Origin of the sequence: Vibrio sp. 10N.222.52.C12 (assembly GCF_041474215.1) — a bacterium.
GTDB lineage: Bacteria > Pseudomonadota > Gammaproteobacteria > Enterobacterales > Vibrionaceae > Vibrio > Vibrio crassostreae_C.
Genome location: NZ_JBFRTR010000098.1, coordinates 1 through 55,956, shown reverse-complemented (window position 1 = coordinate 55,956; position 55,956 = coordinate 1). Strand labels below are relative to the sequence as shown.

At 44.3% G+C, this 55,956-nt stretch carries 64 protein-coding genes and 2 pseudogenes (1 of these 66 only partly in view); 48 read left to right on the top strand and 18 right to left on the bottom strand.

The window, feature by feature from the left end:
• From AB4623_RS17800 to AB4623_RS17780, 5 genes are all read left to right on the top strand, one after another.
• On the top strand, positions 1-322 hold the 3' portion of the coding sequence (locus AB4623_RS17800; protein ID WP_102333615.1) for a ketoacyl-ACP synthase III. Its footprint begins 776 nt before the window's first position; the window shows 322 of its 1,098 coding nt (coding positions 777-1,098); its start codon lies beyond the left edge, outside the window; it ends in the stop codon at positions 320-322.
• A 22-nt stretch (positions 323-344) separates the two neighbouring features.
• Positions 345-809 carry a GNAT family N-acetyltransferase gene (locus AB4623_RS17795; RefSeq protein WP_029235379.1) on the top strand — a complete coding sequence of 155 codons (465 nt, stop codon included), beginning with the start codon at positions 345-347 and terminating at the stop codon, positions 807-809.
• Between the two features lie 97 nt (positions 810-906).
• Positions 907-2,139 (top strand): glycosyltransferase, encoded by a 1,233-nt coding sequence (locus tag AB4623_RS17790; RefSeq protein WP_017070965.1) that lies wholly within the window; start codon positions 907-909, stop codon positions 2,137-2,139.
• Positions 2,140-2,347: 208 nt separating this feature from the next.
• On the top strand, positions 2,348-2,809 hold the full coding sequence (locus tag AB4623_RS17785) for a YeeE/YedE family protein (protein ID WP_372117152.1): 462 nt from the start codon (positions 2,348-2,350) through the stop codon (positions 2,807-2,809).
• Positions 2,809-3,240 (top strand): YeeE/YedE family protein, encoded by a 432-nt coding sequence (locus AB4623_RS17780; protein WP_016787649.1) that lies wholly within the window; start codon positions 2,809-2,811, stop codon positions 3,238-3,240. The genes AB4623_RS17785 and AB4623_RS17780 overlap by 1 nt, the downstream gene beginning before the upstream one ends.
• Positions 3,241-3,403: 163 nt before the next feature.
• Here AB4623_RS17780 and AB4623_RS17775 read toward each other — a convergent pair whose 3' ends face one another.
• A complete protein-coding gene (locus tag AB4623_RS17775; protein ID WP_372147075.1) occupies positions 3,404-4,279 on the bottom strand; it encodes an endonuclease/exonuclease/phosphatase family protein in 876 nt (291 codons plus the stop codon).
• Between the two features lie 303 nt (positions 4,280-4,582).
• On the opposite strand from AB4623_RS17775, the gene nrdD reads away from it, so the two are divergent.
• Both nrdD and nrdG read left to right on the top strand, forming a co-directional pair.
• Complete coding sequence (gene nrdD / locus AB4623_RS17770) at positions 4,583-6,703, top strand: anaerobic ribonucleoside-triphosphate reductase (protein WP_102394372.1); 2,121 nt, start codon at positions 4,583-4,585, stop codon at positions 6,701-6,703.
• A gap of 155 nt (positions 6,704-6,858) precedes the next feature.
• Positions 6,859-7,329, top strand: coding sequence for an anaerobic ribonucleoside-triphosphate reductase-activating protein (nrdG, locus tag AB4623_RS17765; RefSeq protein WP_017069098.1), 471 nt, complete (start codon positions 6,859-6,861; stop codon positions 7,327-7,329).
• A gap of 104 nt (positions 7,330-7,433) precedes the next feature.
• Here the strand turns inward: nrdG and AB4623_RS17760 are convergent, their stop codons facing one another.
• Positions 7,434-8,861: an MATE family efflux transporter gene (locus AB4623_RS17760; RefSeq protein WP_137001490.1), complete on the bottom strand. Its 1,428-nt coding sequence runs from the start codon at positions 8,859-8,861 to the stop codon at positions 7,434-7,436.
• Between the two features lie 169 nt (positions 8,862-9,030).
• Here AB4623_RS17760 and AB4623_RS17755 point away from each other — a divergent pair, with 169 nt between their 5' ends.
• The 4 genes from AB4623_RS17755 (at position 9,031) to AB4623_RS17740 (ending at position 13,892) form a co-directional block, all read left to right on the top strand.
• On the top strand, positions 9,031-9,867 hold the full coding sequence (locus tag AB4623_RS17755) for an AraC family transcriptional regulator (protein ID WP_372147073.1): 837 nt from the start codon (positions 9,031-9,033) through the stop codon (positions 9,865-9,867).
• A gap of 211 nt (positions 9,868-10,078) precedes the next feature.
• Positions 10,079-11,263, top strand: coding sequence for an amino acid aminotransferase (locus tag AB4623_RS17750; RefSeq protein ID WP_372147071.1), 1,185 nt, complete (start codon positions 10,079-10,081; stop codon positions 11,261-11,263).
• Between the two features lie 11 nt (positions 11,264-11,274).
• A complete protein-coding gene (locus AB4623_RS17745) occupies positions 11,275-11,961 on the top strand; it encodes an ATP-dependent zinc protease (RefSeq protein ID WP_017069095.1) in 687 nt (228 codons plus the stop codon).
• A gap of 323 nt (positions 11,962-12,284) precedes the next feature.
• Positions 12,285-13,892: an ABC-F family ATPase gene (locus tag AB4623_RS17740; protein ID WP_080582218.1), complete on the top strand. Its 1,608-nt coding sequence runs from the start codon at positions 12,285-12,287 to the stop codon at positions 13,890-13,892.
• A gap of 137 nt (positions 13,893-14,029) precedes the next feature.
• Here the strand turns inward: AB4623_RS17740 and AB4623_RS17735 are convergent, their stop codons facing one another.
• Positions 14,030-14,554, bottom strand: a complete 525-nt coding sequence (locus tag AB4623_RS17735; RefSeq protein ID WP_017069094.1) for a hypothetical protein — start codon at positions 14,552-14,554, stop codon at positions 14,030-14,032.
• Between the two features lie 98 nt (positions 14,555-14,652).
• Positions 14,653-15,045 (bottom strand): YgiW/YdeI family stress tolerance OB fold protein, encoded by a 393-nt coding sequence (locus tag AB4623_RS17730; RefSeq protein ID WP_017064574.1) that lies wholly within the window; start codon positions 15,043-15,045, stop codon positions 14,653-14,655.
• Between the two features lie 278 nt (positions 15,046-15,323).
• Between AB4623_RS17730 and AB4623_RS17725 the strand changes: the two genes are divergently transcribed.
• The 4 genes from AB4623_RS17725 to modC are packed head-to-tail and all read left to right on the top strand — an operon-like array spanning position 15,324 to position 19,407.
• Positions 15,324-16,790, top strand: coding sequence for a cobyric acid synthase (locus tag AB4623_RS17725; RefSeq protein WP_171733216.1), 1,467 nt, complete (start codon positions 15,324-15,326; stop codon positions 16,788-16,790).
• A gap of 56 nt (positions 16,791-16,846) precedes the next feature.
• Positions 16,847-17,605, top strand: coding sequence for a molybdate ABC transporter substrate-binding protein (modA, locus tag AB4623_RS17720; RefSeq protein ID WP_372147069.1), 759 nt, complete (start codon positions 16,847-16,849; stop codon positions 17,603-17,605).
• Positions 17,606-18,304 (top strand): molybdate ABC transporter permease subunit, encoded by a 699-nt coding sequence (gene modB, locus AB4623_RS17715; protein ID WP_017060110.1) that lies wholly within the window; start codon positions 17,606-17,608, stop codon positions 18,302-18,304. It begins immediately after the preceding gene.
• Positions 18,301-19,407 carry a molybdenum ABC transporter ATP-binding protein ModC gene (gene modC, locus AB4623_RS17710; protein ID WP_017060109.1) on the top strand — a complete coding sequence of 369 codons (1,107 nt, stop codon included), beginning with the start codon at positions 18,301-18,303 and terminating at the stop codon, positions 19,405-19,407. The genes modB and modC overlap by 4 nt, the downstream gene beginning before the upstream one ends.
• A 311-nt stretch (positions 19,408-19,718) precedes the next feature.
• Here the strand turns inward: modC and AB4623_RS17705 are convergent, their stop codons facing one another.
• A complete protein-coding gene (locus AB4623_RS17705) occupies positions 19,719-20,156 on the bottom strand; it encodes a DUF3069 domain-containing protein (RefSeq protein WP_017060108.1) in 438 nt (145 codons plus the stop codon).
• Positions 20,157-20,287: 131 nt separating this feature from the next.
• Between AB4623_RS17705 and AB4623_RS17700 the strand changes: the two genes are divergently transcribed.
• Both AB4623_RS17700 and AB4623_RS17695 read left to right on the top strand, forming a co-directional pair.
• Positions 20,288-21,259 carry a diguanylate cyclase gene (locus AB4623_RS17700; RefSeq protein WP_170791831.1) on the top strand — a complete coding sequence of 324 codons (972 nt, stop codon included), beginning with the start codon at positions 20,288-20,290 and terminating at the stop codon, positions 21,257-21,259.
• A 78-nt stretch (positions 21,260-21,337) separates the two neighbouring features.
• Positions 21,338-22,348 (top strand): Solitary outer membrane autotransporter beta-barrel domain, encoded by a 1,011-nt coding sequence (locus AB4623_RS17695; RefSeq protein WP_029235232.1) that lies wholly within the window; start codon positions 21,338-21,340, stop codon positions 22,346-22,348.
• A gap of 144 nt (positions 22,349-22,492) precedes the next feature.
• Here the strand turns inward: AB4623_RS17695 and AB4623_RS17690 are convergent, their stop codons facing one another.
• Entirely contained in the window at positions 22,493-23,734 is a 1,242-nt protein-coding gene (locus AB4623_RS17690; protein ID WP_372147067.1) for a GGDEF domain-containing protein, read from the bottom strand.
• A 476-nt stretch (positions 23,735-24,210) separates the two neighbouring features.
• Between AB4623_RS17690 and AB4623_RS17685 the strand changes: the two genes are divergently transcribed.
• From AB4623_RS17685 to AB4623_RS17645, 9 genes are all read left to right on the top strand, one after another.
• Positions 24,211-24,579 (top strand): late competence development ComFB family protein, encoded by a 369-nt coding sequence (locus AB4623_RS17685; protein WP_017060104.1) that lies wholly within the window; start codon positions 24,211-24,213, stop codon positions 24,577-24,579.
• A 39-nt stretch (positions 24,580-24,618) separates the two neighbouring features.
• The gene (locus AB4623_RS17680; RefSeq protein ID WP_004731023.1) at positions 24,619-24,900 is read left to right on the top strand and encodes an HlyU family transcriptional regulator; all 282 of its coding nucleotides are present in this window, start codon (positions 24,619-24,621) and stop codon (positions 24,898-24,900) included.
• Between the two features lie 300 nt (positions 24,901-25,200).
• On the top strand, positions 25,201-26,748 hold the full coding sequence (gene pntA / locus AB4623_RS17675; protein ID WP_372147065.1) for a Re/Si-specific NAD(P)(+) transhydrogenase subunit alpha: 1,548 nt from the start codon (positions 25,201-25,203) through the stop codon (positions 26,746-26,748).
• A 10-nt stretch (positions 26,749-26,758) separates the two neighbouring features.
• Positions 26,759-28,156 (top strand): Re/Si-specific NAD(P)(+) transhydrogenase subunit beta, encoded by a 1,398-nt coding sequence (gene pntB, locus AB4623_RS17670; protein WP_017069087.1) that lies wholly within the window; start codon positions 26,759-26,761, stop codon positions 28,154-28,156.
• A gap of 289 nt (positions 28,157-28,445) precedes the next feature.
• The gene (vxrA, locus tag AB4623_RS17665; protein ID WP_372147063.1) at positions 28,446-29,918 is read left to right on the top strand and encodes a sensor histidine kinase VxrA; all 1,473 of its coding nucleotides are present in this window, start codon (positions 28,446-28,448) and stop codon (positions 29,916-29,918) included.
• A complete protein-coding gene (gene vxrB, locus AB4623_RS17660; RefSeq protein WP_017060099.1) occupies positions 29,893-30,552 on the top strand; it encodes a response regulator transcription factor VxrB in 660 nt (219 codons plus the stop codon). The genes vxrA and vxrB overlap by 26 nt, the downstream gene beginning before the upstream one ends.
• Positions 30,552-31,439: a DUF2861 family protein gene (locus AB4623_RS17655; protein WP_029235234.1), complete on the top strand. Its 888-nt coding sequence runs from the start codon at positions 30,552-30,554 to the stop codon at positions 31,437-31,439. Before vxrB ends, AB4623_RS17655 begins: the two co-directional genes overlap by 1 nt.
• A 50-nt stretch (positions 31,440-31,489) precedes the next feature.
• Positions 31,490-32,644: a conjugal transfer protein TraF gene (locus tag AB4623_RS17650; protein ID WP_017069084.1), complete on the top strand. Its 1,155-nt coding sequence runs from the start codon at positions 31,490-31,492 to the stop codon at positions 32,642-32,644.
• 41 nt (positions 32,645-32,685) lie between these two features.
• Positions 32,686-32,838 (top strand): YoaH family protein, encoded by a 153-nt coding sequence (locus AB4623_RS17645; protein WP_004731009.1) that lies wholly within the window; start codon positions 32,686-32,688, stop codon positions 32,836-32,838.
• A gap of 546 nt (positions 32,839-33,384) precedes the next feature.
• Here AB4623_RS17645 and AB4623_RS17640 read toward each other — a convergent pair.
• Positions 33,385-33,873 (bottom strand): annotated as a pseudogene (locus tag AB4623_RS17640) (GGDEF domain-containing protein); the annotation flags it as partial.
• Positions 33,874-34,750: 877 nt separating this feature from the next.
• Positions 34,751-35,023 (bottom strand): helix-turn-helix transcriptional regulator, encoded by a 273-nt coding sequence (locus AB4623_RS17635; protein ID WP_136984324.1) that lies wholly within the window; start codon positions 35,021-35,023, stop codon positions 34,751-34,753.
• A gap of 129 nt (positions 35,024-35,152) precedes the next feature.
• On the opposite strand from AB4623_RS17635, the gene AB4623_RS17630 reads away from it, so the two are divergent.
• The 20 genes from AB4623_RS17630 (at position 35,153) to AB4623_RS17535 (ending at position 46,586) form a co-directional block, all read left to right on the top strand.
• Positions 35,153-35,314, top strand: coding sequence for a hypothetical protein (locus AB4623_RS17630; protein ID WP_017093600.1), 162 nt, complete (start codon positions 35,153-35,155; stop codon positions 35,312-35,314).
• A gap of 16 nt (positions 35,315-35,330) precedes the next feature.
• Positions 35,331-35,924 carry a hypothetical protein gene (locus tag AB4623_RS17625; protein WP_372147061.1) on the top strand — a complete coding sequence of 198 codons (594 nt, stop codon included), beginning with the start codon at positions 35,331-35,333 and terminating at the stop codon, positions 35,922-35,924.
• A 529-nt stretch (positions 35,925-36,453) separates the two neighbouring features.
• Positions 36,454-36,693 carry a hypothetical protein gene (locus tag AB4623_RS17620; RefSeq protein ID WP_137001653.1) on the top strand — a complete coding sequence of 80 codons (240 nt, stop codon included), beginning with the start codon at positions 36,454-36,456 and terminating at the stop codon, positions 36,691-36,693.
• Positions 36,683-37,150 (top strand): hypothetical protein, encoded by a 468-nt coding sequence (locus AB4623_RS17615; RefSeq protein WP_372147059.1) that lies wholly within the window; start codon positions 36,683-36,685, stop codon positions 37,148-37,150. Before AB4623_RS17620 ends, AB4623_RS17615 begins: the two co-directional genes overlap by 11 nt.
• A complete protein-coding gene (locus AB4623_RS17610; protein WP_372147057.1) occupies positions 37,140-37,628 on the top strand; it encodes a hypothetical protein in 489 nt (162 codons plus the stop codon). The genes AB4623_RS17615 and AB4623_RS17610 overlap by 11 nt, the downstream gene beginning before the upstream one ends.
• Positions 37,597-38,316, top strand: a complete 720-nt coding sequence (locus AB4623_RS17605; RefSeq protein WP_372147055.1) for a hypothetical protein — start codon at positions 37,597-37,599, stop codon at positions 38,314-38,316. The genes AB4623_RS17610 and AB4623_RS17605 overlap by 32 nt, the downstream gene beginning before the upstream one ends.
• A gap of 106 nt (positions 38,317-38,422) precedes the next feature.
• On the top strand, positions 38,423-38,554 hold the full coding sequence (locus AB4623_RS17600; RefSeq protein ID WP_016787086.1) for a hypothetical protein: 132 nt from the start codon (positions 38,423-38,425) through the stop codon (positions 38,552-38,554).
• Positions 38,555-38,565: 11 nt separating this feature from the next.
• A complete protein-coding gene (locus AB4623_RS17595) occupies positions 38,566-39,387 on the top strand; it encodes a major capsid protein P2 (RefSeq protein ID WP_016787085.1) in 822 nt (273 codons plus the stop codon).
• Between the two features lie 9 nt (positions 39,388-39,396).
• Positions 39,397-39,666 carry a hypothetical protein gene (locus tag AB4623_RS17590; protein WP_016787084.1) on the top strand — a complete coding sequence of 90 codons (270 nt, stop codon included), beginning with the start codon at positions 39,397-39,399 and terminating at the stop codon, positions 39,664-39,666.
• A 10-nt stretch (positions 39,667-39,676) separates the two neighbouring features.
• On the top strand, positions 39,677-39,814 hold the full coding sequence (locus AB4623_RS17585; RefSeq protein ID WP_016800772.1) for a hypothetical protein: 138 nt from the start codon (positions 39,677-39,679) through the stop codon (positions 39,812-39,814).
• Positions 39,814-40,020 (top strand): hypothetical protein, encoded by a 207-nt coding sequence (locus AB4623_RS17580; protein WP_016787082.1) that lies wholly within the window; start codon positions 39,814-39,816, stop codon positions 40,018-40,020. Before AB4623_RS17585 ends, AB4623_RS17580 begins: the two co-directional genes overlap by 1 nt.
• Entirely contained in the window at positions 40,001-40,945 is a 945-nt protein-coding gene (locus tag AB4623_RS17575) for a hypothetical protein (RefSeq protein WP_372147054.1), read from the top strand. The genes AB4623_RS17580 and AB4623_RS17575 overlap by 20 nt, the downstream gene beginning before the upstream one ends.
• Positions 40,942-41,841 (top strand): hypothetical protein, encoded by a 900-nt coding sequence (locus tag AB4623_RS17570; protein WP_372058676.1) that lies wholly within the window; start codon positions 40,942-40,944, stop codon positions 41,839-41,841. The genes AB4623_RS17575 and AB4623_RS17570 overlap by 4 nt, the downstream gene beginning before the upstream one ends.
• On the top strand, positions 41,838-42,278 hold the full coding sequence (locus AB4623_RS17565) for a hypothetical protein (protein ID WP_372147052.1): 441 nt from the start codon (positions 41,838-41,840) through the stop codon (positions 42,276-42,278). The genes AB4623_RS17570 and AB4623_RS17565 overlap by 4 nt, the downstream gene beginning before the upstream one ends.
• Complete coding sequence (locus AB4623_RS17560; RefSeq protein ID WP_372147051.1) at positions 42,275-42,754, top strand: M15 family metallopeptidase; 480 nt, start codon at positions 42,275-42,277, stop codon at positions 42,752-42,754. Before AB4623_RS17565 ends, AB4623_RS17560 begins: the two co-directional genes overlap by 4 nt.
• Entirely contained in the window at positions 42,751-43,161 is a 411-nt protein-coding gene (locus AB4623_RS17555) for a hypothetical protein (protein ID WP_372147049.1), read from the top strand. Before AB4623_RS17560 ends, AB4623_RS17555 begins: the two co-directional genes overlap by 4 nt.
• The gene (locus tag AB4623_RS17550; protein ID WP_372147048.1) at positions 43,158-43,355 is read left to right on the top strand and encodes a hypothetical protein; all 198 of its coding nucleotides are present in this window, start codon (positions 43,158-43,160) and stop codon (positions 43,353-43,355) included. Before AB4623_RS17555 ends, AB4623_RS17550 begins: the two co-directional genes overlap by 4 nt.
• Positions 43,356-43,670: 315 nt before the next feature.
• On the top strand, positions 43,671-44,237 hold the full coding sequence (locus AB4623_RS17545) for a hypothetical protein (RefSeq protein WP_372147047.1): 567 nt from the start codon (positions 43,671-43,673) through the stop codon (positions 44,235-44,237).
• Between the two features lie 130 nt (positions 44,238-44,367).
• Positions 44,368-45,141, top strand: a complete 774-nt coding sequence (locus AB4623_RS17540; RefSeq protein ID WP_372147045.1) for a hypothetical protein — start codon at positions 44,368-44,370, stop codon at positions 45,139-45,141.
• Between the two features lie 140 nt (positions 45,142-45,281).
• Positions 45,282-46,586, top strand: coding sequence for an SIR2 family protein (locus AB4623_RS17535; protein ID WP_372147044.1), 1,305 nt, complete (start codon positions 45,282-45,284; stop codon positions 46,584-46,586).
• A 32-nt stretch (positions 46,587-46,618) separates the two neighbouring features.
• On the opposite strand, the pseudogene AB4623_RS17530 reads toward AB4623_RS17535, so the two are convergent.
• The 7 genes and pseudogenes from AB4623_RS17530 to AB4623_RS17500 form a co-directional block, all read right to left on the bottom strand.
• Positions 46,619-46,723, bottom strand: a pseudogene (locus AB4623_RS17530) (IS110 family transposase); the annotation flags it as partial.
• A complete protein-coding gene (locus tag AB4623_RS17525; protein WP_372147042.1) occupies positions 46,717-47,022 on the bottom strand; it encodes a type II toxin-antitoxin system RelE/ParE family toxin in 306 nt (101 codons plus the stop codon). The gene AB4623_RS17525 and the pseudogene AB4623_RS17530, both read right to left, overlap by 7 nt.
• Positions 47,019-47,261, bottom strand: a complete 243-nt coding sequence (locus tag AB4623_RS17520; protein ID WP_372147079.1) for a type II toxin-antitoxin system ParD family antitoxin — start codon at positions 47,259-47,261, stop codon at positions 47,019-47,021. Before AB4623_RS17520 ends, AB4623_RS17525 begins: the two co-directional genes overlap by 4 nt.
• A 113-nt stretch (positions 47,262-47,374) precedes the next feature.
• On the bottom strand, positions 47,375-47,551 hold the full coding sequence (locus AB4623_RS17515; RefSeq protein WP_167855760.1) for a hypothetical protein: 177 nt from the start codon (positions 47,549-47,551) through the stop codon (positions 47,375-47,377).
• A gap of 24 nt (positions 47,552-47,575) precedes the next feature.
• On the bottom strand, positions 47,576-47,998 hold the full coding sequence (locus tag AB4623_RS17510; RefSeq protein ID WP_017073518.1) for a phage protein: 423 nt from the start codon (positions 47,996-47,998) through the stop codon (positions 47,576-47,578).
• Between the two features lie 464 nt (positions 47,999-48,462).
• Positions 48,463-48,774 carry a stress response translation initiation inhibitor YciH gene (gene yciH, locus AB4623_RS17505; protein WP_008221404.1) on the bottom strand — a complete coding sequence of 104 codons (312 nt, stop codon included), beginning with the start codon at positions 48,772-48,774 and terminating at the stop codon, positions 48,463-48,465.
• Positions 48,775-48,777: 3 nt separating this feature from the next.
• Positions 48,778-49,146 (bottom strand): DUF3319 domain-containing protein, encoded by a 369-nt coding sequence (locus tag AB4623_RS17500; protein ID WP_017060095.1) that lies wholly within the window; start codon positions 49,144-49,146, stop codon positions 48,778-48,780.
• A gap of 100 nt (positions 49,147-49,246) precedes the next feature.
• On the opposite strand from AB4623_RS17500, the gene AB4623_RS17495 reads away from it, so the two are divergent.
• The gene (locus AB4623_RS17495; RefSeq protein ID WP_102427925.1) at positions 49,247-50,215 is read left to right on the top strand and encodes a tyrosine-type recombinase/integrase; all 969 of its coding nucleotides are present in this window, start codon (positions 49,247-49,249) and stop codon (positions 50,213-50,215) included.
• 155 nt (positions 50,216-50,370) lie between these two features.
• On the opposite strand, the gene AB4623_RS17490 is transcribed toward AB4623_RS17495, so the two are convergent.
• Together AB4623_RS17490 and AB4623_RS17485 are read right to left on the bottom strand one after the other, a co-directional pair.
• The gene (locus tag AB4623_RS17490; protein WP_017064584.1) at positions 50,371-51,366 is read right to left on the bottom strand and encodes a D-alanine--D-alanine ligase; all 996 of its coding nucleotides are present in this window, start codon (positions 51,364-51,366) and stop codon (positions 50,371-50,373) included.
• Positions 51,367-51,545: 179 nt separating this feature from the next.
• Positions 51,546-52,109, bottom strand: a complete 564-nt coding sequence (locus AB4623_RS17485; RefSeq protein WP_372147040.1) for an SPOR domain-containing protein — start codon at positions 52,107-52,109, stop codon at positions 51,546-51,548.
• 216 nt (positions 52,110-52,325) lie between these two features.
• Between AB4623_RS17485 and AB4623_RS17480 the strand changes: the two genes are divergently transcribed.
• Positions 52,326-55,007 (top strand): bifunctional acetate--CoA ligase family protein/GNAT family N-acetyltransferase, encoded by a 2,682-nt coding sequence (locus AB4623_RS17480; protein ID WP_017069918.1) that lies wholly within the window; start codon positions 52,326-52,328, stop codon positions 55,005-55,007.
• Here the strand turns inward: AB4623_RS17480 and AB4623_RS17475 are convergent.
• The gene (locus AB4623_RS17475; RefSeq protein WP_102427927.1) at positions 54,999-55,886 is read right to left on the bottom strand and encodes a LysR family transcriptional regulator; all 888 of its coding nucleotides are present in this window, start codon (positions 55,884-55,886) and stop codon (positions 54,999-55,001) included. The genes AB4623_RS17480 and AB4623_RS17475 overlap by 9 nt on opposite strands.
• Positions 55,887-55,956: the final 70 nt, after the last annotated feature.

The window sequence follows — 55,956 nt, the reverse complement described above, 5'->3', positions numbered from 1 at the left end:
AACTCTGTGTGATATGGCGGGCATTGAACGTGAGAAAGCGTTTGTGAACATTCAAAACTACGGCAACACATCGGCTGCGACTGTGCCGATTGCATTGTGTGAATCGTTAGAGCAAGGCTTTGTTAAACCTAACTCAAACATTCTTGTGGCGGCATTCGGTGCCGGTTTAACTTGGGGGGCAGGCCATATTAAGTGGGGTAGCCGTGTTGAGCCGTTAGGTCAATCGGACGCTAAGCTTCCAGAAGCAGATAGCTCGGCATTAGAACTTCTAGAGAGAGCCATTTTACACTGTAAAACGCGTCCTAATTCTGAGAATGAGTAGCAGCATGGCCCAAGTTCGTTTTATGACAGAAGCCGACCTCGATGGAGCGGCTTTAGTTCACCAAGCTACTTTTGTTCGACAGCAAAACTCAAAAAATTGGTTACAATGTAACTTAAATGCTGCGCCACGCTTTCTTAACTTTGTTGCTGAAAGCGATGGCGAGATTGTCGGCTACATTATTTGGGTTCAAAAGAGTGGGTTTAGGCCTGAAGCTGTTTTGGAGCTAGAACAACTTGCTGTGTTACCGAGTGCTCAGGGGCAAGGATTGGGCAAAAAGCTGATTCTAGACTCTTTGCCTCAAGTGAAGCAGAAGCTATCAGAGCAGGGCTCGACACTAAAACATGTATTAGTGACCACCAGAGCAGATAACTTTGCACAAAAGCTCTATCAGTCGACATTGGGCGCTCAAGTCGAAACCACGATTTCAAACTTTTACTCAGCCGATGAAGTGCTTATGATAGCTCGCAATGTAGGTGAACGAATCTGATCGCTGAGTTCTTAGAACCATTATTATCAGCGGCATAACTCGATTAACGTTTTATTAGGGGCTTCTGTGGCCCTTTTGTTATTTCTTAGGAAGTATTTTGAAGAAAGTTTTAGCAATTGGCTACGTTTGGCCAGAACCGAATTCATCGGCGGCTGGCAGCCATATGATGTCTCTTTTACGTCTATTTAAGAGACAAGGTTGGTCAGTTGAATTTGCAACACCCGCTCAAGAAACCGAGCACATGATTGATCTCTCTGAAGAGGGCATCACAAGCCAATCTATACAGTTAAATTGCGATAGCTTTGACGATTACATTGAAGAGCTGCAGCCCGATGTTGTGATGTTTGACCGTTTTATGATGGAAGAGCAATTCGGCTGGCGCGTCGAGAAGGTATGTCCCAATGCCTTTAAGCTACTGGATACTGAAGATTTACAATTCCTACGCAATGCTCGACACGAAGCGGTTAAGAAAGAAACAGATCTGACCAAAGCACACTTGTACAGTGACTTGGCTAAACGTGAAATTGCCGCGATTTTGCGCTGTGATCTTTCGTTGATCATTTCAAGTTACGAGATGGAACTGCTTCAATCTGAGTTCAATATCGATCCCAAACTGCTTCATCATCTGCCGTTCATGGTTGATCTTAATACGCTTCCTGAAAGCACGAAAAGCTTTGAAGAACGTAAGCATTTCATGACGATAGGCAACTTTAGACACGCACCGAACTGGGATGCCGTACTTCAGCTACAGAAGATTTGGCCGAAGATTCGTAAACAGTTACCTGACACTGAACTTCATATTTATGGATCGTATCCGCCGCCAAAAGCAACCGCTTTGCATAACCCTAAAACTGGCTTCCATATCAAAGGTTGGGCGAAAGACGCTCAAGAAGTGATGGAGCAGGCTCGTGTGTGTGTTGCACCTTTACGATTTGGCGCAGGCATTAAAGGCAAGTTACTTGATGCGATGAAGCTACAGACTCCGAACGTGACCAGTGAAATCGGCAGCGAAGGCATGTTGCCACAAGGAGAACTGCAATGGCCAGGTGCGGTTGCTGATGATATCGACGAATTTGTTGAAGCTGCAGTTGCCCTTTATAAAGATGAAGAGAAGTGGCTTAAGGCACAAAGCCGATGTCATTCAATCCTTGAAGCGCACTACGAGCAGAATAAACTGGGCGACACATTGATTGAGCGATTGATTGCGTTAGAGTCGGATCTTGAATCTCATCGACTGGATAACTTCTTTGGTTCGATGCTCAAACACCACAGCATGGCGAGCACGAAGTATATGTCCCAGTGGATAGCTGAAAAGAACAAGACTAAGTAGCTTACATAATACAACCAATACAACGAATTAAATCATAAGCCCTTAGGTTAACGCCTAGGGGCTTTTTTCATGCAGGGCGCTTGTTAATTCCAGACTTACAAAACGACACATACTCGCAGTACATTAGCATTGACTAATTTATATTTATTAGTAAACTCTAATTTATAGGTTGTTATGAGTTTATGATGTTTGTGGATAGGAGAGGTTTGTGCTTAGTTTGATTCCTTGGGATGCTTTTTTCGGCGGCATGTTGTTAGGCGTGTCGGCCATTGTTTTAATGTTGGGGATTGGTCGAGTTGCTGGCATTAGTGGCATTGTCAGCCGATTATTGCCAACTGGCACCAGCAACAAAGAACGTAAAGATGCGGATACAGCAAACACCGAAAAACACTGGCGTATCGCCTTTGTTGTGGGAATGGTCGCAAGTGGTTGGCTATTAATTCCGACGGGTTACCAACTTCCGCAATTAGAAGAGATCAACTTCGCAGTGGTTATCATAGCCGGACTATTGGTGGGCTTCGGCACTAAGGTCGCGAATGGCTGTACTAGTGGCCATGGCATTGTGGGAATGGCACGTTTGTCTAAGCGTTCAATTGTCGCGACTTGTGTGTTTATGGGTGTGGCAATGGCAACTGTGTTGGTTAAGAATATGATTGGTTTGGGGGCATAATGAAAAACGCTTCATTTACTATCGTTATCGGTTTGGTCGCAGGTATTCTTTTTGGCTCTGGCATGATCATCTCAGGGATGGTTGATCCTGAGAAGGTACTCGGCTTCTTAGACATTACCGGTAACTGGGACATTAGTTTGGCATTCGTCATGGGTGGCGCGCTATTGGTCTTTGCACCGTTTTATCATCTGGTCATTAAAAAGCGCGCTAAAGCCATCAATGGCGAGCCGTTAGATAGCCGTAACAATCCGTTGATAGACAGAAAGCTGATTCTTGGATCTACAGCGTTTGGCTTAGGCTGGGGGATTGCAGGCTTTTGCCCAGGCCCTGCGGTAACCAGCCTAAGTGGCGGCAACCCGACGGTGTGGGTGTTTATGATAAGCATGCTGGTGGGAATGTGGCTGGCGGATCGTATGAACAAAACGTGTTAGTAGCAAGCTTATAGCTGATTACATTGGCTTTGACGTTATCCGTTCTGAGCTGACCAAGCATAGAGGTTGACTCGCTTTCAGCACGAAAGTCAGTCAGCCTCTTTCTATATTTACTGTTTCTATTATTTTCAGTTATCTACAATCTGCTGTTATCTAAAATCTACTATTTAATAGTCGTTGAAACTGGACAGTGGTCGCTGAGTTTGTAGTCCAGAACATCTTGTGTTTCAAATACCTTCTGCTTTGCAGGAGAAGCATTTAGCGACTCACTCACCACAATATGATCAATAACAGAGCGGAACTGATGTGTGCGATAATTGTTGCGGTTAGAGCGTACCTTACAATCTGCACGGGTCTTTCGTGTCGCTAACTGCGCATCAGTATATTGTGATAACTCTTTCCACATCCAATCTCGTGAGTAAGCGAGGTTATGGTTAAAGTCGCCAAGAATGGCGTAGTCTTCGTTATTGCGCTCTCTTTGCTTTATCCACTTGTTCAGTTGCTGAGCTTGCTCTTTTAAACGAGAGCAATCGCGGTTGGACTTATACGCTCCGCTACAACCTGCCTTTAAATGCACAGACAACATGTGAATGGGTTTAAAGTTTGTTTCTACAACGATATAGCTGGCAAACCTAAGTTTACTGTTGGATGTGGTTTCAAGCGGAAAGTCAGCGTAGTCGGTGAGGGCTACTCCTTTACGAACTGCAAATCCCGTGTATTGGTTCACTTCTTTAAATTGGCGGTTGCTGTTCTTAGATAGCGCCCGGTCAGACATCAATATCTTGTATTGATCACCAGCCACACGCTGAATGGCATTTACGTTATCGACTTCTTGAAACGCAACCACGTCTGCGTCTAAGGATTGAAAATAAGTTGCGAGTTTGTCGAAATCAGCTTGATCACGTTTGTCAGAAAACTTATTCACAGCCTCGTTGGTTGATAACCATTCGATATTCCAACTGGATATGGTCAAAGGTTCAGCAAATGTCTGGCTACTGAGTAAGCAGCCTAACATTATCCAGTTTTCAAGTCGTTTCATGCCAAATATCCCTAATTTTGTCTGCCAATATTGATGAGCCGTTATCCTACAACACTTACCAAAAATTCAACTCTTTTTAGGAGTTTTTTTATTGTTACATTGTTTCTTTTCGACTTGAGAACTAGCGTAATAATATTGAATTGATCTTAGTCAGCGTTCTCTTTTTATTGATCCAAATCAATACTCAAAGTTGGTGGTTCTCGTTAAATACGCCACAATATCTAGTGTTAGTTAAACGATAAATCGCTCTATATAGTGTGTTTGTGGATAAGTCTGTGAATACCTCAAGAGTAAGGAGAAGTGGTGAAATCAATCGTAATCAAGCGTGATGGCTCAAGAGCTCCATTCAGTAGAGATCGCATCCAAGCTGCAGTGGAAGCAGCATCAGACAAAGCCGATAAGGAAATTGCTATTTATGCACTGAATGTGGCATTAGCAGTTGAGTTGAAGCTCGAAGACTACGATGAAGTTCATATCTCTGAAATTCAAACCATGGTCGAGAACGAGCTAATGCAGGGACCATACAAGTCTCTGGCTCGTGCCTACATTGAATATCGTCATGACCGCGACATCGCCCGTGAGAAGCAAAGCGCTTTAACTCGTGAGATCGAAGGTTTGATCGAAGAAAGCAACGTTGATCTAATCAATGAAAACGCGAACAAAGATGGCAAAGTAATCCCAACTCAGCGTGACCTGCTGGCGGGTATCGTGGCTAAACACTATGCGAAAACTCACATTTTGCCACGTGATATCGTACATGCTCACGAATGTGGTGATATTCACTACCACGATCTAGACTACGCACCGTTCTTCCCAATGTTTAACTGCATGCTTATCGATCTGAAAGGCATGTTAACGCATGGCTTCAAGATGGGTAACGCGGAAATCGACACACCTAAGTCTATTTCTACGGCGACAGCGGTAACCGCGCAGATCATCGCGCAAGTGGCGAGTCACATCTACGGCGGCACAACGATTAACCGCATCGATGAGGTTCTTGAACCTTACGTTATGGCGAGCTACGAGAAGCACTTATCGCTAGCGAAAGAGTGGGACATTCATAGCCCAGAAGCTTTTGCTATCTCTCGCACAGAGAAAGAGTGTTACGACGCGTTCCAATCTCTGGAGTACGAAGTAAACACGCTGCACACCGCTAATGGTCAAACACCATTCGTGACGTTTGGTTTTGGTTTAGGTGAAAGCTGGGGCTCGAAATTGATTCAGCAATCAATCTTGAAAAACCGCATTGCAGGTTTGGGTAAGAACCGTAAAACAGCCGTGTTCCCTAAACTGGTATTTGCGATCAAAGATGGTTTGAACCACCAGAAGCAAGATCCAAACTACGACATCAAGCAATTAGCGCTAGAGTGTGCGTCTAAGCGTATGTACCCAGACATTCTTAACTACGACAAAGTAGTAGAAGTGACAGGGTCATTTAAAACTCCTATGGGTTGTCGTAGCTTCTTGAATACTTACGAAGAAAATGGTGAGTTGATTCACGAAGGCCGTAACAACTTAGGTGTTGTTAGCTTGAACTTGCCACGTATTGCGATTAACGCAAAACAAGATATGGCTAAGTTCTACGAACTGCTTGATGATAAACTCAAGCTGGCTCGTCGTGCATTAGAAACTCGTATTTCTCGTCTAGAAAACGTGAAAGCACGTGTTGCTCCAATCCTATACATGGAAGGTGCATGTGGCGTTCGCTTGAAAGCAGACGACTCTATCGCTGATATCTTTAAGAACGGCCGTGCTTCTGTTTCTCTTGGTTACATTGGTATCCACGAAGCAATGACTGCGCTTTACGGTACTGACGTTCACCTGTACGACGATGGCGAAATGCGTGCTAAAGCGCTTGAGCTGGTGGAGTACATGAAGCGTGAAGTGGAATCTTGGACGAAAGAGACAGGTTACGCATTCAGCCTATACGGCACACCAAGTGAAAACCTATGTAGCCGTTTCTGCAGCATCGACACCAAAGAATTTGGTGTGATTGATGGTGTGACAGACCGTGGTTACTACACCAACAGCTTCCACTTAGATGTGCAGAAGACAGTGAACCCATACGACAAGATCGATTTCGAGATGCCTTATCCTGAAATTTCTAGCGGTGGTTTTATCTGTTACGGCGAATTCCCGAACATGCAGAAGAACATCGAAGCACTAGAAAACGTATGGGATTACAGCTACACACGTGTTCCTTACTACGGCACTAACACACCGATTGATGAGTGTTACGAATGTGGTTACAACGGTGAGTTCGACTGTACAAGTAAGGGCTTTACGTGTCCTAAATGTGGCAACCATGACTCAACCAAAGTATCGGTGACGCGCCGTGTTTGTGGTTACCTTGGTAGCCCAGATGCACGACCATTTAACTTCGGTAAGCAAGAAGAAGTTAAACGCCGCGTGAAGCATCTTTAGTAAGCTCTAAGATTATTAGCTAGCTTACTTAGAAGAGCTACGTTTCAAGAAATATGTTTGGTATCGGCGCTATGTCGATACCAATTCATTTGTTTCAACTCTCGCTACTTTTCGAGTTAAACCATTAAGCCATCACGAGTTTTCAATACTGCCTTATGAATTATCACCAATATCACCCAATCGACGTTGTAAATGGCCCTGGAACACGCTGCACTTTGTTTGTGTCGGGTTGTGTACACCAGTGTCGCGGGTGTTATAACCAATCAACGCAAAGGTTGGACTCCGGGCATTTGTTTACTCAAGAGCTGCAAGACCACATTATCGCTGATCTCAATGATCCACGAATCAAGCGTCGTGGCTTGTCGCTTTCAGGTGGTGATCCTCTTCATCCTGCAAATGTATCTGAAGTGCTTAAGCTTGTTCAGCGTGTAAAAGCAGAATGTGAAGGCAAAGACATCTGGATGTGGACGGGCTACGAGCTCGACGAACTCGACGAAAAGCAGAGGCAAGTACTTGAATATGTAGATACTTTGATTGATGGTCGTTTTGAGCAAGATAAAGCGGATCCAATGTTGGATTGGCGTGGTAGTTCAAACCAAATCATCCATCGATTTACTGATATATAACTGCTGTCGTGACTTTGCACACTCGTAAACGAAAAAGGGCTTCATCGTTAGCGCAATGCTACAAATCAGCCCTTGGGTGTGAGTTCTTTGAATCTATCGCCTGTTTATATAGGAATGTGCTCAGGCTCGTCGATTAGATTGTTGATCCATTTCTTAGAGTGAATTCGCTGGCTAGTTAAAGCGATCTTCGCTAACTCCTCCAGTAACACAATCATCAAAACCCATTCTAGCGGCCAACCCAACACCAGCGCAGTAAAGTAAGCAAGGGGAATACCGATTGCCCATTGGCCAAACAGGTCGATGAAGATACTGTAGTTGATGTCTCCACCACTTTTCAGCACGCCACCAATACCAACCATATTGAAGACTCTTAGTATCATGCCGAGTGCCATGACTAAGGTGACGTTAACGGCTGTCTCTTTGAGCTCTAAGTGAGTAAGGCCGATCATGTATACGATCGCGGGTTTAGCAAACCAACACACCAAGGCTAATATAGCCGCAAGCCCACAGCTGACCAATACATAACCCCATGCGGTGTTCTCAACACGTTGATAGTTCTTCGCGCCGATCTCGTTGCCTAGAATGATCGAAGCGGCGACCGCAAACCCCATGAACGCCGAGATCAAGATACTTTCTACTGGCGATAACAGCGAAATGATCGCAAGCTCTCCAACACCCATTTGCCCAACTATCACGTTATAAATAAGAATCCCGCCCGCCCATGCTGTGTCATGAACCAACATAGGTATTGCTATCGTGAAGTACTTCTTTCTATGCTTCGGTAATATCGCTTCTCGCCAATTACTTAATGTCGGGAATAGATGCGCGTAGTGTTTCTTCGCCATGATAAGCAGCGCTATCGTCTGAAAGAATCGAGACACCGTGGTGCCAATAGCCGCACCAACTACGCCCAGTTCTGGAAATCCAAACAAACCAAAGATCAGCAATGCATTGAGAATCGCATTAACGATGATTGCCCAAATACTGATCTTGGTGGGTAGCTTGGCTTCGCCGACCGATCGCAGTGCGCTTTCTAAGGGCACTACGATCGCGGTACCAAAAAGGCTGGCTCCTGTTATCCAAAGGTAATCCGTTGCCAAGCGGACGTAATCAGGGTCTGAGGCCACCACAGACACGACTGATTCAGGAGCCAATGTATAAATCAACACAAAGGGGATGATGGTAAAGACAGACAATGCCCATGACTGTGCTAATGTGCGTCTAATTCCGTTGAAATCTCCCGCACCGAAATATTGCGAAGCTAGCACACTGACAGCGCCGCTAATCCCGGATACCATGATCAAGTTGAAGAAAAATATGCGGTTACCCACACCAACCGCCGCAGTTGCAGAGTCACCCAGTTGGTTAACCATAAAAATATCGACCACGCCGAGTAATGAAAACAACATGGTTTGTAGCGATACAGGCAAACCGATGTGTAAAAGCTTTTGCCAAAAATCTTTGTCTAGATGACGATATGTCGAGCGCATCGCATTTCCCCTGTGGTTAATATGCGAGAAGTTTATCGGCATTTGTTTAGGCTGTATTGTTCAGGTTCATCACAAACTTTTGCCAAACTATCTATTTTCAAAAGCTGTCTATTTGTCAAAACGATCTGTTTTCAAAATCATCTATTCCAAAACTATCGAATGACTAAAGTGGCGATTTAATTGCAGGCAAACCTAATGAGCGACCAGTGAAATGAGTGAGAGACACGAACGGTACGAGATCTCTGATCAGACACACCAAGAGTTTGTCGATCAAAGCCATGTATTGGCATTCGAAGAATTGGGTATCGTTCAGTGTGGGACGGCGTCGTGCCGAGATTTCTTTTCGGTACATCGGAAGAACCCCCAGAAACACATGCTGCTATACACGGTTAGGGGCAAAGGGTGGTTAGAAAGTGGGGCGTGTCGCTATATTCTAGAGCCGGGGTCGTGCATTACTGTGCCTGCAGGCGTTGAGAATGGCTTTGGGATTGAAGAAGAAACATGGCAGATAGCGTGGATCTTTCTATCGCCTGATAAGCATTGGGATAATGTCGTCAATGATGAAGTGAGTTATACGCTCTCTCCTGCAGCCGAAGTCGTCTCGTCTTGTATTCATACCTTGCTGAGAAGTATTGCCTTGCCCATTGATTTAGGCGGAGCGATTGCCATTCACAGCGTAGCGCAAATAGAATTCATGATTAATGCTCCCGTCCCGCAGCAACAATCTCGAAATTTGATTCGCTTGAGACGTGTGTTCGACAGTGTTCAAAAGCAGCTTCATAAAGAGTGGAATGTGCATGAGCTAGCAAACCTATTTCCTTGTTCAGAGCCGCACTTCCATCGTTTGTGCCAACGTTATTACTCTCATAGCCCGATGACTCATATTATGCGTATGAGAATGGAATACGCTGCTCGTTTGTTGAAATCGAGTGATTGGTCGATTCAACATATTGGCGAGATCGTGGGGTACCCGAATGCAGCGAACTTTAGTACTCGATTTAAAGCTTGGTCGGGCATGACACCAAGGCAATTCAAACAAGGCATTTAGCTGAGAATCAACAAGGTACTTCTTAAACAAGCTACTGCTCTTTTGATAAAGCACTAAAAGTGTTCGAAATTTACGCTGTTTTGTGACGTAAAATGACCAATCTCTGTTTACTTATTCTAACTAAGCGCTTCTATTAAAAAATGTTTCTGATTTGTCTACGATAATGTTAACGTGAAATCCATTACTTGAATTTCAAAGGGTTGTGACTTTCATGTTTTCACATCTACCAAAACCAACTTTAGATCCAATTTTATCTCTTTCTGTCGCTTACCGTGGCGACCCTCGTACTGACAAAGTCGATTTAGGTATTGGCGTTTACAAAAACGATCAAGGCGAAACTCCGATCATGAAAGCCGTTTCTATGGCTCAAGATATCGTTGTTGAAACGCAGAAAACCAAAGCTTACGTTGGCCTAGCAGGCTGTGAAGAGTTCAACCAGAGCATGGTTGATCTGCTGCTTAAAGGGACTTCTGCAATGGATCGCGTTGCTGCGATTCAAACACCGGGTGCAAGTGGTGCACTTCGCATGTTGGGTGACTTAATGAAAGTTTCTCAACCAGACACCACGGTTTGGATTTCAAACCCAAGCTACGTTAACCACAAACCGGTGATGGAAGCGGCAGGCTTAAAAGTTCGATATTACAATTACTTCAGTCCTGAAACGAAGCAAGTTGATACTGCAAGAATGTTGGATGACCTTTCAAAAGCGGGTCCATCAGATGTGGTACTACTGCACGGTTGCTGTCATAACCCAACGGGTGCGGATATCGACTTTGAGGCGTGGCAGGAAATTACCAAACTATCGCAGAAAAATGGCTTCTTGCCGTTCGTTGATATTGCTTACCAAGGCTTTGGTGATGGCTTAGAAGAAGACGCAAAAGGTCTTCAACACATGGCTAACAACGTCGAAGAGATGTTGATTACGACATCTTGCTCGAAGAACTTCGGTTTATACCGTGAAAGAACGGGTGCCGCTATCGTGATTGGCAAAAACAGCGAACACGTTGGCAATGCTAAAGGTAAGCTTCTAACGCTTGCTCGTTCAACTTACACAATGCCGCCAGATCATGGTGCAGCTTTGGTTAAAACAATTCTTCAGAATCAAGAGCTAACCTCGATTTGGAAGCAAGAATTGAGTGAAATGCAGCAACGTTTGTTAAATCTGCGCCAAAGTTTATGTGATGAATTGCGAAATACTTATAACACGTCACAATTTGACTTCATTGAAAGCCATAAAGGCATGTTTAGTGTACTAGGCTTTAAAGAAACTCAAATGAATCAATTACGTGAAGAATATGGAGTCTATGGTGTTGGTGATGGACGCATCAATATCGCAGGCCTTTCCGAATCTCATATTCCTTATGTAGCAAAAGCGATAGCAAACGTTTCAAAATAGAAGGTGACTGAATGTATAATTGGAAAGCGATTGTAGTTTTAATGCTAAGTGGTGGCCTGTTTGCTTGTTCGGCTACAACTCAAGCTCCTGTTGAGCCAGAGCAAAAGCCTCAAATCGAACAACCTGTTGTGGATGACTCTTCAAAAACTGACGCAACAGAAGGCGAGAAAGTAACGGAACCTACTGAGAAGCCTGAAGAAGTAAAACCAACTGAGCCGGAAGTAAAACCTGCACCTGTTGAAAAACCAGTAGAGAAGGTTAGAAAAACAAGTGATGGCAAACTGATTCTTGGTGAAGAAGAGTGGGTGTTTGTTCCTGGTTTAAAAGAAGCGTTTAAAGCACGTGTCGATACCGGTGCAACAACCTCTTCAATCAGTGCAGTTGATATTGTTGATTTTGAACGTGACGGCAAAGACTGGGTTAAGTTCAAGATTGAACACGACGGAATTACAACTGAAGAGATCAGCTTACCAGTAGAACGCTGGGTTAAGATCAAGCAATCAAGCGCAGAAGGCACACAACGACGCGCTGTGGTTGTAGCTTCGATTCAAATTGGCGATCTAAAAGACAAAACTGAATTTACGCTAGCCGACCGAACGCATCTTTCTTTCCCACTTCTGTTGGGTAGAAGCTTCTTTAGAGATGTTGCGGTTGTCGACGTGAGCAAAAAATACGTTCAGAAGAAAATTACTAAATAACAAGTTCTGCTCGTCATCAAAGCTTTTCGTTTGAAGAGCTATAGTTTCAAAGGTGACGAGCTTAAAAGACTTTTAGTGTTGATAAATGAAATCCCTACCAGTTCTGCTGGTGGGGATTTTTTTATTTACACCCCATAACGTATGAAAAGCATCTAAATGGTCTATGTTTACTATTCGTTTACTGTTTAGCCTCGACAACGTGATCGAGATCTCTATATAATCCGCGCTTCGATTTTTGTTTAATCCATACTTTCGTACTTCTTATTTAGGTTCTTGAAATAGCCTAATAATTATCTGTCAGTACACGCTTAGGAATTAGTTCTTTGATATCTACCGCGAACATCACAATGCAATTTGGCGCAGAGCCGCTGTTTGAAAACATCTCTGCTAAATTTGGTAACGGCAACCGTTATGGTTTGATCGGCGCTAATGGTTGCGGCAAATCAACGTTCATGAAAATCCTAAGTGGCGCATTAACGCCAAGCTCGGGCAACGTTTCTATCACTCCAGGAGAAAAACTGGGTGTGCTAAGCCAAGATCAGTTCGCTTTTGAACAGTACAGCGTTATCGACGTTGTGATCATGGGCGACAGAAAACTTTGGGAAGTAAAACAAGAACGTGACCGCATTTACTCTTTGCCAGAAATGAGCGAAGACGACGGCATGAAAGTCGCAGAACTTGAAAGTGAATTCGCGGAAATGGATGGCTACACAGCAGAAAGCCGTGCTGGCGACATCCTAATTCAAGCGGGTATTGAAGAAGAGTTCCATTTCGGCTTGATGCAGCAAGTAGCTCCAGGTTGGAAACTGCGTGTGCTATTGGCACAAGCTCTGTTTGCAAACCCAGATATCCTGCTTCTTGATGAACCAACCAACAACTTGGACATTCACACGATCAACTGGCTTGCTGAAGAGCTAAACCAGCGTAAATGTACAATGATCATCATTTCGCACGATAGACACTTCCTGAACTCTGTGTGTACACACATGGCAGACATCGACTACGGTGAGCTACGTGTCTACCCTGGTAACTACGAGTACTTCCTAGAAGCATCTGGCTTGATTCGTGAACAGCTTTTAGCAAGCAACGCTAAGAAAGCGGCTGAAATCAGCGAGCTTCAAGATTTCGTAAACCGTTTTGGTGCTAACGCATCTAAAGCAAAACAAGCAAGCTCTCGTGCCAAGAAAATGGATAAGATCACGCTTGATGAAGTGAAATCATCGAGCCGTATGAGCCCATCTATTGATTTTGGCGAAGGTAAGAAACTACACCGTCAAGCGCTTGAACTTCAAGACCTTGGTCACGGCTTCGATGGCGAAACATTGTTTGCCGGTGGTAACTTGCTGCTTGAAGCGGGTACTCGTCTTGCGGTTATCGGTGAGAACGGTGTAGGTAAAACCACGCTGCTACGTTGCCTAGTTCAAGAGCTAGAGCAAAACGAAGGTATCGTAAAATGGTCTGAAAACGCATCTGTAGGCTACTGCCCACAAGATAGTACGTCTGACTTTGATAACGACCTGAGCATCTTCGATTGGATCTCACAATGGCGCACAGTGAAGCACGATGACCTTATGGTACGTGGCATTCTAGGTCGCCTATTGTTTACTGCTGACGATGCGAACAAAAAAGCGCGTAACTGTTCTGGTGGTGAGAAGAACCGTCTGTTATTCGGCAAGCTAATGATGCAAGACATCAACGTGCTTGTAATGGACGAACCAACCAACCACATGGACATGGAAGCAATCCAAGCCCTGAACGACGCGTTGAAGGTTTACACTGGCACGCTTATCTTCGTAAGCCATGACCGAGAGTTCGTTTCTTCATTAGCAACACACATCATCGATGTAAAAGATCAACAGCTAGTGAGCTTCCAAGGTACTTATGAAGAGTACTTAGATCACCAGAAAAAGATGCTGATGGTTAGCTTATAAAGCAAGTCGCTGGCTCAGGTCGTGAACGACTAAAAGCCAGCGAAACTAACAAACAAAAAAGCCCCGAACATTAATATGTTCGGGGCTTTTCTATGTAATACGTTTAGCTATTTATTACTCAGTAATTGAAATCTAGATTAGAATCCGAATCGAGCCGACATTAAGATTTGGTGGCCATATGTGCCGTTATTGCGCATATCAAGACCAACAGACAGTTGATCAGTTGAATGGAAACGAGCACCGATACCCAAAATTGAACGAGTGTCATCGTTGTCGATCAGTTGACCAAGGCGTGCGTTAACTTCAACGTTTGCCATTAACCAAGCTCTCAAGCCAAGGTTAATTTCTGTTTTGATGTGGTTATCGTCATTCCGTTCAATGTTGTGCAGTAACATTTGGCCAGTAACGTCAGCAAATTGACTGATTGGGCCGTTGAATCCCATACCTACCGCTGCATCCCAATCACTTTCAAATTCTGAATCGATACGAGCAACAAAATGAGAGTTCTGAGTGAACATTGTTGTGACTTCACCACCGAAAGTACTTGGGCTAGTACCCATGCGCAGCTCGAATGTGTTGTAGTTAAAGTTGTTTGCAGACGCAGAGAATGAACACAGTGCAGCGAGTCCTAAAAGGACAGTCTTATTCGTGCAACTTAGCATGGTGACTCCATATAAATTGTATTTTGCGGCAGTATAATACAAAAAAGCCTGCAATATGCAGGCCAATTATTTGAAGTCGGTATTTTTATATTAATCGCTTATAGAACCTGGATGTGGTCCACTTCGATTTCAGGTGTCTTACCACCTTCATATTCACCGAAGATACGAACTTTTGTATCAGCGGTCAGTGGTTGTGCTAGGCGGATATCATCATCAAGTTCGATTTGAATTTCACTCTGGCCATCAGAGAAGACAAACGTGTCATTCTTAAGTTGACGAACGATCTTGCCATCCACAATTGCTTCTTGCTCTGCGAACATGCTTGTGTCGGCAAGTAGTGTCGCAACAGAAACGGTTTCAATTGGGCCAGTATAAGCAATAGCGCTTTCGTGCTTGCTGTTGACATTATTATTGCTGTTGTGGTCACTAGCCATTGCGAAAGTAGGAGCAAGGATAATAGTAGATGCGATAGCTAATACAGTTTTTTTCATGGTGAATCCCTTAATGTTGTTTTTAGTAGAAACGTTTTTCTGAATTTGAAACGTTTCTTTTCGTTAGTACGTTTTTTGTTGAAGCGCCTGTTATCGTTCACAAGCTTCGTTTCGATGGAGCTATTAAACAACACTGGGGTTGAATCCAGAGTGAGTAACACATTCATTTTCCATTCATTTTATTGAGCATCTACTCGGCAATGACGTTAAGATGGTCGCAGAGAAATATTGCCCACAGCTATAAATTGAAAATTAAGAAATTAAGGATTTAAGTACAAATGCGAGCACCATTAAGTGCCCTTATGGTTCAAGGGACAACGTCAGATGCCGGAAAAAGTGTTTTGGTGGCAGGTTTATGCCGTGTTTTGGCAAGGAAAGGAATCAAAGTGGCACCTTTTAAGCCACAAAACATGGCGTTGAACAGTGCTGTGACAAAAGATGGTGGCGAAATTGGCCGTGCTCAAGCGGTTCAGGCGCAAGCTTGTAATATAGAGCCAACCGTTCACATGAACCCTGTATTGCTAAAGCCCAACTCAGATACCGGCGCGCAAGTGATTTTGCAAGGCCGAGCGCTGAGCAACATGGAAGCGACGGGTTATCATGATTACAAGAAAGTGGCGATGGATACAGTTATCGATTCGTTTGACCGACTTTCTGAAGAATATGAAAGCGTGATGATTGAAGGTGCGGGGAGCCCAGCCGAAATCAATCTTCGTGAAAATGATATCGCTAACATGGGATTTGCTGAGAAAGCGGACATCCCTGTGCTCATCGTTGCTGATATTGACCGTGGTGGCGTTTTTGCGCATCTCTACGGGACATTAGCTCTATTGTCTGAATCTGAACAAGCTCGTGTAAAAGGCTTTGTGATAAATCGTTTTAGAGGCGATATCGCACTGCTTCAATCTGGCCTAGATTGGCTAGAGGAAAAAACCGGCAAGCCAGTCATTGGTGTTTTGCCATATCTGCATGGTTTTAACTTAGAAGCGGAAGATGCCATTACCTCTGCTCAAGAGTCTGACGGAGAAGCTAAGCTTAAGGTGGCGGTGCCAGTGCTAACCCGAATCAGCAACCATACAGACTTTGACGCGTTAAGATTGAATCCTTCGATTGATTTACGTTATGTCGGTAAAGGCGAACGTGTAAACAATGCTGATTTAATTATCTTGCCGGGTACAAAGTCGGTAAGAGCAGATTTGGATTACCTAAAAGAACAAGGCTGGGATAAAGATATTCAACGCCACCTGCGCTTAGGCGGCAAAGTGATGGGTATCTGCGGTGGCTACCAAATGTTAGGTAACATCATCCACGATCCTGATGGCGTTGAAGGGGAACCCGGCAGCAGCGAAGGGTTAGGGTATCTGGATACTGAAACGACCCTTACACAGCAGAAAACCTTAACCAACGTACGCGGCACCATGACGCTGGATGGCAAAACAGCACAAGTAAAAGGTTATGAAATCCACGTAGGTAGGACTGATGTCAAAGAAACAGCCTTACCGGTTCAGTTAGAATCTGGCAGCCTAGATGGCGCTGTGAATCAAGATAACTCGATTTTTGGTACTTACTTGCATGGCGTATTCGACAACAGTGATGCGTTGTCGCTTATTTGCGAATGGGCAGGAGCCAACGATGTGACCGCGATTGACCACGAACAGCTTAAAGAGCTGGGTATTAATCGAATCGCTGATGCCATCGAAGAGTACTTAAATCTTGATCTGCTTTGGCCAGAGTTAACAGCTTAAGCCGCCATTTAGAAGTTAGCTAAAGAACTTAAACGAACAATAGATAAGTGATAACAATGAAAAAGCGAGTCTTCCTTTTAACCATGGCTTTAACTTCGGCATTGAGTTCTAGTCATCTTTTTGCTGCGGAAAAGCTACGAGTTTACGCTGCATCGTCGATGACCAATGCGGTTAATCTGTTGGTTGAAGAGTTTGAGAAAGACCATTCTGTCGATGTGATTCCTGTGTACGCGAGTACGTCGTCTTTGGTGCGACAAATCGAAAGAGGAGCACCAGCAGACATTTTTATCTCGGCAAATGAGAAATGGATGACGCATTTAGTCGATCGTAAATTGGTTTATAGTGACAATGTCACAAACCTATGTGAAAACGAACTGGTGCTGATTGCTCCTAAAGAGACATCGGTAACGTTAGACCTATCAAAAGGTGAACAATGGGCTAAACTGCTTACTAATGAAAGGCTCGCAGTGGGTAACACCATGTCGGTTCCTGCTGGTATCTATGCAAAAGAAGCGTTAGAAACGTTAGGTGTATGGGACGATGTGAAAACTCGATTGGCACCAAGTAACAATGTTCGTATGGCCTTAGCCTTAGTCGAGCGCAGTGAAGCTAAGCTTGGCATTGTCTACAAAACGGATGCGTTGCTTTCTAAAGAAGTAAACCTAGTGTCGACCTTCCCATCAGATCTGCACACACCAATACGTTACCCTGTAGCGAAGTTGAGTGATAAAGTTGTGGCAGAAGAGTTCTATCCTTTCCTAAAGAGCGAAAAAGCGAAAGACACCTTGAACAGTTTTGGATTTGAAGTGCGTTAAATGATGTATTTATCGGAATACGAATACCAAGCCTTAATGCTGAGCTTAAAAGTCGCTGGGTTTGCAATCTTATGGCTTATCCCTATCGGTATTGGCTTAGCATGGCTACTTGCTAAGAAACAATTTGTAGGTAAGAGCATTGTTGAGAGTATTGTCCATTTACCTTTGGTACTTCCACCTGTAGTTATTGGCTATTTACTGCTAGTGATGATGGGCAGGCAAGGTATCATAGGTTCGTGGCTCAATGACGTGTTTGGTATTGTATTCAGCTTTAGCTGGAAGGGCGCGGCACTCGCTTGTGTGGTTGTGGCGTTGCCGCTGATGGTTCGCTCTATTAGATTGAGCCTAGAAACCGTAGACAGTAAGCTTGAAGAGGCGGCTGCTACATTAGGCGCTTCACCTCTTCGTGTGTTTTTCACGATCACTTTACCCTTGATGATCCCAGGGGTCATTACCGGCACCATGCTTTCATTCGCAAGAAGCCTAGGGGAGTTTGGCGCGACCATCAGCTTCGTTTCAAATATTCCCGGTGAAACTCAAACCATTCCTTTGGCTATGTATACCTTTATTGAAACCCCTGGCGCTGAAATGGAAGCCGCGCGTTTGTGTGTCATTTCTATTGTGATAGCGCTGGGTTCATTGATGCTATCTGAGTGGCTCAACAAAAAGTCAGCACAACGCTTGGGAGGCAATGCATGAGTGCTTTGATCCTCCAATATCAACAACAACTTGGTGAAACGTTCTTTGATATCGACTTGGAATTACCAAGTAGCGGCATTACGGCAATTTTTGGTCGTTCTGGCGCGGGTAAAACCTCACTTATCAATGCAATCAGTGGCCTTAAACAGCCCGATAAAGGTCTGATCAGCGTATCTGGAACCACACTGTTCGATAGTGAAAATGGCATTAATTTGCCGACTCACAAACGCAACGTCGGTTATGTGTTTCAAGAGTCGCGATTGTTTCCACATATGAAGGTGGCAGCGAACCTTAAATACGGTATGAAAAGCGTCGATCAAGCGCACTTTGAGCAAATAGTCTCGCTGTTGTCTTTGGGTTCATTGCTTGACCGATACCCAGCTCGTTTGTCTGGCGGTGAGAAGCAACGTGTGGCGATTGGCCGCGCTTTGTTATCAAAGCCGAGCATTTTGTTGATGGATGAGCCTTTAGCGTCTCTCGACTTGCCTCGTAAGCGCGAAGTGATGCCATTTCTGGAAAACTTATCCGAAACCGTCCAAATACCGATCATCTATGTCACCCATAGCCTCAATGAAATTTTACGCTTGGCAAATCACCTTGTGATTATTGACCAAGGCAAAGTGATTTCGTCGGGTGTGACGGAAGAGGTTTGGGCATCGAGAGCCATGCAACCTTGGCAATCTTTCTCAGAGCAAAGCTCGTTGTTTGAAGCGACATTAGCGGAACACAATGACGATTATGCGCTGTCTCGCCTGATGCTAGGAAAGTCGACGTCGTTATGGGTTCAGAAAGTATCGAGTGAGCTTGGTACGACAGTGAGGCTGCAAGTTAGGGCAAATGATGTCTCTATCACGCTAGAACGGCCGAAAGGGACTTCTATACGTAACATCCTTCCTGTCACCATTAAAAGCGTAGAGACGCACCAACAAGGCACAAATAAGCAGAGTGTCGAGGTCGAGCTAGAGTTAGAGTCTGGGTGCTACCTATGGGCAACCATTACATTGTGGGCGCTGGATGAGTTAAATCTAGAAATCGGGCAGCGTGTTTACGCTCAAATTAAAGGTGTGAGTGTCGCTCAAAGAGATATCGCGGTAACGCATTAAACCTGACAAGGTCAGTTTTTCGATATTGCCGCGATACTGCCTGTTATAGGTTCTGAAAATTCGGTCTTGATTCCATGAATGGATACATGCGTCATTTTTATACGGTATAACTGCCAGTTTTGCGCCACACTATATGAGTGTTAAAGCATATGATTTGTCGAATCATATGAACATTAGCAACAAGAACATACAGACGTAACGATCGACGAACAGAAAATAGCGGATATAAAAAAGCCGCGTGTTTAAAGAAACATGCGGCTTAATTCTAAGTAGTACTGTTAGCGCTTAGCCTAGTTTAGGCGACTAGAGACTTACTTAGTAAAAACTTCTTTGAAATCACGCTTCAAGATTGCATCACGACGAGCTTTCTTGATTTGTTTAACCATGTCTTTTACACAGTTGTGTAGAACTTGGTCTAGCAGTTGAGCACGGTACTCTTCTTTTTCTTCGTCAGACATGTCTTCTGGAAGTTTAAGAGTAGGGAACTCTTCCATCACGTTAACACCAGCGAAAGCTTGGCTAACTGAGATTAGAGCGTGGAACTGCTCGAAGTTGTCTAAAACATTTTGTGCGCTTGCTGGAAGACTATCCCAAGCTTCGCGTACTGCTTCTTCAGACACTTCGTGAATAGAAGTAACCATAAAGTGCATCTCTTTTGGTACGCCATCAAATTCGATAACTTGACGAAGTTCTGGTGAGATGGTGGTTAAATCGATTTCTTGTTGTTCGTTGTTTGTAGCGTCTGACATAGTATTTCTCTTTAAAAAGAAACAATGCTAAAAAGATCTGTAAAAAAGTCAATCTAATATAGAGATTAGGGCATGATTTAAGCCCAAATTTGAGCTACTTTGAATATTCAACACTAGATAAAGGTGATGTGATGATAGAAAAGGGATCTTCAATGCGCATATTGCTGGTTGATGACGTTCAACTAGACAGGATGCAACTTGCTATCCGACTCAAGCAACTGGGTCATATTGTAGAAGCTGTCGGTAGCGGAAAAGAAGCCCTGAGTGTTTATTCTGATTTTGATCCTGAACTCGTGTTACTTGATATCAGCATGCCTGATATGGATGGTTTTGAAGTGGCGAATGAGGTTCGAAGCCGATTCCCAGAATGGGTTCCCATCATCTTTCTTAGTGGTCACGAAGAACCTGAGATGATCGCAAAAGCGATTGACGCTGGTGGCGATGATTACCTGATCAAGCCAGTAAACAAGGTTGTTTTGAATTCTAAGCTGATTGCGATGCAACGTATCGCGCACATGAGACGAGAGCTAAAACAAAGCACAGCCAAACTCGAAGAACTGAACATCCTTCTGCAGCAACAAGCCAACGAAGATGGCCTGACCAAATTGTATAACCGTCGATATATGGATACTAAGCTTGAAGAGAGCATAGCGTGGCACGGAAGACGTAATATATCCATGACAGTCATACTTCTAGATGTAGACTTCTTTAAGCCTTACAACGATAATTATGGTCATATTCAAGGGGATAAGTGCTTACAAGGGCTTGCTAATACCTTGAAACAGCTGTTTGTTCGTGCGGGAGAATTTGTAGGTCGTTATGGCGGTGAAGAGTTTGTTCTGATTCTTAGCGATACAGACAGTGAAGGCGCTAAGGTACACGCGACTCGAGTTAAAGAGGCATTGCATGAGATGAACTACGCTCATGAACACTCAACGGTATCGGATAGAGTGACAGCGTCACAAGGTGTGTTGTCATTTGTGCCAGAAGGTGGCGAATCTATTGCGTCTATTTACGAAAAGGTCGATCAAGCGCTTTATCAAGCGAAGCAAAGTGGTAGAAATACCTTTGTACAACGTAACATTTTGGAGCTTGCGCGTTAGTTGGCGAGCTCTTTTAGATATTTGAATTTATACTTCTAATAGCGTTTGAGCTAGGAAGTGCTTTAAGTGATAAAAGAAATGCCACATTCGAAGTCATTTTCTATGACTAACACATCTTGGACGCTTGCGGTTCCTCTATTTTTTACCGCTTTGGCGACCACTGTTAATGCCAATACGCTATCTGATCTTTTTCGAAAGGATCTAGAGCAGAGCTTTGCCACCAGTGTATTGCTCAACGACACCGATGTTTTCACTTTTGGTATCAATAACTTTGACCCCAATAAAGTGTTTAGTTTGGACAATGAAGACATCGGTTCGAATGATTCGGTAAGTCGTCGCCAAAACATCACCTCCCTGAGTTTGCCTTACACATTTGAATTACCAAGTTACATCGAAGACAACCATCAAGAGGTGACGCTACGCTTGTCTGCATTGCGAATCGAGAACGATGTCGAGTACGCGGCAGCAAACAGAAACGATTTTCAAAAAGAGTCGGTAGTGTCTGGCTACGTCGAATTCGCGAATGTGTCCCAGCTAGACGAATATTGGAGCTTCAGCTCTGCAATCGGTAACCACATCTCTTACTACCGCAATGATTATGAATATCGCGCTTCGTTGCTAAAGCCTATTCAAGACCAACTGGATGGCGTATATCTCAATACTGATGCTTGGGCTTACATCATCGAGCCTAAAATCAAGCTGATGTACGAAGATAAGAATGACTGGGGAAAGTATAAATTGAGCACCAGTTGGCATTACTTTAATGGCATCGGCTGGGGCGAGGCGAATAATGGCAATGTCGGTCATCCTGAAGGGTGGTATATCGCCAATGAAGCCAAGGTTTTCTATGATCTCGTGCGTTGGGATAAGAACATCACTTCGATGTACTCGAGTATAAGACGAATTGATATTGGTGGTGACACCGTGGCATCTATGGGCACCACATCTTACTACGAGGGCAGTGTTGGTTGGTTGCTTAACCCAAACCTGTTTAATGAGTGGGTCGATAACGTGGGAATAGGTTTTACGATTAACTACGGAAGTAGCTTAAAAGGTGGCAGCTTGGTTATATTCTTCAACCAAGATTAAGCTCTTTTTTCCAGTTAAGCCCATACGGCCTCAAATCAATGAGGCTCGTTGAACTTGGAAGTGATAGTTATTGAAGCAGATCGCTATTAATGGCTTAAGCTATTTAGATCTCTAGCACTCAATATCTTTCGCTATCAACTATTGTTAACGGTCAATACACAGTTTGTTTCGACCGGTTTCTTTCGCTTTATACAGCGCTTGGTCAGCAAGCTTCAACACCTCTTCAGGATGTCTGGTGGTTGTACTATCAGACAATCCAATACTCACCGTCACATTCACCACTTCCGATGGTTTGCCTTTCTTGCCACGCTTTTTCATACCCACTTCATGATCGTCGGGGCGTTCATGACTATTACGAATCGTCATGTCGTAGTTTTGAACCTCGGAAATCAGAGCTTGAAGGTGCTCTTTAACTTGTTCCGAATGTTTGCCTTTGAAGATAATCGTGAACTCTTCACCACCATAGCGATAAGCTTTAGCGCCGCCTGTGGTTTCTCTCAGAATGCGTGCCACCAGTTTTAACACATCGTCCCCAATGTCATGTCCGTAGGTGTCGTTGAATTGCTTAAAGTGATCGATATCGACCATCGCCATCGAATACTTACGCCCCAAGTGCTTCATATCGACTTCTAAGGCGTGTCGACCTGGAATGTTAGTCAGTTGGTCATTAAAGGCCATATCATGACTAGCAGACATCACATAGACGATGATCAACGTGCCTGACAGCGAGAACATGGTGCTCGAGATGTACTGAATATCGAAGAAGATGAACGTACAAGAAGAAAGCAGGATAGCGCTATAAACCACAACATCGATAGAGCGGTTATACACCAACACGAGAATGGCAGTAAGGCCAAGTAAGCAAAGGCTATACAACACCAAAACAAAAGGCAGTTTGGAGAAGTCTCTGACAATAAACAAAAGACCTTCACTCCATGATTCAAAACCGCCGGCATGGAAGTGAGAGACGATCAATTGCGCCCACACCATAAACAGAATAAGAACGACGGCGTAGAGCAGCATCGACTTTGAGTTTACGCCGTTATCAGGGAAGGCATAAACAAGTAAGCAAGTGACCGGTACTAATGCCGCAAGTAACGAGAGCTCTAATAGCGTTGTGCCAGTATTGAGAGGCGTTTGTAAGCGAAACTGGATGATTAGATAAGCGACGAGCATGGTCACCGATACCATCGCCATTCGACCTTGTCTGAATGTGTGGCATAGCAGGACCGCAACGCTCAATAAAATGTAAGGGAGGTTGCTAGCAAACCCCAAATTTGAGTCCGTCACGAGAATGACGTTGTCCATACCAACGAGCAAAATTGTTAACAGGACTAAAGGGAAGCAAAATCGAAACATGCTCGACGTTACAAAAGATGATGCCATTTATGTGGTGAGCCTAACTATATTGATGATCTTATTATTTAATACTATGCGTAGGATACGGTTAAACAAGCGATTGCCAAGCTTTTTACCTAAATTAGAGCAAAAACATAGTCATAGGTCGCTATTGGTGCAATCATTTTTATATGTATTTTGAGTTGCTATTAACCTTAGAACGAACTACACAGTATATATGAGAAATTAATTAGTCGTTATAGATACTTAACAAAATCTGCTCTGCTGCTCTTACGTTGGCGCTGTCACTTAAAGGGCTTGATGATCAGTTATCATTGAGTGACCTTTTCATTAAGCGACGAAGATCTGTAATGAAGTCAGAGTAAGATTAAATAATACCTAAGTTTCAACTATGGACAGTAAAACCTATAACTGAGTTATAGAAAGCTATTAGGAATTGCATGGTTTCAAGTGACTTTAGAAACGACTGCGACTAGAAAAACCGCTACAAATGGAGGTGTGGTATGCAAATTAGTGTTGATGTACATAACTATATGGAAACTCTGGTAGGTCATGTATTGGCTACCGAGGAATATGTGTCTAGTTATACCAACGAACAGTTGGCCGATCTCGCGTGCTTGGCTTTGGGTCAGCTAAAACCTATCTATATTCGTTTTGATATCGATTTTCTGTCAGCATTGCCAGAAGACAAATTGGTGCTCTATAAACGCAATAGTGAGATCGCGGTCAAAAATGCAGAAAGTATGATTATTGACGATCGAAGACGTGAACGTGATGACAATGTGCCTGTTATATTTAGTCAACACAATTTTGACGATGACGTAGAATTGCAATGGTATGAAAAGCCGTTGTTGAATCGTAAACAGTCATGATAGTTTAGGGTGAATACGGTCATTTAAGGAGTAAAAAACGTGGGATTCTTTTCTAGATTATTTGGTGGCAAAGAAAAAACCGAACAAAAAGTAGAGATTGAGCCAGTCGAATATAAGGGTTTCAATATCTATCAAGATGCCATTGCAGAGTCTGGTCAATACCGTGTTGCTGGGCGAATCGAGAAAGAATTCGATGGTGAAATCAAAACTCACCGTTTTATTCGTTCAGATGTTGTTTCAAACAAACAAGATGCCGATGAATTGATGCTCAAAAAATCGCAGATGTTCATCGACCAAATGGGCGACAATATATTTAGCTAACCAATTAGGGTTAGAATTGATGTTGGTCATAATTTAGAGAGCTTTCAGTGTATATGCTGAAAGCTCTTTTTAGTTTTAGGGATAAAGAACAGCTAGTGAGTTGTTATTAAAAGGATTATTTGCAAGTGGTTTGACCTCTTGGTTCGAGACGGTCGTCATTTATCCGAATGAAGCGCTCAAATTCCATCCAAATCGTTATAAGTAATAACTTTTCCTGTTCTTTGAACAAAACGCTTGAAGTATTAGTTGTCGTTAGATACAAACGAATAAGTCATTCGTGCCAATAGTCAAGGAATAGCTATGCAAATTGGTGTACCAAGAGAAACGCTCGAAGGTGAAACGCGAGTCGCTGCTTCGCCGAAATCGGTAGAACAGCTTCTAAAATTAGGATTTGAAGTTTGTGTTGAATCACAAGCAGGTGCGTTAGCAAGTTTTGAAGATGCAGCTTATGAACAAGCTGGAGCAAAAGTTGTCACCGCAGATGAAGCTTGGAAATCCGATATTATCTTTAAAGTTAACGCTCCGATCGTTGACGAGTCTAAAAATGAAATCGATCTTCTTAAAGATGGCGCAACATTGGTCAGCTTTATTTGGCCTGCTCAAAATCCAGAGTTAATGGAACAATTGTCCAGTCGTAACATCAACGTGATGGCGATGGATTCTGTACCACGAATTTCAAGAGCTCAGGCGTTAGATGCATTGAGTTCTATGGCAAACATCGCGGGTTATCGTGCTGTTGTTGAAGCGGCGCATGAGTTTGGTCGATTCTTCACGGGTCAGATTACGGCTGCGGGTAAAGTTCCGCCAGCAAAAGTACTGGTTGCAGGTGCTGGTGTTGCTGGCCTAGCGGCAATCGGCGCTGCGGGTAGCTTAGGTGCAATCGTTCGTTCATTCGATGTTCGTCCTGAAGTTAAAGAACAAGTTGAGTCGATGGGTGCTGAATTCTTGGAAGTGGATTTCAAGGAAGATACCAGTGCTGGTGACGGCTACGCAAAAGAGATGTCTGAAGCATTCAATAAGAAAGCGGAAGAGCTTTATGCAGCTCAAGCAAAAGACGTTGATATCATCATTACAACGGCGCTGATTCCAGGTCGCCCGGCTCCGAAGCTGATTACCAAAGAGATGGTAGACAGCATGAGTGCAGGTAGTGTGATTGTAGACCTTGCGGCGGCCAATGGCGGTAACTGTGAATACACGGTTGCGGATCAAGTCATTACAACCGCTAACGGCGTTAAGGTGGTTGGTTACACTGATATGGTTGGTCGACTGCCGACTCAATCATCTCAGCTGTATGCAACGAACCTAGTTAACCTTCTGAAACTGCTTTGCAAAGAGAAAGATGGCAACATCAAAATCGACTTTGAAGATGTTGTTCTGCGTGGTGTTACTGTGGTTAAAGAGGGCGAGGTCACTTGGCCAGCTCCACCAATTCAAGTTTCAGCTCAACCACAACAAGTTAAGCCAAAAGCGGCCAAACCAGAGCCTAAAGTTGAAGAACCTGTTTCTCCAATTAAGAAAGTGGCGGGTATGGCGGTAGCTGTTGGTGCATTCGCTTGGGTAGCTTCGGTTGCTCCAGCTGCGTTCTTATCTCACTTTACCGTTTTTGTTCTCGCTTGTGTGGTGGGTTATTACGTAGTTTGGAATGTAAGCCATTCTCTGCATACGCCTTTGATGTCCGTGACTAACGCGATTTCAGGCATCATTGTAGTAGGTGCACTGTTACAGATCGGACAAGGAAGTGGCGTCGTCACGTTCTTATCATTTATTGCCGTATTAATTGCAAGTATCAATATCTTTGGTGGCTTTACCGTGACCAAACGTATGCTTGAAATGTTCCGTAAAGACTAAGGAGTAACAGATGTCTGAAGGATTAGTACAAGCAGCTTATATTGTTGCTGCTGTATTTTTTATTATGAGCTTGGCAGGGTTATCGAAACAGGAATCTGCGCGTGCAGGTAACTATTACGGTATCACGGGTATGGCAATTGCGTTGATCGCGACGATCTTTGGTCCTCACTCTGCAGGTATTGTATGGATCATCATTGCTATGGTGATCGGTGGTGGTATTGGTATCCACTACGCAAGAAAAGTAGAAATGACTGAAATGCCAGAGCTGGTTGCAATTCTGCACAGCTTCGTAGGTATGGCGGCAGTACTTGTAGGTTATAACAGCTACATCGATCCACCTGCTACTGTTTCTATCAACCCTGCAGATATTCATGCAGAGCACGTGATCCACCTAGTGGAAGTGTTCGTTGGCGTGTTTATCGGTGCGGTGACGTTCACGGGTTCTATTGTTGCGTTTGGTAAGCTTCGCGGCGTGATCTCTTCGTCTGCATTGAACATCCCTCATAAGCACAAGTGGAATCTAGCGGCTATCGTAGTTTCTACACTACTGATGATCATGTTCGTTAAAGCGGACGGCAGCATGTTCGCGCTAATGGTGATGACGCTTATCGCATTCGCATTCGGTTACCACTTAGTGGCATCGATTGGCGGCGCAGATATGCCAGTAGTTGTCTCTATGCTTAACTCGTACTCTGGTTGGGCAGCAGCAGCGGCAGGTTTCATGCTTGCAAACGATCTGCTTATCGTAACTGGTGCATTGGTTGGTTCGTCGGGTGCGATTCTGTCTTACATTATGTGTAAGGCGATGAACCGCTCTTTCATCAGTGTTATTGCTGGTGGATTCGGCCAAGAAGTGGTTGTGTCTGATGGCGATGAAGAGCAAGGTGAACACCGCGAAACATCAGCTGAAGATGTGGCTGATATGCTGAAAAACTCTAAGTCAGTAATCATCACTCCTGGATACGGCATGGCAGTAGCTCAAGCACAATACCCAGTGCATGAAATCACTGAGAAGCTACGAGCGCAGGGCATTAATGTTCGATTTGGTATCCACCCAGTTGCTGGTAGGTTACCGGGTCACATGAACGTACTGCTTGCTGAAGCGAAAGTGCCTTACGATATCGTTCTAGAAATGGACGAAATCAACGATGACTTCGATGAGACAGATACTGTATTGGTAATTGGTGCGAATGACACCGTAAACCCTGCAGCACTTGAAGATCCAAACAGCCCAATTGCTGGTATGCCAGTACTTGAAGTTTGGAACGCTCAGAATGTTATCGTATTCAAGCGTTCGATGAACACAGGTTACGCCGGTGTGCAAAACCCACTGTTCTTCAAAGAGAACACGCAGATGCTGTTTGGCGATGCTAAAAAGAGTTGTCTAAGTATCTTAGAACATCTATAGAGCTCACCTCTAAACAATCTGTAACAACTCGATAAGGAGCTCATTTGAGCTCCTTTTTTTATCTTACGAAAGCGACTCTATGTGTGATCTCAGTTGATACGAAGTTGACGAAGCCTGATGCAAAACTTGTCGCAATTGAGGTTTGGCTTGCCAATCAGCCTACTAGTACGTATGTACAATGTGGCCGTAATATATTGGCCTTTATCTCTGTAGCTCGCCATTCTCAATGTTTTTCATGCGGTTAAAAATTTATCTTTGATAGCGAATGGTATATATTTGGTTGATCTATATGAATTTGCGTTGGTTTGTGATCATCAAAAGAACATTTACTCTTCTTATCGCTACGTTGTCTGTGTCTGCAAACGCATTTGCTGACTCTTTACCTGAGCGTATCGATAATTTCACCAAACTCTTTGATCATGAAACGGCACTCGAATCTTACGATATTCGAGTGCTACAGGCTGATTATCCAACACGTTTGATCATGCCGTCTTCTATGCTGCCACAAACAGCAGAGTACCCGTTAAAAGACATTCAGCGCTTGTACCAGTTATCAAAAACCTGTAGTGGTAAACTGCCGTTAAGCCCTTTGATTACTGAGCCTTTAGTTTTTACTCGTGCAATGTGTAAAGGCACCAAGCTTTCTGACCGTTGGTTTAGCCGTAGTGGTTTGATTCACCCTGGCGGCGGTTCTTATGCGGCACGATACGTTGAGAAGTACCCAGAAAAATTCGACTCTCTGAAGCGCTTTATGCATATTCAAGAGCGACCAAACACCGAACACGATGAACTACTGTCTCGCTTGCAACAAATGGATAGCGAAGCAATCACCGCGCTGTTAGCGGGTGCGAGTATGTTTGTTGAGCTTGATGAGATGTGGGTAAAACGCGGCTACAGATATTACCTGTATAAAAAATCAGTCTGGAACGAAAATGCCACGCTTGCTGGGTTATCGTTTAGCTTGTCTTCAGAAGGTAAAAGCTGTTTTGTCCAGCGTGGTAATGTGTGTTGGGAAATAGAAGATCATTCAGAGCTTCTGCAAGTCGCCATGTTTATCTTGGTTATTGCCAACATCATGCTTGTCTTAGGTTGGGCGATTTACCGCTGGAACAGCAAGAAACAAGAGATGAAGAGTCGTATGCTGGTTCTTCAAATCCTAACGCACGAATTAAGAACGCCGATTGCGAGTTTGTCATTGACGGTGGAAGGGTTCAGGCGTGAGTTCGAACACTTACCAGAATCGGTATATGATGAGTTCCGTAGGCTGTGTGAAGATACACGCCGTTTAAGACAGTTGGCGGAAGCAAGTAAAGATTACCTGCAATCAGATAATCAACCGCTCGCAACAGAGTGGGTGCCAAGTGTTGAAGAGTGGCTCCAATACAAAGTTGAAGAAGACTTTGCGCCGGGGATTGAACTCCGTGTAAACAAAGATATAGCTGCAAAAGTGAACGTATATTGGTTGGGAACGTGCATCGATAACCTAATCAGAAATGCCGTGAAATACGGTGTGGCTCCAGTAATTCTAGAACTGAATACTTCTGACAAGAAGCTGACATTCAAAGTTATAGATAATGGAGACTTGTCTCGCAAAGATTGGGGGCAACTAAGAAAGCCATTCGTAAGTAAGAGTGGACTCGGTTTAGGTCTGACGATAGTGGAATCTATGGTTGGAAAAATGGGCGGTCACATGACGCTTATCGGCCCCCCAACAACATTTATTTTGGAGATACCTTGTGAAACAGACATTGCTTCTCGTTGAAGATGATAAAAATTTAGCTGACGGTTTATTAGTTAGCCTTGAGCAAGCTGGATATGAATGTTTGCATGCAGAACTGATCTCTGAAGTTGAAGGCTACTGGGAACAAGCGGATCTAGTGATTCTAGACCGTCAACTTCCTGATGGCGACTCAGTAGATTCACTTCCAGGTTGGAAGAAAAAGAAAGATATCCCAGTTATTTTGCTGACGGCTCTCGTGACAGTAAAAGACAAAGTAGCGGGCCTAGATTCAGGTGCAAACGACTACTTAACAAAGCCATTCGCAGAGGCTGAGCTATTTGCTCGAATTCGTGCTCAACTTCGCCTGCCAGATTCTGAAGAACAAGATGCATCAAAAGTTATCGCTCAGAATCTTGTTATCGATAAAGCGACACGTGAAGTGTTTTTCAATGAACAGGAAGTAACGTTAACGCGCACTGAATTTGACCTTCTACTGTTCTTGGCAAGTAACCTTGGACGTGTGTTTACACGTGATGAACTGCTTGACCATGTATGGGGTTACAACCATTTCCCAACAACACGTACGGTAGACACGCACGTTCTGCAACTAAGACAGAAACTGCCGGGTCTAGAAATTGAAACGCTGCGTGGCGTTGGTTACAAGATGAAAGCGTAATGAGAATAGCCTTACTTCCACTATTAATGTTTTCTTGCGTAGCGAATACCGCGCAAGCAACGGATTGGTTTAAGAGCAGCGATGCTCTGACTCAAGTTCATAAACATCTGCTAGATAATGATTTACCTCAGATGTTTGACTCATTAGTGGAAGTTTGGCAAATCAACTCGTCTCAATCACGAGAAGATCACCTCAATGAACTGTTCGATCAAGCATTGAACAAAGATTGTGGTAAAACTCTCACCAGAAAAACACTCCCAGATTGGATTAGTTCAGTCGTCGTTAAAAGACACATCATTCAAAGCCCTGGCCGAGATACCTTTCGTGTATCGATTAATGTTGAATCCGAAAACAACATTCAAGACATTACCTTCGAGAAGTGGGTCGATAAGATCGTTTCTTCGGACAGTGAGTTAACCAAAGACAGTGAAGTGGTTAACAACGCATCGGTGAGTCTATACCGCAAGCGTTACAATTTAGCCTCTCAACTTGAATCCGGTTTATACCGTTTAAGCGTTAAAGGTGATGGCGGAAAGTCTTGGAGCACTTGGGTTGTTTTGGGTGAAGTTGCCATGCGTCAACAAGTTCGCTGGGCATCAAAAGACACGTGGCGAATCGATAAAAAAGAACTACTCAATCCTTATTGTCCGCTCCCTAAGCTCGAAATCGGTTTGTACGATTACGTTGATGAACACTATGAACAGGTCTGGGGCAAGAGCTACGAATCTGATTATCCAATGAACCTTACTGGTGAAGAACTTCCTAATGATCGCTATGTTTTAGCGGTTTCAATGGTGCATTCACGCTGGCAAGGCGACATAGCGATAGAACAAGCACAAACTATCAGTAAAACTTATGATATTTCTAGCGAAGAAGAGTTAAAGTAATTTAAAATTGTGCCGTTAACTATGTAAGGGATCTAACAAAGATAAACGGCATGAAAAAAACTACAAAACTACTCGCAGCGTCAATTGCATTCGCCAGTCTTCCTCTTTCAGCAGCAAACTACGCCATTGAAGCGCGTGGTGATGCGATGGGTGGTGTTGGTGTTGTTTCAGCAAACTTCCTAACTGCTCCATTCTATAACCCAGCACTTGTTGCGATTTATCGTCGTAATGATGACATGGGAATGATCACGCCAAGTTTTGGCGGTAATTATAATGACCCTAATAACTTAGTTGATGATATCGATAATTTAGTTGACAGCATTGAGTCAGGTACTGTGACTGGTTCTGATCTAGATGCTCTTAATGGTGATAGCCTGAATGTTGATTTAGGTGGTGTTGTAGCATTCGCTCTACCAAATCAGTATATTGCAGCAAACGTATTTGCAAAAGCATACACTGAATCATTTGTAACCCCTGATACATCTAGTGACGCTGCTAATAGTGACTTGGTTAATGCTGAGTTAACTGCTGTTAAAGCTGTTTCTATTGGCATTATGGAAGCTGGTATATCATTAGCAAAATATCAAACGTTCATGGGACAACATTTGTCGTTTGGTATTTCTCCAAAACTCCAAAGAATCTATACGTATAACTACATTGCCTCGGCACAAAACTACGATCTAAGTGATGTTCGAGAAAACGACACCGCGGAAACTACATTTAATATTGATGCAGGTGCGCTTTGGTTTTACGGCCCATTTAGAGTGGGTTTTTCTGCAACGAATATTATAGACCGTGAGATTGAAACTAAATCCGTTAGCCAACAGCTAACAAGCAGCACAGGGGCTACAAGAACAGTAACATCGAGTCATTCTTATAACCTGGGGCCTGTCTACACTGTTGGTGCGGGGATCGTTTCTGATTACTTTACGTTGAGTGTTGATTATGATTTGAATGAAGCAGAGAAGTTTACTTCGTTCGAAGACAACGAACAGATGATTCGTGTTGGTACTGAAGTCGACCTGTTACGTCAGCTTAAGCTAAGGGGAGGGTATTACAAGAACCTGGCTTACTCTGATTCAGAAGGTACAGTGACAGCTGGTGTTGGTATCTCGCCATTGAACTTGTTTCAGCTAGATCTAAGTGCTAACTACACGAATGAAAATGCAATGGGTGCATCCATCAATTTCCTTGCTAGTTACTAACAGTCCTTATATAGTTCTGCTCCTAAATAAAGGAGCAGAGCATGCTAAACGACTTACCAACCCTTTCTCACGAAGAACAACAGAAAGCTGTTGAACGAATTCAAGAAATGATGACCCAAGGCATCAGCACAGCACAAGCTATCAAAATCGTTGCTGAGCAAATCCGTGAAGAAATGAGTAATAAAGAAGAGTAGGGCATCAGCCCTTCTTTTTTAATACGATAGTGCACTATAACTAAATATATTACCCTCTAGTATATTATCTCCTACATACCTACTCTTTAGTTTCTCTAAATCCCGACCTGTCAAAAACTCTTAAATACTTTTTATTCAACAAGTTACGTCAGAGTAATTAACTTCTCAGGCTTTACTTGGCTTTGAGTTGTAATTAAATTACAGCAAGATCTGAAAGTAAAACAATCGCCACTTTAGGTGTCAGTATTTGTGTCACCATGTCTAAATGGCTAAATATATGGTGTTTTTACGGCTAGTGACGTTGTGACTTGTATTTTGAACGGATGAGAATCCATGAATGATCAGAAGCAGACAAATGAGGATTTTATCTAAGAACAGAGTGAAACAATCCACAGCGGTAATGTTCAAAACCGATATCGCGAATGGCTTACCACCGCTTAGAGCAAGCTTCGTTGCCACATATGTGCTTTACAGAATAAGTATTTAAAAAGCTTACGAGGCGTAAGGTGTTGTGTAGAAGTCGATTAAGGAATGCGGCGCGTATCAATTTGAGAATGCTAAATTGATGTGTTTTCTATTGGGGAATGATAAGTCTAAGCGATAGAACTTGTTAGAAATAGTGTCGCTTTGAGCGCTGTAGTTGTCGTCGTGGTTACGTATGTAGAATCGAAACCTTGGCTCCTCTTGACCTTCATATTCTATATTGATGGTGACCGAATCGAACGTTGAGAGATCGAGCCCTTTATTTTGGGTCGATATAACGAACTCAATTTCACAGAAGGGTAAGCTATAGGTTTGTTCGAAGTCACACTGTAACTCAATTCCATCTTCTGACTTATGTAATGAGCATACGGTGCCACCATCGTGGTCTCTGTCCGTATTTACGCGCGTAGGCTATCTGTCAGGTGTGATGATGTAGTTCTTATCCATGAGCGTATTAAAAGAGATCAACGACACTAGCGTGATTGCTAGGCAAAAATACGCGCCCAGCGACAGATATATGCCTAAATAGCGTTGTTTTTGTTCGGTATTTATACGAAAGGTAACGTTTTTAAGGGGATAATAATTTAACTGTGTAAATATACAGTTGTTATTTGGGTTCTTTATTTTGTGTTCCATAGGACCAAGCTTTACCTGTACAGCTAGCTACAGTGTCACTTTACTTATTGATTACATGTGTCGATAAACATTATAAGCTTTCTAATCTCAGGCGGTAACACCATTGCAACTTCAAAGCAGGCATATCAGTTAGAGAAAACAAGTAAAGAAAAACTAAGCGCAATGGGTTTAAAGTAACTCTTAGGTTTATTACCAAAGCTACCTAAGTCCAATTGAACGTAATTTCAGGGCAAACCGTGATTATGGATCTCCCAAGTATCGGTGTTGTGTACCAGCAATAAGTGTAATGAATCTATGCAAACTGAACACAAAGTACTAACTCTAGAGAGAATCGTTAAGAAGGTTTGAAAAATCTGTGTGCGGGTCTACATAAGACACACGAACTTTATTAGTTGATGGATTTAAACGAGAGCTAAGCATGTGCAGTTGATAAGAAACATTGGTCGCGTGTGTGAAATCTGGAATAGAAACAACAGCAATGCTTACAAGAATTGCACACAGCGCAGCGAACCGTTAGTGCAAACAGAGAAGTGGCATATAAGTTAAACCAGACGGACAAAGTTTCGCGTCAATTAGATTTTCTGAATGAAGATTGAATTGTGTAGACGCTGGCCGTACATATAATTATTAGATTTCAAATGCGATAAGAAAACTCTGAACGGCGCAAGAAGCGTGAGAGTCAGTTGGAACAAGGATTTTAAGGACAAAAGATGAGAATACTACCTTTAGAATTAACTACACGTATTATTAACTGCGTATTATGTACGTGGGGTTAAAGTGAAAACGCACCTTTTTAATCGGGTGCGTTATCTCTTAAAACCTTGATTACTCTTCGATTTTTCTGTTTATTAGGCAGCAAGCCAAACACGACATTTTGATCACTTTCACCCAAGATATCAGCGATGTGGAATGCTACATCCCAGTCCATACCTGAGAGTCCTCTTCTCCAGTTGTACAATCTAGTATCACTAACCTTAAGTTTCTTTGCCAATTGGTACTCTGAAGTCAGTTCGTACTTGGCTTTGACTCGATTCAAAAGTGCATTTGTGTAGTTAATAACTTGCATGTTCGTCCACGTCCTTTGAGATGATTAAAAGCTAGAACTCACGCCATTTCCATCCCTAAAACGCATTTTAAATACGAAATAGTTTGGTATAGGGTGAAGTGAAGCGAGATATCACTGTTTGGAGGCGGGATGAATAACCAAGAATCGAAACTGGATGAGACATTAGCGGCAGCGGAGCAAGCGGCCAAACAAGGCAAGCTAACGTCGAGTGTCAGATTGGTGATTGTGTCGCTGAGACAAATCGTTGAACGTCAAAAACCGTTGTTCAAAAACCATAACAACAGACCCTAAAGCGCGTCAAAGAGTGATGAAAACAAATCAGCACCAACGTTCCCCATACAAAAGAAGTGCGCGGCCATTGGCCGCGCTCAATCGTGATCGCTGGAGAAAGTTACTCGAAAACCCCTCACAATATGATTACCTGCTGTCTTGTTCAGGCAAATCGACACAGCGCCAATTCTTAACCGACATTGGCCGTGTGATGGATTACTTGGTGAGTGAACTTGAATTCCGGACTTGTAAAGTGGGTGTGGTGACGGCGAAAGGATTCTTGTTGCGTACGTGGGCGAATGTGGCCAAAGGGACGGGCTTACTGGAATGGCGCGTGAAACAGTGCGTGAGTTACGCGAAAGACCGAGGGTGGATCACGTCAAAGCAGCCACGAGAGAACCTCAATGGCGACTGGTATGGATTAGCATCCATCAAGCGCATCACCGACAAGTATTTTCGCGATCTCGGCTTAAACGTGGCCTACGCGAACGCCAAACAAGCTGCGACTAAGAACCTTAAGAAAATGGCCGCCTCAACCGGCGTACACATCCGTTATCTTCTCACACCGATCACGTTACTGCGTAAGTTTGCACGTCGTAATACTCAACGTCATGACAGCACAGTGCCTTAAGATCAAAGCTCAAACTGTACCTCGATCCGTCTGAACCCCGATTTTTCGGGGTTTTTCGTCTTTATTCCCATCAATTTTCATCGATTGAAAGCGGTGATTGTGCCGTTGTGGATAACCATTTCACTAAACGGTGTTTTAGCGCGATAACTGCTCCATGAATTCAGTCTTTGAGATCACAACGCATAGTCTAAAGACTAATGATCTATCTAAAGATAGATGTAAGGGACAGTTACTGTTACCCCGTGAAAAACGGGGATAACTTGATAAAGGAAGCGGCTCATCGAGCTCGCCAGCGAGCTGGAGCCTTGTGTCGCGAGAAGTTCAATAGCATAGCGATAAGCACGGTATACGCGTTTGTTTCAATGGCCGTGGAGTCGCTGCGCGACGGTCTATTAGGAAAGCAAAGGCGAAATCGAATTATAATTTTAATTGTCAAAACCTATTAGGTTTGAATTTTTAATTGCTATAATCTATTGGTTAACGTCGAGAGACAGGGACACACCAACGTCGTGAGACAGAGGACAACACAATGACAATGCACCAACAGCACTACCAACAATTGGTCAGCGAGCTTGAACTCGTTGAACAATCACTGACAAAAGCCGCTCCGGACTGGAGCACCGTGCCCACCTTCAAGAAACCCCTGGTCGCGATCCAAGCGGCCGAAGAAGCCAGCCAACAGGTGGCGACGACCATCCACTTGCTGAAATCCCTCATGAACAATTTCCATCTTCGCTTGTGCGAACTGGAGGCGACGCATGGCCAGTAAGAATCCCATCAAAGGTTACATTGCCTGCCCAACGCATGGCTGTGATGAGATCTGCACCGTGCACGCCGTGGGTGAGCATAAGCTCATCGAGGGCGGTGAGCCGCCCAAGAACAAGCGCCGTCTCGGACAGCTCTATACCATTTGCCCCAGTTGCAAAACCAATCAAAGCGCGGGTAAACCGTTTCAAGATTGGTTACACAACCACATGGTATCGAGTCCAGATAAAGCCAGTGCTGGTTATAAAAACAGTATCAATAAAAAGCCTGACCCAATTAAGCCCCCAAAACCGAACGAAACCAAGCCCGATAAGGGCTCAAGCAATCCCGACAAACCCAACGATAACCAACCCGCGCCGGTTACTACCCGATTAGGCTGGTCATTTTTGTTGCTGTTAAGCACCTGTGCGTTGTTGTGGTTTGGTTTAACGAAGAAAAAAGGAGTCACGCATGAGCAATGAAGCCCCATTCACGCCCGTGGAGAACGAACTGGATGAACGCGACCAACAAGCCGTTGAAGCGGTAGAAACCTTACGTGAAGCCCGAGAGCAAGACGAGGCCGAGCCGTCAGAGACGCAAGAAGCCTCGCCGGAGCCGTTGGGTTTCGGGGAAGAAGATGCGCGCATGATGCTCTCTTACGGCTTAGGTGTGGTGGAGATGACCGTCGGCAGTGTGTTTGATGTGCCGTTTGAAATCGACACCCGAGCCGGTAACCAGTGGTTAGACGCCGCGTCGCCGATGCTGCAGAAGTACGGACCCGCCGGTTTGAAATGGTTCGGCCAGTATCAAGGCGAGTTTGTGTTTGCCATGGCCTCGATGACCTTGATTGGCGGTTGTGCCAAACAAGTACGCCAACTCAAACAGGCACAAGAGGCAACCGAGCCCGAGACACCGCAGGAGGTGGACAGTGAAGCTCCCGAATCCAGTAAACAAGAATAACGCCCACAATGCGGAGCACGTTTGTTACATGGGCACCACGGGCAGCTGCAAAACCACCGCCATTCGTCAGCTCAATTTCATTGAGCGTTCGTCTCAAGTGGTGATGTTCGATCCGTACAGTGAGCACCTCGAGGCGCCGCTCAAAGGTGGCCGCGTGCAAGCGTGCCACAGCTTTGATGAGTTCTACCACAAGGCATGGTTTGCGAGGAAGAAAAAGACCGCGTTTCGGTTGGCTTTGGTTGAGCAAGAGCGAACTCGAGAGAACCTCGAACTGTTTGCCAACATGGTCTGGTCATTGGGCGATGGCCATCATCCGAAAAAGCTCCACTGTGTAATTGAAGAGTTGGCCAAGTTCACCAATACACCGTCAAAACTCGATGGGTTAGCCGGTGAACTCTGGACGGGTGGTCGCGGCTTTGGCTTGGTGATGCACGCGACGTTTCAGCGTGGGCAAGAAGTCCCTAAAACGGTGCTCGATGAATCCAAATATGTGTACGTCGGTGCGGTTAGCTCACGGCGCAATGCTAAGTACATTGCGGACTATTTCGATATTCCCATCGAGTCCATTTTGGGGCTGCAAAGCTGTGTTGATAGGGAGCATTTAGGGCGCAAAAAGTACGCCGATTACATCCTCAAATCACCGGGATTGGGCAAGTGGGAACAAGGGAAAATTTACCCCAAGCGATGATGGGTAACCTAATAGGTTTAACTTTGAGCCTAACAGGTTCAAGGCTCTGGTCATTTTCCTTTCTATACACCACGTTATCAGCATCAATCACTCTAAAGGAACTCCCATGAGATTGAACGTGAAAAATGTGGCGATTGTCGCCGGAATTGCGGCGGTCACGACGGGTGCGATCGTCTTTGCTGTGAACAATAAAGTCGGCGGCCTCGATAAGTTGCTGGGTCGCTCTGGCTGGTTTTAAAGGGGAATACGATGTCAGTCAAACCAATCAAACTGAATTCGATGGTTGGCGCGTCGTGGGGACAAAAAGGCACATTGCCTATCCCTAATGGCCCGACGTACCACGAGTTGGTACTGGAAACCAACGCCAGCGCTGCAGACATGCAGCGCATTGCCATTACGCTGAACGCCGAAGAGATCTACGTCTTGACCGGTGAAGAGCTGTTGATGCTCGAGCGTTACAAGCAACGAGACACCACCGCGGGGCATTTTGTGATCCCGTTCAGTGACATCGTGGCACGCACCAAAAATGGGGTGCGTTACACCGGTCTGGTCACTGAGCTGGGCGACAATATCCACCTCGATATCCAATTCAAAGGCAAGGCGGCCAACGCGACGCCACTGTCTATCCAAGTGCATGCGTGGGTAAGTAACTCTCAAGCGATGCGGGTCTTGGTGCCGATGATCAAACGCGAAACCATGCCGGCCAATGCGCAAGGCGAGAACGAGTTCACCAACTTGGTGGCGAGTCCGCTCATCAGCATTCGTCGCATGCATTTCATGCACGACAAGATCAGCAAATTGGAAATTGAGCGCGACTTTGTCAAAGAGTACGAAGCCAACACCTTCATTTCAGAAGCCAACGCGAAACGCAATGAGCGCACACCGCAAGACGGGTATTTCCATTTTGACCCGATCGTTCGTGGGTTCTCCATTGACGAACTGTTTCCGACGCAGCACAGCTCCAACTTGAAATTCTCCGTGACCACCACCGATGTCCCAGGCTCAATCCCGATCTTGGTGGAGTCGGTGAAAGTGACGCGACCGGAAATGTTGCAGAGTGGCGCGGCCTAAGGAGCGCCAATGAAAAGCTTTTTTGATGATCTGTTGGAATTTGGCGCGGGCGCATTGGATTCGGTCGGGGAAAACGCCGACTGGCTGTTTCCCACGAATGACCAATCCACGAACCCTGATAAGACGCAGCAACCCAATCATCCTCAAGTGGATAACAAGGGGAATACGGTGACCACGCCGCAAGCTCAACCTCAGAAAGACAACACGATGTTGTACGTCGGAGGTGGGGTTGGTGTGCTGCTGGTCTTGATATTGGGCGCGCTGGCGTTTCGACGATAAGGAGACGGTGATGCCGTTACTGTTTTGGGGATTGGGTGGATTTGGGGTCGGCAGCCTGTTTGGGCTGAGCGCCGGCAAAGGGCTCAATAAAGTGTTGCTTGTGGTGCTGTTGGTCGCGTCACTGATGTGGCTCAAAGGAGGGCGCTGATGCTCGGATCATTGACATCTTTAACCGGTGGCGGTGGCCTTCAAGGCGGCGCAGCAGGCCCCGCTACGTCCGGCACCTCCGGCAACACGACGAATAACAGTGGGTTTGAAGGCGGGCACATCAGCCTCGGTGAGCAACGCGGTATGCCGTGGTGGTTCATTGTGTTGATGGCGCTGTTTGCCTTGTATGCGTTATCTAAACGATAGCTTACAGCCAGCAAAGTGGGCGCACGTCCATCAACGGCTAAAACCAGCACTGAGAGACTATTACCAACACGCACAAACCCAAGTCACAAAAGGCTTAGAGGCAACGTATCAAATAAGTGACACTGTCATGTTGCTGCGTGGTGAAAGGCTGAAAAACCACACCAAAGAGCTGGTTGTGGTGGGGTTAGCGGGCGACATGGCTACCGGCACATTGGCCGCCGTCGAGCATGCCAAACAGCATGGCTTTGATTCGGTGCGAGCGCATTTTTATCGTGAGGGTGCCAAGCGATTCATTGCAAGACGATTGAAGTTACCGGTTCAGGAAATTGAACGCCACGGCGATGAACGGGTTTTACAAATAAGGTTAGCGGATATGGGTGGAAGAAGTTCTTCGAAAAGTCGTCAAAGCAACACCACGACGACCACAAACACCAGCAGCAGTGCGGCGGTCGGGGGCGACAATACCGGTGTGATGCTGTCGGGCGTCAGTGACTCGGACATCAATTTGACCATGACCGATCATGGCGCGATGGCCATTGCGGGACGTACCGCCGAAGAAGCGTTTGATTTTGGTACCCAAGCGTTAAGAGTCAATGAATCAGTGGTCGGGGATTCATTGAACATGGTCGATAACTCGTTGCGTGTGGTCGATAACACCGTCGACGAAGCCTTTGGCTTTGGGACGTCAGCCCTAGAAGAGCAATCCGAAGTCAGTCAATACGCCATTGATTCGATCAAATCGATGGCCGGTCAACAAACCGAAACCACCAAAGCGGCGATTGCCTTAGCCAACAACGCGAAAGCGCGAGAGCAAACGGGCACCAATGAATCCGACAACTCTACGTTGAAAAAACTCTCTCTCATCCTTGGGATCATCGGCACGATGGTCACCATTGGGGTGGTCATGACAAGGCGCGCATCATGAAACAGACCCACACACTCGAGCCCAATCACACGCTGACGTTTAACGCCGGTCAATCCGGTAAGTACCTTATCTTGCGTGATACCACGCACTCGTTACTGCTGCAGGGCGATACCATGCGTCCCGTTGAGATCTTCGGGGGTGACACCGTCGATGTGTCTGCCTTTGACAAGCTCGAGCTGAACAATCATCAGTCTGTCGATGTGACGTTTGAGTATCAAGTGTCGGATTTATTGATCATGACCAAGGCGCAGAAAATCAGCGTCAATAACGCGCTGTTGGTCAGTGAAATTGAAAAGCCGGTGCACGTGAGAAAAGTGCAAGATCCCGTACAGGTCAGTGAAGTACAAACGCCGGTGCGTGTGGCGCAGATTGAAACGCCAGTATCGGTTCAAAAAGTGCGTGAGCCCGTCAAGGTTAGTGACATTGTCACTCCGGTTAAAATATCAGAAATACAAACACCTACCACGATTAGTGAGGTTCAAACGCCGGTTAATGTCAATCGAGTGGCCGAGCCGGTGACGATCGACCAAATCACACGGCCGTTAACCATTGAGCGCATCCAACAACCGGTGAATGTCGAGGTTGGGAACGCGTCACTGGACGTGCAAGCGACCATCACCAACACCGAATTGAAAGTGACGTCGGATCCAGAGCGCGTGACGTTCGCCAGAATTGGCAATGGCACTTTGTTAATGACGGGAGGCTATCAACGCATTCGAGAGAAAAGCGCGAGAAAGGCACTCATCTTACAAGCTCTGGCCACCAATGAAGGCACGGTCATCGTGCAAGGTTTCTTGGAGTTACGTCCGGGCGGACATTTGACGCTCAACACCAATCAAGCCGTGAGCTTGCAAGGCACCGCGAGCGACCGCCTTAAAGTAGGAGAAGCGCTATGATGCTGTCGTTAACCAATCCTGAGATTGTCAGCGCTAATGATGGCGTTTTGAACGTGGAAGCGAAACACGACAATCAGATAAAATTCATGGTCCACTCAAATCGAGAGGCGACGTTTCCGCTTTCCAACCACCTTGAATTGCTCGATTTGAGTATTAACCGCCATAAACTTGAGCAAGCAACGCCACACAACCAGCGCCGAAACTCGTTTTCGCTTCCGGCAGAGGAAGGCGTCGTCCAAATCAAGTTTTTGACTGCCAACGATACCAACGTATCGGGGCGTTTGCTCTTTCTGTATTTTGCTGCGAATCAACGTTATGGCTATCCAATATCTCTTATCAAGCCAAAAGCCGCGACCAAGCTTGAGATCACCGTCTTCCACGTTGATGCTAGCGTTACGCTGCATTCGAGACTCCTTGTGAAATCGGAGGGCGAATGAGATGGCTAATGTTACTCGCCAGTGGCTTACTGGCCGGAGTGTACCTTATGAATAAGCGAACCATTGATGAAACGGTCAGCGACTTTGTGCTGTCTGCCCGTAGCGAAACCCGCATGTTGGGCGTGCATGGCGACTTGAAAAAGGTTGTACGTCGAGCACTCGAGCTGTCACCGTATGATTTTGGCATCACGGAAGGTCTACGCACCGCGAAACGCCAATATCAGCTCTATCAAGAAGGCTTGAGCCAGCTCGATGGGGCGAAACGTCTTAGCCGGCACCAATCAGGCCATGCGATCGATTTTGTGGCCTACGACGAGAACAACAAAGTCACGTGGGACTTTAAGTATTACGCCGCCATCAGCCGAGCGTTTAAACAAGCCGCTCGAGAGCTGAATGTCGCGATTGTCTGGGGCGGCGATTGGAAAAGCCTCAAAGACGGTCCGCACATTGAATTAAGTCGTCAGGTGTACACATGATTGGCGCATTACTCAATCTCGTGACCGGTGGCGTGGCGGCGTACAAGCAACACAACCAAAACCGAGCCGAAGCGCTTAAGCGCAAAGATGAACTCGAGAGTGAGAAGCATCAGGCGAGGGTGCGTCGACTGCAGAATGGTGAAGAGCAGGCCAGTAGTCTCGATGAAGTCAGCATTCGAGAGCGGGGACTCAAAGACGAGTTCATTCTCTTAGTGGTGTTTGTGCCGCTCATCCTCTCGTTTATTCCCAATTACGCCCCTTATGTTGAGCAAGGCTTTAACGCGCTGCAGCGTATCCCGAATCCGTATTGGTTTGTGGTGGGTGCAGTCATCGTCGACACGCTAGGCATGCGCGCGATGGTGCGTTATCTCCTCGAGTTTTACGTAACGAGATGGAAGGGTAAATGATGAAGCTTCTCAGCACATTATTGATTGCACTTCTGACGGGCGGAGTCTCAAGCCTCGGCACGATTACAGCTCTGAAAACGGACATCAATTGGATAAAGCGAGTGCAGCAAGACCAAGAGCACCGGATACGAAAACTGGAGATACCGAATGAAAGGACACAAGTGCAAAGGCCGCCGACCAAACGGCCAACTTAAGAAAGGTTACACGCTCAAAAACGGGCGCGTGGTGAGAGCGAACACTACACGAAAACGCTACAAGAAACGCTGATAATTCACACCAATCAAAAGAGCCACTTTGCTATAAAAGTGGCTCTTTTTACATCTCACCTATAAGGGGCTGCACCCTTAGCACCTAGTTTTACAGCTAATGATTTAAATTACTGTTATAAATGGGTTTAATGGTTATAATCCCTCCCCATAAATCAGAATAAACAGAAAGATTCAGTATTTAAATGCAGAGTTTTTCTGTCTAATAGCTGTTAGCTGTCCATAAGTAGGTAGGAGTTAATATTGAATAATAATAAGGAGTCTCATCCAATCCGTAATGGTGTCATTGCTTCAGTAGTAGGCGGAATTATTCTATCTTTTTGGTCTCCGTTTAGAGAACTCTTGGTCAAGGCTGCACTATGGTGCTGGGGACTGCTGACTTCGATTTGGGTGTGGTTTTCATCTACACACGAAGCCTACGGATGGGTGCTAGTACTATTAATTGTGTTGTCACTTCCAACGTTAATTAAGTTGGTCTCCTTAATGATAAGACAAAAAGAACCAGGAGTGGAAGAACTATATAAATCAGATTACCTATTTGGAGCTGATTGGAATTGGTACTACTTAAATGGTGAAATTAAAAGCCTGTGGTGTTTGTGTCCGTCCTGTAAGAATGAATTAGTATATTCTGAATTTGTACCTAACAGGTGGGACTATAGACATGACGGTTTGGAGCAAAAAACAGATTTTTTGTGTGAACGCTGTGATACGACAAGGTGTTCGTTGAAGGGAAATAAGAGATATGCTCTTGGCACTGTCGAAAGAGAAATTCGTAGAAAAATTAGAAGTAATGAGTGGCAAAACAGCTAACAAATAATTCAAGCTGATTCGCAACGCTCGGCGCTTTTGGTTTCAATTTGTTTGGTGATCATGGCGCAGTGTTTAGGTTATGTGGTAGCGTTGCTCACAACTTTATTGGGCGTTAGTTTTCAGGGGAAGTATGGAACCTTGGGTTAGATTTGAAAATGTTCGAGAAAAGCGTAAAGGTTATTACGTTTCTTACACTCCAAAATTTGTCAGTGACAAAATTAACGATAGTACAGCTGTCTTATCTGTCAGGTTACTTGATGAGTTTAGCCTAGAAGAATGTAAGGAAATATCAGAGAAAGAATTCGAATATTGGATTCAACGCTTCAATGTGCCATTGCAAGTAATTCCCGCATATGAAAACAACTCTTCCAAGAGAATATCAACTATCACGGGTGTTGGTTATATTTGTGGCATTTCTCCTGAAACATTTCGCTGGGGTGGTTTCCTTGAGGGTGAACTAGCAAAATCAATGCCAGATAATAATACGCTCAAATTAACCTACAAAGATCTTCCTAGCAAAAACTCCGAGGAAGCAGAGCAAGATCTGAAGCAACGTATTCTAGGTATATCTGCCATTAAATGGCTTACTCTATTTACAGCTGTAATAATTCCAGCTCTGATTGCATTTCTTGGTTGGTCTCATCCTCTTTTTTCGGCTCTTGCTCTAGTTGTAGCGTGGTATAAATGTGCTGATAAATGGTTATCTTTAACTGGTCGAAAAGTAAAAACAGAATCTGAGCTGGCCAAAGAGAAAGACAATAGGCTTAAGGAGCACCATCATTATCATTGTAAGATCAACCCAGACGGCTTTGCCCAGTTGAAACTAGAGAATTTCAAGGCTAGCAGAGAGCAAAGGTTAAAGGATAAACTCAATGAAATGAAGCGTGTGGAAATTAATAACTAACAAATATTTAAGAGTGATTCGCAACGCTTGTGTTTTCGCAACGCTTGTGTTTTCGCTTCGCTCAAAGTATTGGCAAGCGCTTCTCACACCTCAATGCTGCGTTAGCCCAAGAAATATCATCGCAATATGGAGAATAAGAATTGGATCCTTACTACGAATTAGCTTATGCATTGGAATCAAAATCGATATGTATGTTTGTAGGAACAGGGTTTTCTATGCATGTTACCGATTTGAAAGCGCCATCTTGGTTAAATCTATTAAAAAAATGTGCAAAGAAAATTGAAAATGGTGACGAGCTTATTGAACAATTATTCCCCGATAATAAGCCAGTAATGCCTCTAGAAGAATGTGCGAGCATAATACAGGCAAGAATGCAGTCTGAAGGTAAATGCCTACATAGTGAAATTGCCAAGATCATTCGCAAGTTAAAATTAGGAAATAGTGCGGATGATGTAAAAGAGTTTGTTCAAAGATTTCCTGATTTGAAGTTTATAACGACGAACTACGATGAGTTGATCGAGAAGGGACTTCTAGAGGATAAAGACTCAACGACATACGCTATCGGTTATCCCGTTAATAGGCAGCCAAAGGGTGTTCAGATATATCATGTACATGGTTCCGTTAAATATCCAAAGAAAATGGTGGTTACAGCTGATGACTACTTTAGATTTATCAATAGACCTGATTACTTTTCAAAGAAAATTCAGACTCTTATTGAGGAAAATACTACTGTTATTATTGGTTACTCTCTCGGTGATATCAATTTTAGAGCTATTTTGAACAACCAAAGATCGAATCGTCTTCACGATATAAATAGACAAAACCTATTCTTTTTATCTCGTAGTGAAGTGGATCAGAACGTTAAAGATTATTACGATAGAAGCTATGGTCTGCGTGTTATCGACAATACTGAAATCGATGATTTTATCTCCAAGATCCTAAACAAGCATGAAAATATTAAAGACCGTGTAGCAAAGTCTAAGAACCTACTGATGCCAGTTCTGGAAGGTACAAAGAAATTTACGGACACGTATTTAAAGAAGAGTGATTCATTCTTCGAGATTGTTGCGACATTATCCTCTAATGGAATTCTCATATCTCATCCTGATGTCATGAAATTCCTAAAGGACATTTTGATAAGAAAAGACAACTTTACTTCTGAGAATGGTGCTTGGGGGCAATATGTACATTTGGCCAACTGGCTTATTCATTTAGGTTCAATTATGGATATAAAGGAAACTCCTCTTGAGAAGGTGTACTTATCTGCCGTTAATACATCTTTTGGCAATATGTCCAAAAAGCTGATTCTGGGCCGTTCATGGCATGCATTTACAGCTTGGAAAAAAGGTTGGTACAGTCTTACATACGACAATAGACAATTAATAATTGAGTACTTCAACGATAATCACATCTCAGCTGACGGTGAGCAAGTGATCAACCAGTGATAGCTTCTAACAAGAGACTATGGCGTCAATAGCTAATTTTTGGCGCTATTGTTATCCCACATAACACCGTCTCTTAGCATCGAATTTAGTATTACAACCATATTGTCGCTCTCCACTGATGCCAAAATTTTTAATCTCGACTACTAAAGACTGAGTTCACATCCATACTTTTATGTAAAATTCGGATGATTAGAGTAGGTTGGTTATTCGTTTTCTGGTAGAAAATGACATGACTGGCCAGCGGGATTTTTCGGTAACCTGGCCTGATTTCATCACAGGTTTTTCCTAGCCCCGGATTCTCCGCTAAGCGCCCAAATGTGGCATCGAACTGTCTGAGATAGACATTTCGTTGCCTTCGACCCCAACGACGCTCAGTAAACAAGGCAATGTCTCTAAGATCGGCCTTTGCCTTGTTCGTGAGCTGAAAAGGCGTCATTTTCTCCCTTCACTGTCGAGTTCGTTAATGAAAGTATCGAGGTCGTAATCCGCGATCCCACTGTTTTCACCTTCCACGAGCAGCTGTCGTAACGTATTCATCTTCGTCTCTTGGGTTTCGAGTAAACGCAGCGCCGAGCGGATCACCTCGCTGGCCGAGCCATAACGACCGCTTTGGATCTGGCTCGCAATAAACCCCTCAAAGTGTTCACCCAAGGTGATGCTTGTATTTCTCGCCATGATGTTCTCTCCAAATACCAAATAATACCTAATTATGGTATCAGATAAACGTTGGCGCAAGCGTGACGTTTGTCTCCGTGCTTGCGCTAAATCAATGAAAGCAGGTAGGCGAGTCATGTCTTTTTACGACCACTTTGTATCAGCCTTAGTGAGCCAAGGGATTTGGTTTCCATGAATTGACCCATTTCTGCCCAATGGGCGATTTTTTGGGACGGCGTCATTCCCGAGCCTTTGGCGGCTTTTAGCGCTTGGTTGAACAGCGCTTGATCGATATAGACACTCACTTTCATCGCTAATCCTATTTATCTTGATTATTATTTGAATTTGGCTGGGATCCAGGGCTTAGGCGGCATACGACGACCGCCACGAAATGGCAAGGGATGCTCCTTGGCTGGATAGTATTTCGGGGACTCAATTTTGCCGTGTCGTTCAACCAGTTGACGGTGCTCGTCACGCCAGTACGCAAAACTGAGCAATTCCTTGGGATTGAATTCCCGATCTTCAGGGGTAATGAGGATCGCGCGATCAACGTTAATTCGAAATCCGTTCCAACGATGATCCAGGGGCAAGTAACCACGGGCGTGAATGTTCATCAATTTTTCGGCCAGTGGATTGACTGGTACCGCGCCAGACAGCCAGCGCTTGATCGTGATTGGTTGCACGTAAAAATACGCGGCGGCTTCATGAATGTCGTCGAAGTAGCGATTCAACAGATCGGCAAAGCGAGGCGTGAGCATGTGATCTCCTTCAAGTTATCAAACATCCGTCGAATTATTTTTTCGATGACAAAACACGATGTCCATCGGTGAATTCGATGAAACTTGTCGTCAAACCGGAAAAAAGAACAGTGACGAAAACTAGGTATAACGCAAAATGGAAGGACGAAAACTAATTAATGATCGTATTTATGTGGAAACATTTTGAATTTCAAGCGTCTATAACACGCGTGTACGCAAAATCTGCAAGGACTAAGGTGCTGAAACTTATCAGATTTCACGCACTCTCGGTGCGCATTATGTACGTTATGTTAAATGGTGTTTGGTATTTATAAGGCAGGTATCTTTGTGCGATGCCCTGCCTTTGTATTGTGCCGATATTCTCTAATTTATACTGTGTATTTAACCATACTGGCTATTTACCATAAAATACCTAATAACCAGTGATAATAATCTTCGATTTTAACCCTGGTATTAGTTAGAGATTAACCGCCAGCAAATTTAACTTTGTAGCCTTTCTTTTCAAGGTGCGCTTTGATCTTGTCGCGCGCGTCACCTTGAATTTCGATGTTGCCATCTTTTACTGAGCCACCGCAGCCGCAAACTTTCTTGAGTTCTGCTGCCATTAGTTTTAATGGTGCGTCATCTAGGTCTAAGCCAGTTACGACAGAAACGCCTTTGCCTTTACGGCCTTTGGTTTCTTTTTGGATTCGAACGATACCATCGCCTTTAGGACGTTGGACTTTCTCTTCTTCAGGCTTAATGCGACCTGTTTCTGTTGAATATACTAGGCTCATAATTTACTTCTTTTGTTGCTCTGCTTTTTGTTTTGCGAGTAAGTAAGCTTCTATATGGCGTTGGATTGCAACCTTGCCGCCTTTGATTAAGCGACCGTTAAACATGCAATACCACGCATTAGGCTCACCGGTGTCATTCTTGATTTGGTAGCCGTTGAAGTTTTCAGTCGAGCCACCAGTTCCTCTCGACTTATTTAATGACATGAATTCTTTTGGATCAATAATAGATGCGGTATCAATCCACCAATCAATACTCTTCTTCACGGCAGCCAGGTTGCCCTGAATAACGTTGTTTTTTAACTTAGCACGCCAAACTGTGTTGTTAGCATCTATCGATTGAAGATGGACGCTTCGGTAAATTGAATTAGCCATATCTATTAATCATCTTTCTGTTTTCACTGCATTAATCATAAGTATACTAATAATGATATCAAGCATAATATGGTAAAAACACCTGTCGAGGTATGGTAATTTGAGAAAAAAAGTCCCTATTTTAACTGACTCTGTGATAATTAATTCATTTGTTGAAAAATTAAACAGCAACGCGACAATAGAAATTATAGATGAGTTGACAGGATTTCAATACTCTCGCAATTCACTGTTGGGCATTTACAGTGATTGGAATCGCTATCATGCGTTCTGTACCAAACATCGTATTAACACACTTCCCGCATCTATAACCGCTGTTCGTCGTTTTCTTGAAACGGAGTCTAACGATAGAAAATACGCATCGCTAAAACGTTACACTGCAACGCTTAGCATGTTACATACTGTGTTGAGCTTTGCTAACCCGATCAAGCACAGGCAAGTTCGCTTTACCCTACTCCACTTACAATCTCAAATGGCCGGTGACGCTAAACAAACCAATGCTATGACATCTGTGCATCTCACTGATTTGAATACGTTACTCTCCCATGAGAAAGCAAACCTGAAAGAGATCAGAGACATTGCTATTTATAACGTGATGTTCGAGTGTGCTTTAAAGCGCTCAGAGCTTAAGTTGTTATCGATGAGTGATGTTAAGTACGTTGAAGATCATTACCAAGTAACAGTCAAAGATTCGGCTTATCAGTTGTCACAAATAGCCAGTGTTGCACTTCAACGTTGGCTTTCGTTTACTGGTATACAAGATGACTTGCCAGTATTTCGTGCGATAGACAAGCATGAGAATATTGGTTTGCAGCCTTTAGATGATTCGTCCATCTATAGGATATTGAGAAGAGCTAGCGACTTACTTCAACTGCCAGAAAATCACCATTTCTCTGGAAATTCGATTCGTGTTGGTGCTGCACAAGAGTTGTCGAAACAAGGTCTTAAGGTGAGAGAGATTCAGGACTTTGGTCGTTGGCTTAGCCCGGCAATGCCAGCTCAATATGTCGGTTTCACGGGAACGGCTGATAGTGAGAAGATGAAGTTTAAGGCGTTAATACCTTGGCAATGACGGGTCGCAGATTACTTGGATATTACTATTTTGATATAAGTTATGGTTAAAACGATATTTGTAAAAACGGTTAGCGTTAAAAACAAAAAGCACCTTGGCGAAAGCTCAAGGCACTTGTTGGTTCAGCTCTAAGTGAACGAAAACGAGTTAGAAACCTAAGAAAGGCTTGTTCTCACGCAGTTTTCTAAGAACTGGCTGAATTTGTGGCCGTCATGTTCAACCATTTTAGGGAACATGGAGATTGGCGTCATACCTGGGAAGGTGTTGACTTCGTTCAGGTAGATTTCGTTGTCTTGCGTTAAAAAGAAGTCGATACGAGACAAGTGACGAAGCTTCATCTGGGTGAAGACTTTTCGTGCGCTGTCTGCAATCAATTCACGCTGTTCGTCAGTTAAATTACTTGCTTCAACTTCAGTGATCGAGTGGCTGTCTGCACTGTACTTCTCTTCGTAAGAGTAAAATGCGCCATTCGGTGCAATCACCTCACCCGGCTTGCTGATGTGTAGCTCGCCATCGATTTCATAAGCAGCAATTTCTAGCTCTCTAGGCACCACTGATTTCTCAACCAATACTTGGTCCGAGAAAGTGAACGCCTTGTTGATAGCCTCGCTTAAATCTTCTACTTGGTTAACTTGGTAACAACCTACAGAAGAACCTTGACGAGCCGCTTTCACAAACACTTTACCCCACTTTTCAAATGCTTGAGTTGCTTGTGAGTGAGCTTGATCATTGTTGTCTGATAAGAACAGGTACGGCGTGTTTGGAATACCAAGTGCGTCGTACCAAAGCTTTGACGTGATTTTGTTAAAGCTGTTGTTGCTTGCTTCTGGACCACAACCTAGGTATGGAATTTTAGCCATTTCAAACAGTGATTGAATGTCACCTGTTTCACCTGGGAAACCGTGTATGCAAGGCACAATGAAATCGACTTTAGATGCTAAATTGTCACCGCGTAAGGTTTGGTCGTTAATATCAAGATAAACCAATTCACCTGAATCAAGACACCAGCCTTCGTTCTTAATTTCAACTCTTACAACGTTAAAATCTGCAACGCTATTAAGTTGTTCAAAAAGGTAATTGGCTGAAACTAAAGATACTTCATGCTCTGAAGATCCACCGCCGCAAAGTAGAAGGATGTTTGTGGTGTTCATGGGTAAATTCGGTCCTTGAAACTAGGAGTACTGACTTCAATGATAAACAAAAGTCGAGATAGGTACAGTGTTTTGATTGTTAAAATTGCGTTCGAAAGATCGAGCGATTAACTATTAAACAAAACAGCGAGTCTTAAAACAAAAGAAGGAGCATTTGCCCCTTCTTTATGAATCAAAACTTAGTTCAACTTGTTAAGCGTTGGGTATTCAGAGTTCTTGATGTCATCAATGCTCTTAACGAACGGCTTCAAGTTTTGGAAAGTGTTCGGTAGTGTTGAGATTGCCTTTTTAGCTTCTAAGCGTGTTGCGTAGTCACCATAAAGTACCGTGAACCACTTAGTGCCGTTAACCATTTTGTAGTTTTCCCAAACTGGTTTAGAAGTCGTAGGTAGCATTTTCACGAAAGAATCGACTTTACTTTGGCTGCCAACAGCAACAACTTGAACTGTGTAACCAAAACGTTGGTTCATGTCTTGTTGTTTCTTGGTTGGGCCTGTCACTACTGCAACTGGCTTAGCTTGAGTCGTTTGAGCGACTTTCTGTTCAACAGGTTCGGTTCTGATAACGTTGACAACATTTTCTTCAACAACGCTTGTTTGCTCAGATTGAGATACAACTGGAGCTTCAACTTTTGCCGTTTTGTACTCTTCTTGATAACTATCTGAAGTGACATTGGTAACGTAGTCGTCAGATACACACGCAGCCAAGAGCAGTGGCAAAGTCACAATTGCAAATTTTTTCATGGAAAGCTCTATATCCTTAATAATAATTACTATAAATCATGCCGATACGTCGGTTTAGAATCAAGTTAACTTTGGGATTATACACCATTAGTGGGTGACCTATTTCACAAACTTTATGCAGTGTTTGCTTATTCATCTGAATTCGGTGAATTTGCCATCAACCTGTGAGTGCAAAGTAAGTTACGATGAAGTTACGTGCATTGCTAGGATATGTCTATGAATCATCTTGATCCCCTACTTAAACCCCGTTCAATCGCTGTTGTTGGTGCTTCTCAACGAGAAACACGCGCAGGATATATTGTTATGAACAATTTGTTGCATGGGGATTTTAAAGGTGCGGTGATGCCGGTTACGCCGAAATATGATTCAGTGGCCGGTGTGCTTTCTTACAAGAACATTTTGTCGTTACCGATTGTTCCTGACCTCGCAATCTTGTGTACCAATGCGACCCGTAATGTCGCTATTTTTGAAGAACTGGCTGAGAAAGGTATAGCCTCTGTCATTGTGCTTTCTTCAGACATGCAGCAAGAAAGCGATAATGGTGAGACGTATGATGAACGATGCCTAGCGATTGCCAAAAAGCACAACATTCGAGTGTTGGGTTCCAATAGTTTGGGGGTGATTGTTCCTTGGTTAAATTTGAACGCCTCATTCTCTCCAGTGACAGCATTACCCGGTAAGATCGCCTTTGTTTCTCAGTCGGCAGCTGTGTGTACCACTATTCTCGATTGGGCTAATGACAAAGAGATCGGTTTTTCGGCGTTTATCTCTATAGGCAATGGTAGCGATATCGAATTCTCGGAGTTATTGGATTATCTCAGTACCGACTCTCACACCGAAGCGATATTGCTTTATGTAGACAGCATTACTGATGCGAGGCGCTTTATTTCTGCAGCGCGTGCGGCTTCGCGTAACCGACGAATTTTGGTGTTGAAAGGCGGTCGAACGGCGAAAGGCAGAGCCGCAGCAATGGCTCACACTGGCGGTGCCGACACATTAGATATTATTTATGATTCCGCAATCCGACGCAGCGGCATGCTACGAGTTAAGAACTTACATGAACTGTTTGCTGCGGTAGAAACACTGACTCATTCAGTACCATTGCGAGGCGAGCGCTTGGCTATTGTTACTAATGGTGGCGGCCCTGCGATTATGGCTGTGGACACCCTATTTGACCGCGGTGGTAAGCTCGCAGAGTTTTCAGAAGAGACACTTGATAAGTTGAACAAGGTTTTGCCATCGAGTTGGTCTCATAGCAATCCTATCGATATTGTCGGCGACGCTGGTGATCAACGTTATATCGACACTATAAACATCTTACTCGATGGCGATGAAGCAGACGCGATTCTTATCATGCACAGCCCTTCAGCGGTCGCACATTCCGCTAAAACGGCAGAACGAATTATTGAAGCGATTAAGAAGCACCCTCGCCACAAGCGCTTTAACATCCTGACGAATTGGTCTGGTGAGCTAACAGCAAGGCCCGCACGAAAGCTGTTTACCGAAGCGGGTTTCCCAACTTATCGGACCCCTGAAAGCTCTGTGGTCGCATTCATGCACTTAGTCGAGTACAGACGTAACCAACGTCAGTTAATGGAAACGCCGACCACTGCAGAAAAAGTACACATTGAAGATCTAGCAGATGCGAAAGGTTGGATAGAAAGAAAACTACTGGATAAAGATACAGTTAGCCTTGATACTCACCAAAACAGTCAGTTTTTCAAGAGCTTCAACCTCGATGTGTTACCAACTTGGATCGCTTCTGACCCAAGTGAAGCGGTACACATCGCTGAAACGATCGGTTATCCCGTCGCAGTAAAATTACGTTCGCCGGATATTGCACATAAGTCAGACGTACAAGGCGTGATGCTCAATTTGCGAAACAGCAGTGAAGTTGCCAATGCGGCTCAGGCAATTCTCGATCGTTCTCAATTATCCTTCCCTACAGCAAACATCCACGGCTTGTTAATTCAAGGTATGGCTAAGCTCGCGGGCGGCCAAGAGTTGCGTATTAAGGTTACAACAGACGAAACCTTCGGCCCAATCATATTACTTGGACAAGGTGGTTCGGAGTGGGATGAGTCGATTGATGCCGCAGCTGCTTTTCCACCGCTCAACATGACACTGGCGCGTTACTTGATTATTCGAGCGATAAAAAGCGGCAAGATTCGTCTACAAAAACTCCCTAACCCCATCGATATAGAAGGTTTGTCTGAGTTATTGGTACGTATATCGCAAATGGTAGTGGATTGCCCTGAAATACATGATTTGGATATCCATCCAGTACTGGCCAATGGTGACAAGTTCACGATATTAGATGCCGATATCATCTTGAAAGCGTACGAAGGCGATCCACAGGAACGTCTTGCGATTCGCCCTTATCCGGTCGAGCTTGAAGAACGTATCCAGCTAAAAGATGGAACCGAAGTGTTGTTACGCCCTATTCTTCCCGAAGATGAACCGCTTCATGCTGACTTCATTAACCGTGTGTCTAAGGAAGATCTCTATAAGCGTTTCTTTAGTGATGTCGGTGAATTCAATCATGAGGCGTTGGCGAATTTCACTCAGATTGATTTCGATAGAGAAATCGCCTTTGTGGTCGTTCGCGAGGAACAAGGCGTTCCAGCGATCATCGGCGTGTCCCGTGCGCTGATTAACCCTGAGAACACAGACGCCGAATTCGCAATATTGATTCGTTCTGACCTTAAAGGTGTTGGTCTAGGTCGCATTCTTATGACCAAGGTTATCGATTACTGCCGTGCGAAGCAGACCAAGCAGATGTCGGGTATGACGATGCCAACCAATAGAGGGATGCTGACACTAGCTCAAAAGCTCGGTTTTAAGCTAGATATCAGTTTTGAAGATGGTACTGCAGATATGGTGTTACCGTTACTTTAACGCCCATGTCTTTTTAAGATGTTGGATACACCAAGACTTGGCGTCGCCCATTTTGTTGCGTCGCCAAGCCATAACAATATCGATCGGTTGTGGTTCTGTACCGGAGATCTGCTGTAGTACGCCAGATTCAATCAAAGGTTTAGCGACACTATTCGGTAAGGTGCCAATCCCTAGTCCTGATGTCAAAGCCTCTACTTTCGCAGGAAAGCTCGTCACGGTTAAACGTGGCTGTTTCTCTAGAATATTGATGCTTAGTGCTGGCTGATCGCGTGCGGTGTCTGCAATGGCAATAACCCTGTAACTTTCTCTCGCCTTCTGATCGAATTCACCAGAACGCTTGTGAACATAGTGGCTTGATGCCGCGACCCACACCATCTCCATTTTACCAATTACGTCACTTTTCATATCGTTTGGAATTGTCTCGAGCTTAGGGCATATCAATAAGTCAGCACGACCATCTGTGAGAGATTCCCAACAACCCGCTAAGATTTCCTCTTGCAAACGAACGCGTGTTTTACTGATTTTTCCTAGTTCATCTACCAGTGGGAAAAAGTTAGCAATCGGGATAATGCCATCAAAGGCGATAGTTAGATCTAGCTCCCAACCATTAGCAAGAATACTCGCATCGTTAACGAGTTGTTCAGTCGCACCAAGAATTATCCTGCCTTGTTCTAGTATTAACTGCCCCGCTTCCGTGAAATTTGCACGATGCCCAGACCGATCAAAAATCATGATGTCTAGATCTTGCTCCAACTTCTGAATTTGGTAACTCAATGATGATGGCGCTCGGTCCATTTCATTCGCTGCTGCGGCGAAACTTCCACGACGATCGATAGCATCTAGTATGTGTAATGCTTCAAGTGTTATTGGGCTATGCATAGCTTTCCTACTATAAATTGAGATTTACATCAAAAAAACAGAAGTATTCACAAAATGAATGGAACTGAAT

What these genes read in the sequence shown, in the direction of transcription:
- AB4623_RS17635 (WP_136984324.1), bottom strand. Translation starts at nt 35,023, where the DNA reads ATGCAAGTTATTAACTACACAAATGCACTTTTGAATCGAGTCAAAGCC.
- AB4623_RS17620 (WP_137001653.1), top strand. Translation starts at nt 36,454, where the DNA reads ATGACAATGCACCAACAGCACTACCAACAATTGGTCAGCGAGCTTGAA.
- AB4623_RS17555 (WP_372147049.1), top strand. Translation starts at nt 42,751, where the DNA reads ATGATTGGCGCATTACTCAATCTCGTGACCGGTGGCGTGGCGGCGTAC.
- nrdG (WP_017069098.1), top strand. Translation starts at nt 6,859, where the DNA reads ATGAATTATCACCAATATCACCCAATCGACGTTGTAAATGGCCCTGGA.
- AB4623_RS17645 (WP_004731009.1), top strand. Translation starts at nt 32,686, where the DNA reads ATGCTAAACGACTTACCAACCCTTTCTCACGAAGAACAACAGAAAGCT.
- AB4623_RS17760 (WP_137001490.1), bottom strand. Translation starts at nt 8,861, where the DNA reads ATGCCGATAAACTTCTCGCATATTAACCACAGGGGAAATGCGATGCGC.
- AB4623_RS17500 (WP_017060095.1), bottom strand. Translation starts at nt 49,146, where the DNA reads ATGGCTAATTCAATTTACCGAAGCGTCCATCTTCAATCGATAGATGCT.
- AB4623_RS17745 (WP_017069095.1), top strand. Translation starts at nt 11,275, where the DNA reads ATGTATAATTGGAAAGCGATTGTAGTTTTAATGCTAAGTGGTGGCCTG.
- AB4623_RS17600 (WP_016787086.1), top strand. Translation starts at nt 38,423, where the DNA reads ATGAGATTGAACGTGAAAAATGTGGCGATTGTCGCCGGAATTGCGGCG.
- AB4623_RS17585 (WP_016800772.1), top strand. Translation starts at nt 39,677, where the DNA reads ATGCCGTTACTGTTTTGGGGATTGGGTGGATTTGGGGTCGGCAGCCTG.
- AB4623_RS17480 (WP_017069918.1), top strand. Translation starts at nt 52,326, where the DNA reads ATGAATCATCTTGATCCCCTACTTAAACCCCGTTCAATCGCTGTTGTT.
- AB4623_RS17580 (WP_016787082.1), top strand. Translation starts at nt 39,814, where the DNA reads ATGCTCGGATCATTGACATCTTTAACCGGTGGCGGTGGCCTTCAAGGC.
- AB4623_RS17525 (WP_372147042.1), bottom strand. Translation starts at nt 47,022, where the DNA reads ATGACGCCTTTTCAGCTCACGAACAAGGCAAAGGCCGATCTTAGAGAC.
- pntB (WP_017069087.1), top strand. Translation starts at nt 26,759, where the DNA reads ATGTCTGAAGGATTAGTACAAGCAGCTTATATTGTTGCTGCTGTATTT.
- AB4623_RS17705 (WP_017060108.1), bottom strand. Translation starts at nt 20,156, where the DNA reads ATGTCAGACGCTACAAACAACGAACAACAAGAAATCGATTTAACCACC.
- modA (WP_372147069.1), top strand. Translation starts at nt 16,847, where the DNA reads ATGAAAAAGCGAGTCTTCCTTTTAACCATGGCTTTAACTTCGGCATTG.
- AB4623_RS17520 (WP_372147079.1), bottom strand. Translation starts at nt 47,261, where the DNA reads ATGGCGAGAAATACAAGCATCACCTTGGGTGAACACTTTGAGGGGTTT.
- AB4623_RS17570 (WP_372058676.1), top strand. Translation starts at nt 40,942, where the DNA reads ATGAAACAGACCCACACACTCGAGCCCAATCACACGCTGACGTTTAAC.
- AB4623_RS17700 (WP_170791831.1), top strand. Translation starts at nt 20,288, where the DNA reads ATGATAGAAAAGGGATCTTCAATGCGCATATTGCTGGTTGATGACGTT.
- AB4623_RS17595 (WP_016787085.1), top strand. Translation starts at nt 38,566, where the DNA reads ATGTCAGTCAAACCAATCAAACTGAATTCGATGGTTGGCGCGTCGTGG.
- AB4623_RS17650 (WP_017069084.1), top strand. Translation starts at nt 31,490, where the DNA reads ATGAAAAAAACTACAAAACTACTCGCAGCGTCAATTGCATTCGCCAGT.
- AB4623_RS17565 (WP_372147052.1), top strand. Translation starts at nt 41,838, where the DNA reads ATGATGCTGTCGTTAACCAATCCTGAGATTGTCAGCGCTAATGATGGC.
- AB4623_RS17775 (WP_372147075.1), bottom strand. Translation starts at nt 4,279, where the DNA reads ATGAAACGACTTGAAAACTGGATAATGTTAGGCTGCTTACTCAGTAGC.
- AB4623_RS17795 (WP_029235379.1), top strand. Translation starts at nt 345, where the DNA reads ATGACAGAAGCCGACCTCGATGGAGCGGCTTTAGTTCACCAAGCTACT.
- modB (WP_017060110.1), top strand. Translation starts at nt 17,606, where the DNA reads ATGATGTATTTATCGGAATACGAATACCAAGCCTTAATGCTGAGCTTA.
- AB4623_RS17695 (WP_029235232.1), top strand. Translation starts at nt 21,338, where the DNA reads ATGCCACATTCGAAGTCATTTTCTATGACTAACACATCTTGGACGCTT.
- pntA (WP_372147065.1), top strand. Translation starts at nt 25,201, where the DNA reads ATGCAAATTGGTGTACCAAGAGAAACGCTCGAAGGTGAAACGCGAGTC.
- modC (WP_017060109.1), top strand. Translation starts at nt 18,301, where the DNA reads ATGAGTGCTTTGATCCTCCAATATCAACAACAACTTGGTGAAACGTTC.
- AB4623_RS17725 (WP_171733216.1), top strand. Translation starts at nt 15,324, where the DNA reads ATGCGAGCACCATTAAGTGCCCTTATGGTTCAAGGGACAACGTCAGAT.
- AB4623_RS17690 (WP_372147067.1), bottom strand. Translation starts at nt 23,734, where the DNA reads ATGGCATCATCTTTTGTAACGTCGAGCATGTTTCGATTTTGCTTCCCT.
- AB4623_RS17750 (WP_372147071.1), top strand. Translation starts at nt 10,079, where the DNA reads ATGTTTTCACATCTACCAAAACCAACTTTAGATCCAATTTTATCTCTT.
- AB4623_RS17735 (WP_017069094.1), bottom strand. Translation starts at nt 14,554, where the DNA reads ATGCTAAGTTGCACGAATAAGACTGTCCTTTTAGGACTCGCTGCACTG.
- AB4623_RS17655 (WP_029235234.1), top strand. Translation starts at nt 30,552, where the DNA reads ATGAGAATAGCCTTACTTCCACTATTAATGTTTTCTTGCGTAGCGAAT.
- AB4623_RS17515 (WP_167855760.1), bottom strand. Translation starts at nt 47,551, where the DNA reads ATGAAAGTGAGTGTCTATATCGATCAAGCGCTGTTCAACCAAGCGCTA.
- AB4623_RS17685 (WP_017060104.1), top strand. Translation starts at nt 24,211, where the DNA reads ATGCAAATTAGTGTTGATGTACATAACTATATGGAAACTCTGGTAGGT.
- AB4623_RS17730 (WP_017064574.1), bottom strand. Translation starts at nt 15,045, where the DNA reads ATGAAAAAAACTGTATTAGCTATCGCATCTACTATTATCCTTGCTCCT.
- AB4623_RS17755 (WP_372147073.1), top strand. Translation starts at nt 9,031, where the DNA reads ATGAGTGAGAGACACGAACGGTACGAGATCTCTGATCAGACACACCAA.
- AB4623_RS17560 (WP_372147051.1), top strand. Translation starts at nt 42,275, where the DNA reads ATGAGATGGCTAATGTTACTCGCCAGTGGCTTACTGGCCGGAGTGTAC.
- AB4623_RS17475 (WP_102427927.1), bottom strand. Translation starts at nt 55,886, where the DNA reads ATGCATAGCCCAATAACACTTGAAGCATTACACATACTAGATGCTATC.
- AB4623_RS17610 (WP_372147057.1), top strand. Translation starts at nt 37,140, where the DNA reads ATGAGCAATGAAGCCCCATTCACGCCCGTGGAGAACGAACTGGATGAA.
- AB4623_RS17630 (WP_017093600.1), top strand. Translation starts at nt 35,153, where the DNA reads ATGAATAACCAAGAATCGAAACTGGATGAGACATTAGCGGCAGCGGAG.
- AB4623_RS17490 (WP_017064584.1), bottom strand. Translation starts at nt 51,366, where the DNA reads ATGAACACCACAAACATCCTTCTACTTTGCGGCGGTGGATCTTCAGAG.
- AB4623_RS17575 (WP_372147054.1), top strand. Translation starts at nt 40,001, where the DNA reads ATGCGTTATCTAAACGATAGCTTACAGCCAGCAAAGTGGGCGCACGTC.
- AB4623_RS17540 (WP_372147045.1), top strand. Translation starts at nt 44,368, where the DNA reads ATGGAACCTTGGGTTAGATTTGAAAATGTTCGAGAAAAGCGTAAAGGT.
- AB4623_RS17780 (WP_016787649.1), top strand. Translation starts at nt 2,809, where the DNA reads ATGAAAAACGCTTCATTTACTATCGTTATCGGTTTGGTCGCAGGTATT.
- vxrA (WP_372147063.1), top strand. Translation starts at nt 28,446, where the DNA reads ATGAATTTGCGTTGGTTTGTGATCATCAAAAGAACATTTACTCTTCTT.
- yciH (WP_008221404.1), bottom strand. Translation starts at nt 48,774, where the DNA reads ATGAGCCTAGTATATTCAACAGAAACAGGTCGCATTAAGCCTGAAGAA.
- AB4623_RS17590 (WP_016787084.1), top strand. Translation starts at nt 39,397, where the DNA reads ATGAAAAGCTTTTTTGATGATCTGTTGGAATTTGGCGCGGGCGCATTG.
- AB4623_RS17550 (WP_372147048.1), top strand. Translation starts at nt 43,158, where the DNA reads ATGATGAAGCTTCTCAGCACATTATTGATTGCACTTCTGACGGGCGGA.
- AB4623_RS17510 (WP_017073518.1), bottom strand. Translation starts at nt 47,998, where the DNA reads ATGCTCACGCCTCGCTTTGCCGATCTGTTGAATCGCTACTTCGACGAC.
- AB4623_RS17625 (WP_372147061.1), top strand. Translation starts at nt 35,331, where the DNA reads ATGAAAACAAATCAGCACCAACGTTCCCCATACAAAAGAAGTGCGCGG.
- AB4623_RS17485 (WP_372147040.1), bottom strand. Translation starts at nt 52,109, where the DNA reads ATGAAAAAATTTGCAATTGTGACTTTGCCACTGCTCTTGGCTGCGTGT.
- AB4623_RS17615 (WP_372147059.1), top strand. Translation starts at nt 36,683, where the DNA reads ATGGCCAGTAAGAATCCCATCAAAGGTTACATTGCCTGCCCAACGCAT.